The 54,079-nt window shown below is 70.9% G+C and carries 51 protein-coding genes; 21 read left to right on the top strand and 30 right to left on the bottom strand.

Going from position 1 to position 54,079, the window contains the following annotated elements; translation table 11 throughout:
- The coding region (locus E4P42_RS27230; protein ID WP_209305839.1) for a hypothetical protein at positions 1-209 on the top strand (209 nt) is incomplete at its 5' end.
- Positions 210-363: 154 nt separating this feature from the next.
- Here the strand turns inward: E4P42_RS27230 and tyrS are convergent.
- Both tyrS and E4P42_RS21150 read right to left on the bottom strand, forming a co-directional pair.
- On the bottom strand, positions 364-1,635 hold the full coding sequence (tyrS, locus tag E4P42_RS21155) for a tyrosine--tRNA ligase (RefSeq protein ID WP_135128037.1): 1,272 nt from the start codon (positions 1,633-1,635) through the stop codon (positions 364-366).
- Between the two features lie 25 nt (positions 1,636-1,660).
- Positions 1,661-2,272: a DNA-3-methyladenine glycosylase gene (locus E4P42_RS21150; RefSeq protein ID WP_135128036.1), complete on the bottom strand. Its 612-nt coding sequence runs from the start codon at positions 2,270-2,272 to the stop codon at positions 1,661-1,663.
- 58 nt (positions 2,273-2,330) lie between these two features.
- On the opposite strand from E4P42_RS21150, the gene E4P42_RS21145 reads away from it, so the two are divergent.
- The 3 genes from E4P42_RS21145 to E4P42_RS21135 are packed head-to-tail and all read left to right on the top strand — an operon-like array spanning position 2,331 to position 4,465.
- On the top strand, positions 2,331-3,074 hold the full coding sequence (locus E4P42_RS21145) for an ABC transporter ATP-binding protein (protein WP_135128035.1): 744 nt from the start codon (positions 2,331-2,333) through the stop codon (positions 3,072-3,074).
- Positions 3,017-3,844 carry an ABC transporter permease gene (locus E4P42_RS21140; RefSeq protein ID WP_135128034.1) on the top strand — a complete coding sequence of 276 codons (828 nt, stop codon included), beginning with the start codon at positions 3,017-3,019 and terminating at the stop codon, positions 3,842-3,844. Before E4P42_RS21145 ends, E4P42_RS21140 begins: the two co-directional genes overlap by 58 nt.
- Before the next feature lie 6 nt (positions 3,845-3,850).
- Entirely contained in the window at positions 3,851-4,465 is a 615-nt protein-coding gene (locus tag E4P42_RS21135; RefSeq protein ID WP_135128033.1) for a TetR family transcriptional regulator, read from the top strand.
- Here the strand turns inward: E4P42_RS21135 and E4P42_RS21130 are convergent.
- The 3 genes from E4P42_RS21130 to E4P42_RS21120 all read right to left on the bottom strand — a co-directional run bounded on the left by E4P42_RS21130 (position 4,462) and on the right by E4P42_RS21120 (position 8,214).
- Positions 4,462-4,668, bottom strand: coding sequence for a Trm112 family protein (locus E4P42_RS21130; protein WP_135128032.1), 207 nt, complete (start codon positions 4,666-4,668; stop codon positions 4,462-4,464). The genes E4P42_RS21135 and E4P42_RS21130 overlap by 4 nt on opposite strands.
- 5 nt (positions 4,669-4,673) lie before the next feature.
- Positions 4,674-5,120: a hypothetical protein gene (locus E4P42_RS21125; RefSeq protein WP_135128031.1), complete on the bottom strand. Its 447-nt coding sequence runs from the start codon at positions 5,118-5,120 to the stop codon at positions 4,674-4,676.
- Between the two features lie 64 nt (positions 5,121-5,184).
- Positions 5,185-8,214: an acyl-CoA synthetase gene (locus tag E4P42_RS21120; RefSeq protein WP_135128030.1), complete on the bottom strand. Its 3,030-nt coding sequence runs from the start codon at positions 8,212-8,214 to the stop codon at positions 5,185-5,187.
- Positions 8,215-8,320: 106 nt separating this feature from the next.
- Here E4P42_RS21120 and E4P42_RS21115 point away from each other — a divergent pair, with 106 nt between their 5' ends.
- Complete coding sequence (locus E4P42_RS21115) at positions 8,321-10,111, top strand: ABC-F family ATP-binding cassette domain-containing protein (RefSeq protein ID WP_135128029.1); 1,791 nt, start codon at positions 8,321-8,323, stop codon at positions 10,109-10,111.
- A 69-nt stretch (positions 10,112-10,180) separates the two neighbouring features.
- Positions 10,181-10,633, top strand: a complete 453-nt coding sequence (locus E4P42_RS21110; RefSeq protein WP_135128028.1) for a TIGR03618 family F420-dependent PPOX class oxidoreductase — start codon at positions 10,181-10,183, stop codon at positions 10,631-10,633.
- Here E4P42_RS21110 and argH read toward each other — a convergent pair.
- From argH to argC, 8 genes are read right to left on the bottom strand one after another with little or no spacing between them, the layout of a single operon-like run.
- Entirely contained in the window at positions 10,630-12,060 is a 1,431-nt protein-coding gene (argH, locus tag E4P42_RS21105) for an argininosuccinate lyase (protein ID WP_135128027.1), read from the bottom strand. The genes E4P42_RS21110 and argH overlap by 4 nt on opposite strands.
- Positions 12,057-13,274 (bottom strand): argininosuccinate synthase, encoded by a 1,218-nt coding sequence (locus E4P42_RS21100; RefSeq protein ID WP_135128026.1) that lies wholly within the window; start codon positions 13,272-13,274, stop codon positions 12,057-12,059. Before E4P42_RS21100 ends, argH begins: the two co-directional genes overlap by 4 nt.
- A 14-nt stretch (positions 13,275-13,288) precedes the next feature.
- Positions 13,289-13,768 carry an arginine repressor gene (locus E4P42_RS21095; RefSeq protein WP_135128025.1) on the bottom strand — a complete coding sequence of 160 codons (480 nt, stop codon included), beginning with the start codon at positions 13,766-13,768 and terminating at the stop codon, positions 13,289-13,291.
- The gene (gene argF / locus E4P42_RS21090) at positions 13,765-14,700 is read right to left on the bottom strand and encodes an ornithine carbamoyltransferase (RefSeq protein WP_135128024.1); all 936 of its coding nucleotides are present in this window, start codon (positions 14,698-14,700) and stop codon (positions 13,765-13,767) included. The genes E4P42_RS21095 and argF overlap by 4 nt, the downstream gene beginning before the upstream one ends.
- Positions 14,697-15,881: an acetylornithine transaminase gene (locus E4P42_RS21085; protein ID WP_135128023.1), complete on the bottom strand. Its 1,185-nt coding sequence runs from the start codon at positions 15,879-15,881 to the stop codon at positions 14,697-14,699. Before E4P42_RS21085 ends, argF begins: the two co-directional genes overlap by 4 nt.
- Positions 15,878-16,750, bottom strand: coding sequence for an acetylglutamate kinase (argB, locus tag E4P42_RS21080; RefSeq protein ID WP_135128022.1), 873 nt, complete (start codon positions 16,748-16,750; stop codon positions 15,878-15,880). Before argB ends, E4P42_RS21085 begins: the two co-directional genes overlap by 4 nt.
- Positions 16,747-17,988, bottom strand: a complete 1,242-nt coding sequence (argJ, locus tag E4P42_RS21075; protein WP_371287060.1) for a bifunctional glutamate N-acetyltransferase/amino-acid acetyltransferase ArgJ — start codon at positions 17,986-17,988, stop codon at positions 16,747-16,749. Before argJ ends, argB begins: the two co-directional genes overlap by 4 nt.
- Positions 17,943-18,992 (bottom strand): N-acetyl-gamma-glutamyl-phosphate reductase, encoded by a 1,050-nt coding sequence (gene argC, locus E4P42_RS21070; protein WP_135128020.1) that lies wholly within the window; start codon positions 18,990-18,992, stop codon positions 17,943-17,945. Before argC ends, argJ begins: the two co-directional genes overlap by 46 nt.
- Positions 18,993-19,084: 92 nt before the next feature.
- Here argC and E4P42_RS21065 point away from each other — a divergent pair, with 92 nt between their 5' ends.
- Genes E4P42_RS21065 through E4P42_RS21055 form a run of 3 tightly spaced genes read left to right on the top strand, consistent with a single transcriptional unit; the run spans position 19,085 to position 21,640 of the window.
- Positions 19,085-19,984 carry a dihydrodipicolinate synthase family protein gene (locus E4P42_RS21065; protein ID WP_245234153.1) on the top strand — a complete coding sequence of 300 codons (900 nt, stop codon included), beginning with the start codon at positions 19,085-19,087 and terminating at the stop codon, positions 19,982-19,984.
- Positions 19,963-20,781, top strand: coding sequence for an SDR family oxidoreductase (locus tag E4P42_RS21060; RefSeq protein WP_245234151.1), 819 nt, complete (start codon positions 19,963-19,965; stop codon positions 20,779-20,781). The genes E4P42_RS21065 and E4P42_RS21060 overlap by 22 nt, the downstream gene beginning before the upstream one ends.
- Positions 20,782-20,794: 13 nt before the next feature.
- Positions 20,795-21,640, top strand: a complete 846-nt coding sequence (locus E4P42_RS21055) for a fumarylacetoacetate hydrolase family protein (protein ID WP_135128019.1) — start codon at positions 20,795-20,797, stop codon at positions 21,638-21,640.
- A 1-nt stretch (position 21,641) separates the two neighbouring features.
- Here the strand turns inward: E4P42_RS21055 and pheT are convergent, their stop codons facing one another.
- Genes pheT through E4P42_RS21040 form a run of 3 tightly spaced genes read right to left on the bottom strand, consistent with a single transcriptional unit; the run spans position 21,642 to position 26,081 of the window.
- On the bottom strand, positions 21,642-24,140 hold the full coding sequence (gene pheT, locus E4P42_RS21050; RefSeq protein ID WP_135128018.1) for a phenylalanine--tRNA ligase subunit beta: 2,499 nt from the start codon (positions 24,138-24,140) through the stop codon (positions 21,642-21,644).
- Complete coding sequence (pheS, locus tag E4P42_RS21045; RefSeq protein WP_167759568.1) at positions 24,140-25,162, bottom strand: phenylalanine--tRNA ligase subunit alpha; 1,023 nt, start codon at positions 25,160-25,162, stop codon at positions 24,140-24,142. Before pheS ends, pheT begins: the two co-directional genes overlap by 1 nt.
- Positions 25,163-25,202: 40 nt before the next feature.
- Positions 25,203-26,081: an adenylate/guanylate cyclase domain-containing protein gene (locus E4P42_RS21040; RefSeq protein ID WP_371287059.1), complete on the bottom strand. Its 879-nt coding sequence runs from the start codon at positions 26,079-26,081 to the stop codon at positions 25,203-25,205.
- Between the two features lie 132 nt (positions 26,082-26,213).
- On the opposite strand from E4P42_RS21040, the gene E4P42_RS21035 reads away from it, so the two are divergent.
- Together E4P42_RS21035 and E4P42_RS21030 are read left to right on the top strand one after the other, a co-directional pair.
- Positions 26,214-27,269, top strand: a complete 1,056-nt coding sequence (locus tag E4P42_RS21035) for an oxygenase MpaB family protein (RefSeq protein WP_135128015.1) — start codon at positions 26,214-26,216, stop codon at positions 27,267-27,269.
- 5 nt (positions 27,270-27,274) lie between these two features.
- Positions 27,275-28,522 (top strand): acyl-CoA dehydrogenase family protein, encoded by a 1,248-nt coding sequence (locus E4P42_RS21030; RefSeq protein WP_135128014.1) that lies wholly within the window; start codon positions 27,275-27,277, stop codon positions 28,520-28,522.
- Here E4P42_RS21030 and E4P42_RS21025 read toward each other — a convergent pair.
- From E4P42_RS21025 to infC, 4 genes are read right to left on the bottom strand one after another with little or no spacing between them, the layout of a single operon-like run.
- Positions 28,519-29,313, bottom strand: a complete 795-nt coding sequence (locus tag E4P42_RS21025) for an RNA methyltransferase (protein ID WP_135128013.1) — start codon at positions 29,311-29,313, stop codon at positions 28,519-28,521. The two genes, E4P42_RS21030 and E4P42_RS21025, sit on opposite strands and share 4 nt — an antisense overlap.
- A 10-nt stretch (positions 29,314-29,323) precedes the next feature.
- Entirely contained in the window at positions 29,324-29,713 is a 390-nt protein-coding gene (rplT, locus tag E4P42_RS21020) for a 50S ribosomal protein L20 (RefSeq protein WP_135128012.1), read from the bottom strand.
- Positions 29,714-29,757: 44 nt separating this feature from the next.
- Positions 29,758-29,952: a 50S ribosomal protein L35 gene (gene rpmI / locus E4P42_RS21015; RefSeq protein WP_135128011.1), complete on the bottom strand. Its 195-nt coding sequence runs from the start codon at positions 29,950-29,952 to the stop codon at positions 29,758-29,760.
- A 31-nt stretch (positions 29,953-29,983) separates the two neighbouring features.
- Positions 29,984-30,574, bottom strand: coding sequence for a translation initiation factor IF-3 (infC, locus tag E4P42_RS21010; protein ID WP_167759567.1), 591 nt, complete (start codon positions 30,572-30,574; stop codon positions 29,984-29,986).
- Positions 30,575-30,809: 235 nt separating this feature from the next.
- On the opposite strand from infC, the gene E4P42_RS21005 reads away from it, so the two are divergent.
- On the top strand, positions 30,810-31,169 hold the full coding sequence (locus E4P42_RS21005) for a DUF1844 domain-containing protein (protein WP_135128009.1): 360 nt from the start codon (positions 30,810-30,812) through the stop codon (positions 31,167-31,169).
- Between the two features lie 91 nt (positions 31,170-31,260).
- Positions 31,261-34,581 (top strand): bifunctional lysylphosphatidylglycerol synthetase/lysine--tRNA ligase LysX, encoded by a 3,321-nt coding sequence (gene lysX / locus E4P42_RS21000; RefSeq protein WP_135128008.1) that lies wholly within the window; start codon positions 31,261-31,263, stop codon positions 34,579-34,581.
- Between the two features lie 6 nt (positions 34,582-34,587).
- Here the strand turns inward: lysX and E4P42_RS20995 are convergent, their stop codons facing one another.
- A complete protein-coding gene (locus tag E4P42_RS20995; protein WP_135128007.1) occupies positions 34,588-35,685 on the bottom strand; it encodes a hypothetical protein in 1,098 nt (365 codons plus the stop codon).
- Positions 35,682-37,004 carry a hypothetical protein gene (locus E4P42_RS20990; RefSeq protein WP_135128006.1) on the bottom strand — a complete coding sequence of 441 codons (1,323 nt, stop codon included), beginning with the start codon at positions 37,002-37,004 and terminating at the stop codon, positions 35,682-35,684. Before E4P42_RS20990 ends, E4P42_RS20995 begins: the two co-directional genes overlap by 4 nt.
- A gap of 56 nt (positions 37,005-37,060) precedes the next feature.
- Here E4P42_RS20990 and E4P42_RS20985 point away from each other — a divergent pair, with 56 nt between their 5' ends.
- On the top strand, positions 37,061-37,531 hold the full coding sequence (locus E4P42_RS20985) for a hypothetical protein (RefSeq protein WP_135128005.1): 471 nt from the start codon (positions 37,061-37,063) through the stop codon (positions 37,529-37,531).
- A gap of 5 nt (positions 37,532-37,536) precedes the next feature.
- Here E4P42_RS20985 and E4P42_RS20980 read toward each other — a convergent pair whose 3' ends face one another.
- The 3 genes from E4P42_RS20980 to E4P42_RS20970 form a co-directional block, all read right to left on the bottom strand.
- Positions 37,537-38,856 carry a CHAT domain-containing protein gene (locus tag E4P42_RS20980; protein WP_135128004.1) on the bottom strand — a complete coding sequence of 440 codons (1,320 nt, stop codon included), beginning with the start codon at positions 38,854-38,856 and terminating at the stop codon, positions 37,537-37,539.
- Positions 38,847-40,544: a hypothetical protein gene (locus E4P42_RS20975; protein ID WP_135128003.1), complete on the bottom strand. Its 1,698-nt coding sequence runs from the start codon at positions 40,542-40,544 to the stop codon at positions 38,847-38,849. Before E4P42_RS20975 ends, E4P42_RS20980 begins: the two co-directional genes overlap by 10 nt.
- Before the next feature lie 62 nt (positions 40,545-40,606).
- A complete protein-coding gene (locus E4P42_RS20970; RefSeq protein WP_135128002.1) occupies positions 40,607-41,071 on the bottom strand; it encodes a lipoprotein LpqH in 465 nt (154 codons plus the stop codon).
- A gap of 108 nt (positions 41,072-41,179) precedes the next feature.
- On the opposite strand from E4P42_RS20970, the gene E4P42_RS20965 reads away from it, so the two are divergent.
- From E4P42_RS20965 to E4P42_RS20955, 3 genes are read left to right on the top strand one after another with little or no spacing between them, the layout of a single operon-like run.
- On the top strand, positions 41,180-41,476 hold the full coding sequence (locus tag E4P42_RS20965) for a hypothetical protein (RefSeq protein WP_135128001.1): 297 nt from the start codon (positions 41,180-41,182) through the stop codon (positions 41,474-41,476).
- 3 nt (positions 41,477-41,479) lie between these two features.
- On the top strand, positions 41,480-42,646 hold the full coding sequence (locus E4P42_RS20960) for a winged helix DNA-binding domain-containing protein (RefSeq protein ID WP_167759566.1): 1,167 nt from the start codon (positions 41,480-41,482) through the stop codon (positions 42,644-42,646).
- A 51-nt stretch (positions 42,647-42,697) separates the two neighbouring features.
- On the top strand, positions 42,698-44,179 hold the full coding sequence (locus E4P42_RS20955; protein ID WP_135128000.1) for an NAD(P)/FAD-dependent oxidoreductase: 1,482 nt from the start codon (positions 42,698-42,700) through the stop codon (positions 44,177-44,179).
- On the opposite strand, the gene uvrA is transcribed toward E4P42_RS20955, so the two are convergent.
- Positions 44,169-47,063: an excinuclease ABC subunit UvrA gene (gene uvrA / locus E4P42_RS20950; RefSeq protein WP_135127999.1), complete on the bottom strand. Its 2,895-nt coding sequence runs from the start codon at positions 47,061-47,063 to the stop codon at positions 44,169-44,171. The genes E4P42_RS20955 and uvrA overlap by 11 nt on opposite strands.
- Before the next feature lie 98 nt (positions 47,064-47,161).
- Here uvrA and E4P42_RS20945 point away from each other — a divergent pair, with 98 nt between their 5' ends.
- A complete protein-coding gene (locus tag E4P42_RS20945) occupies positions 47,162-47,839 on the top strand; it encodes an MBL fold metallo-hydrolase (RefSeq protein ID WP_135127998.1) in 678 nt (225 codons plus the stop codon).
- Entirely contained in the window at positions 47,829-48,344 is a 516-nt protein-coding gene (locus E4P42_RS20940; RefSeq protein ID WP_135127997.1) for a DUF427 domain-containing protein, read from the top strand. The genes E4P42_RS20945 and E4P42_RS20940 overlap by 11 nt, the downstream gene beginning before the upstream one ends.
- A gap of 3 nt (positions 48,345-48,347) precedes the next feature.
- Here E4P42_RS20940 and E4P42_RS20935 read toward each other — a convergent pair whose 3' ends face one another.
- Together E4P42_RS20935 and E4P42_RS20930 are read right to left on the bottom strand one after the other, a co-directional pair.
- Entirely contained in the window at positions 48,348-49,649 is a 1,302-nt protein-coding gene (locus tag E4P42_RS20935) for a cytochrome P450 (RefSeq protein ID WP_135127996.1), read from the bottom strand.
- Positions 49,650-49,719: 70 nt separating this feature from the next.
- On the bottom strand, positions 49,720-50,163 hold the full coding sequence (locus E4P42_RS20930; protein WP_135127995.1) for a universal stress protein: 444 nt from the start codon (positions 50,161-50,163) through the stop codon (positions 49,720-49,722).
- Between the two features lie 269 nt (positions 50,164-50,432).
- On the opposite strand from E4P42_RS20930, the gene E4P42_RS20925 reads away from it, so the two are divergent.
- Entirely contained in the window at positions 50,433-51,104 is a 672-nt protein-coding gene (locus tag E4P42_RS20925) for a UdgX family uracil-DNA binding protein (RefSeq protein WP_135127994.1), read from the top strand.
- A 16-nt stretch (positions 51,105-51,120) separates the two neighbouring features.
- On the opposite strand, the gene E4P42_RS20920 is transcribed toward E4P42_RS20925, so the two are convergent.
- Positions 51,121-51,978, bottom strand: coding sequence for an acyl-CoA thioesterase II (locus E4P42_RS20920; RefSeq protein ID WP_135127993.1), 858 nt, complete (start codon positions 51,976-51,978; stop codon positions 51,121-51,123).
- 115 nt (positions 51,979-52,093) lie between these two features.
- Here E4P42_RS20920 and E4P42_RS20915 point away from each other — a divergent pair, with 115 nt between their 5' ends.
- On the top strand, positions 52,094-53,455 hold the full coding sequence (locus E4P42_RS20915; protein ID WP_135127992.1) for a HAMP domain-containing sensor histidine kinase: 1,362 nt from the start codon (positions 52,094-52,096) through the stop codon (positions 53,453-53,455).
- A 61-nt stretch (positions 53,456-53,516) separates the two neighbouring features.
- Here E4P42_RS20915 and E4P42_RS27060 read toward each other — a convergent pair whose 3' ends face one another.
- Positions 53,517-53,921: a hypothetical protein gene (locus tag E4P42_RS27060; protein ID WP_167759565.1), complete on the bottom strand. Its 405-nt coding sequence runs from the start codon at positions 53,919-53,921 to the stop codon at positions 53,517-53,519.
- Positions 53,922-54,079: the final 158 nt, after the last annotated feature.

The following is a 54,079-nucleotide window of genomic DNA, read 5'->3' as shown; positions in this document are numbered from 1 at the left end:
AACAATCTGACCAAGCACCAGAAAAATCTGGCAAAAAACAACAACCCACCCCTAAACGGGAAAAAGAGGCAGGCCAAAAAAACAACAAACAAAAACCACCAAACACACTATTGAGTTCTCAAACAACACACCCGCCCGAACCGCGCGTCGATCCCGCGGCCAAAAGCCGCGTTCACGTAGAGCGGACGGTCAGGAACCCACCTAGGTGAGTTTCCCTCTGGGAGTCTGCCGCGCTCCCCGGCCCGGAGGCCGTGTCGCGGCGACGTGGAGATAAGTTACGTGGTTGGAAACTCGGAGTCAAATCGCCTGCTAGGAGGCGGTTTTGGCGCCAGATGGGCGGCACGGTCGTACGACCGTGCCAGTTCATCCAACGCGCTGCACCCCGGCGATATTCCGCTTCCCCCGCCGCAGCACCAACCACCGCCCGTGCAGGAAGTCGGCCGGCTGCGGGATCCAGTCGTCGCTGTCGATGCGCACGTTGTTGACCGACACCCCACCCTCGGCGACCGTTCGGCGGGCCGCGCCCTTACTGGCCGACAGCCCGGTGGCGACCAGCAGGTCGGTGATCGAGTCCGGTTCTCCCGGAGTGAGTTCCGCCACCGAGGCCTCGTGAAGTGCCGCAGCCAACGTCGACTCGTCGAGCGCGTCGAGCTCACCGCGACCGAACAGCGCCTGGCTGGCGTGCTCGACCGCCGCGGTCGCCGCCTCGCCGTGCACCAACGTGGTCAGCTCTCGCGCCAGCCGGCGCTGCGCGGCCCGCTGGTGGGGCCGTTGCGCGGTGGCCTCTTCGAGTTCGGCGATCTCGCCCCGGTCCAGGAAGGTGAACCAGCGCAGGTAGGCGATCACGTCGGCGTCCGCGGTGTTGATGAAGTACTGGTACCAGGCGTACGGGCTGGTCATTTCGGGGTCGAGCCACAGATTGCCGCCGCCCGTGGACTTCCCGAACTTCTTCCCCTCGGAGTCGGTGACCAACGGGGTGGTCAGTGCGTGGACGGTGTCGCCGAGCTTCTGGCGCACCAGCCGGACGCCGGCCACGATGTTGCCCCACTGGTCGGAGCCGCCGACCTGCAGTGCGCACCCGTGTCTCTCCCGCAGCTGCACGTAGTCGTTGGCCTGCAGGAGCATGTAGCTGAACTCGGTGTAGGAGATGCCCTCTCCTTCGAGCCGACGCCGGACGGTGTCGCGGTCGAGCATGACGTTGACCGAGAAGTGCTTGCCGACATCGCGCAGGAACTCGATGGCCGACAGCGCACCGGTCCAGCTCAGGTTGTTCTCGATGACGGCGCCGGTCGGCGAGGCCTCGAACTCCACGAAACGCTCGAGTTGTCCGCGGATGCGGTCGGCCCACTCCGCGACCGTGTCGGCGGTCTGCATCGTCCGCTCACCGGTGTCGCGAGGATCACCGATCATCCCGGTGGCGCCGCCGGCCAGCACGATCGGCCGGTGACCGGCCCGCTGGAACCGTCGCAACGTGAGCAACGGCACCAGGTGGCCGGCATGCAGGCTCGGCGCGGTCGGGTCGAACCCCGAGTACAGGGTCAGTGGACCGGCGGCCAGATCGGCCGCCAGGGCATCTCGGTCGGTCGATTGCGCGATCAGCCCGCGCCAGTCCAACTCGTCGAGGATGCTGCTCATAACCGGAGATCATTCCGTACCCGAGTCAGTCGCCGGCGCCCGGTGCCGGGGCCCGTGGACTCCGCCGGTACGCCGACACCTCGGGGCGCCCGGCCAGCCACATCCGCCACGGCCGGTCGGCGGCCTGACTCACCCCGACCCGCGGTCCGGATTCGTAGGCTCGCTGGTCAGCGAGTTCCAGGCGCACCGGGCTGTCGGCCGCGAAGACGTCGATGCCGTTGTCGTCCATCCCGATGCCGAGGGCGGAGCAGAGGTTCCCCGGCCCGCGGGCCAGCGCCACCTGCCGCACCGACTCACCGCGGCGGAACTGGGCGATGCCGTGTCCCGACTCGACTGCCGCGGCCCGCAGCAGCACCGCCGCGGCGACCTCGTCGTCGGCGCAGACGACGTTCGCGCAGACGTGAATGCCGTGGCTGCGGTAGGTGTAGAGCCGCCCCGGCGGTCCGAACATCACCGAGTTGCGCGGGCCGGGTCCGCGGTAGGAGTGGGCGGCCGCATCGGGCCAGGGTCCGTGCGCCGGCCCACCGTAGGCCTCCACCTCGACGATCGTGGCGCTCACCCCGCGGCCGACGAGCACCGCGCCGAGCAGGCGTTCGGCCGCCGTAAGCGGATCGACCCGTAACAGTTCCGCACTCACCCGAGGGATTCTGCCGACCACCCTTGACACCGTCTCCGGCGGGGAGGATATTCATCGCATGATGACTTCATCAGACGATGAATTCCAAGCGGCCGCCGTCGACATCGCCGGCCTGCGGGTGGTCCGCGGCGGACATGTCGCGCTCGACGACGTGTCGGTCCGCATCGTCCGCGGCACCATCACGGGTCTGCTCGGCCCATCCGGATGCGGGAAGACCACGCTGATGCGCTGCATCGTCGGCACCCAGGTCGTCGAGCGGGGATCGGTGATCGTCCTCGGCCGGCCCGCCGGATCGGCCGAGTTGCGACACCGGGTCGGTTACGTCACCCAGGACGCGACGATCTATCCCGACCTGCGAGTCATCGACAACGTCCGATACTTCGCCGCGCTGTACGGCAGCGGCGCATCCGCGGCCGACGAGGCCGTCGACGCGGTCGGACTCGCCGACCACCGCACCGCGCTGGCCGCCAACCTCTCCGGCGGTCAGCGCACCCGCGTCTCGCTGGCCTGCGCGCTGGTGTCGCATCCCGACCTGCTGGTGCTCGACGAGCCCACCGTCGGCCTGGACCCCGTGCTGCGGGTCGACCTGTGGGAGCGGTTCGGTGAACTCGCCCGCGGTGGCACCACCCTGCTGGTGTCCAGCCACGTGATGGACGAGGCCGACCACTGCGGCGACCTCGTGCTCATGCGCGACGGGCGCGTCCTGGCCCACACCACCCCCGACCGACTCAGGAAGGACACGGCATGCACGTCACTGGAGGAAGCGTTCCTGTCCGTCATCCGGCACAGCACCGCGGCCTGACCCCCCGTCATCCGCTCCACCCGCAGGCCTACCTGGCCACCACCGGACGGATCCTGCGCCAGCTCGCCGCCGACCACCGCAGCGTCGCGATGATCCTGGTGGTGCCCAGCCTGGTCATCACGCTGATGTACTTCATGTTCGTCGACGCCCCGCATCCGCCGGGGACGCCGGGACCGTTCAACAACGCCTGCCTGATCATGCTCGGCGTCTTCCCGCTGATCGTGATGTTCCTCATCACGTCGATCACCATGCAGCGCGAACGGGTGTCCGGCACGCTCGAGCGGATCCTCACCACTCCCCTGCGCCGGACGGATCTCCTGGCCGCGTATGGCACCGCATTCTCACTGGCCGCTGCCGCGCAGGCCACCCTGGCGTGCCTGGTGTCGTTCTGGTTACTGGGCTTCGAGACCGCGGGCAGCCCCCTGCTGGTGTTCGCGATCGCGATCGTCAACGCGGTCCTCGGGGTCGGCCTCGGGCTGCTGTGCAGCGCGTTCGCCCGCACGGAATTCCAGGCCGTCCAGTTCATGCCGCTGGTCATCGCACCGCAGCTGCTGCTGTGCGGCATCATCGTGCCGCGCGACGTGCTGCCCGAATGGCTGCAGTGGATCAGCAACGCGATGCCGGCCAGTTACGCACTGGAGGCGCTGCGCGAGGTCGGTGCACATCCGGAGTTGACGGCGACCGCCGTCCGTGACATCGCTATCGTGGTGGCTTTCGCGGTCGTCGCCCTCGGCCTGGCCGCGGCCACGCTACGACGAAGGACACCGTAGGACCCCGTGACCACCAACGCTGAGCGCAGACGCCCCGGGCGGCCGCCCGGGGCGTCCGACACTCGCGAGCGGATTCTGCTCAGCGCGCGGGGGTTGTTCGCCCGCAATGGCATCGACAAGACGTCGATCAGGTCCATCGCCGCGGCCGCCGGGGTCGACGCGGCGCTGGTGCACCACTACTTCGGCACCAAGCAGCAATTGTTCGCCGCCGCGATTCACGCCCCGATCGACCCGATGAGCGTGATCGGGCCGCTGCGCGAGGTGCCGGTCGACCAGATCGGCCACACGTTGCCCAGGCTGATCCTGCCGATCTGGGATTCCGAGGCGGGCAAGGGTTTCATCGCCACGCTGCGCTCCCTGCTGGCCGGCGCGGAGGTGAGCCTGCTGCGGTCGTTTCTGCAGGAGGTCGTGGTCGCCGAGGTGGGGGCACGCGTCGACGATCCGCCGGGCACCGGACGAATCCGGGTCCAGTACGTCGCCTCGCAACTGGTCGGCGTGGTGATGGCCCGCTACATCCTCGAACTCGAGCCGTTCGCGTCGCTGCCGATCGAGCAGATCGCCGAGACGATCGGCCCGAACCTGCAGCACTACCTGACCGGCGACCTGCCGGGTCTGGTCTAGGCGCCGGCGCGCTCGAGTAGCCGCTGGTGTTCGGCGTCGTCGGTGACCGCAACCGCCTCGTCGACCAGCAGCACCGGGATGCCGTCGTCGATGCGGTAGCCCCGGCGCAGCCGCGGGTTGTAGAGCATCTCGTCGCCGATGCTCAGCAACGGTCCGCGGTCCTGCGGGCACACCAGGATGGCGAGGAGTTTCTCGTCGAGCACCGAGGCTAGTCCCAGGGATTGATGTCGTACTCGGGCCCGAGGAACGGGTTGTCGTCACCCGGGGGCACCCAGGCCGGCGCCTTGACCGCGGGGCCACCGCCACCGGACAGCGACGCCTGCATCTGGACCTTGCGCTGGTAGGCGACCGTCGACTGCAGCGCGCTCAGCAGCCGTGACTGGTTGGGCAGGAAGTCCCACCCCTCCTGCAGCGCCGCGAGATTCTCCTGCGACGGCCGGAAGCCCTGCGCCCGCAGGCTCAGCGACTGCTCGACCAACTGCGAGATCTGGCCGCCGCCGGCGCCCTGCATGTACTTGGCCCCGACCGTGTCGAGGATGTCGGCCCCTGCGGTGGGAGCGCTGAAGAGCATTCCGGCGGCCAGCGCACCGCTGGCGACGGTGCTGACCAGCGCGCGGCGCCACCCCGGGCGGGAATTACGGCTCTGCGAGTTCATCTTTCCTCCAGTCGGTGTGACGCCAGCGGGGAGCCTATCAGCGTGGCCGCGGGGCGGCACGGTGTCACTGTTGGGCACGGGGCTGTGCGGCCGCCCCGTCGTCCCGCGAGCGATCAAGGTCCCGACCTCCGGTCAATTCAGCACGCACGGCCACGGTCAGCCGCTTGTAACTATTGGTATCGGTGTCGAGGTACCAGGAGTTACGCCGCGACGGTTTCGGCACGCCGGCGGCCCGCAGCGGACTGATCAGTGGCCGGTAACTCGCGCTCAACTCGATCTCGGGAACCACGTGAACGACGTCGGGCGGCTGGCCGACCGGCAGATCCGCCAGCGCCTCGGACAGGTCGGCCGTCGGGATGGTGCCGCCGGGGCGCAGGGCCAACGCGGTGACGGCCAGCCGCCGGCCGGCCGTCTCCACCCCGTAGGTGACCGCCACGTCGACCGCGCCGATGCGCCCCACCGCATCGCTGATCGGCATCGCGTACACCGGGCCGCGGTCGGTGTGGATCACCGCGCCGCGGTTGTCCACCAGCCAGTAGTCGCCGTCCTCGTCGCGGCGGAACAGATACTCGGTCGACACCCAGGTGTCGGCGGGTGCGAAGACCCCGCGTTTGACCAGCGCCGTGGGGTCGACCGGGCCGCGCGGGCGGGCGAGCAGCACGCCGACCTCGTTGGTCGCCGCGCGACGCACGAAGCCGTCGTCGTCCTCGAGGATGAGATCGTCGTCGGGGTCGTAGGCGGCCAACTCGACCTGTCCGCCGCCGGGCAGTGCGCGGCCCTTACTGCCGATCTTGGCGCCGGAGACGTTGGCCAGGACGGCCTGACCGTCGGTGGTGGCGAAGAACTCCACGACCGTGGCCGGCTCGAACACCTCGACGACACGCTTCCACAGCCCGGTCGGCATACCGGAGCCGATGAACAACCGGACCGGGTGGCCGCCGGTGAGCCGGAAGGACGGATCGTCGATGATCTCGCGCAGCATCGCCCACGTGTAGGACACCACCGAGACGCCGTACTGGCGGATCTCCTGCACGAACCGGTCGGGATGCAGCTCGCGGGACAGCGCGATCCGCGCCCCGCCGACCACCGCACCACCCAAGCTGACCAGCAGCCCGGACTGGTGGTGCAGCGGCGTGAGGCAGTAGACGGTGTCCCCCCGGCCGAGGTTGGCCGCCGAGGCGGTGCCGAACGCCGACAACGCCCACCGGTAGTTGGTGATCTGTCGGGCGACCAGTTCGCCGCCGACCGAGCTGAACGCGATGAACGCCAGGTCGCGGGCCAGACCCGGGTTGGGCCGGTACCACCCGGGCAGCGCAACCCGGTCCGGATCGATCTGCTCCATATCCAGCACAGACGCCACGTCGTCGTATCTGTCCAGGTGCAGATCCCGGGCCTCACCGCCGCCGAGCACCAGCACGCGCATCGGCAGTGTGCGCGCGGCGTCGAGGTGGCCGGGGTCGGCGATGATCTCCGACACCGCGCCCAGGCGCGCGGCCCTCGCGAGGTCCACGTCGGGCGGCATGAGCACCGCCACCGCACCGAGTCGGGACAGCGCCGCGATCGCCACCAGCGCACTGGGCCGGGTGTCCATCAGCACCCCGACATGCGCGCCTTGGCGGACGCCGACCTCGATGAGCCCGCGGACCACGTTGTTGATGCGGCGGTCGACGGCCTCGTAGGTGTGCACCCGGCCGTCGAACAGCAGGAATTCTCCGCCCGGGGCGCCGCGCGACTGCTCGGACATGATCCGCCCGAGCGAGATGCGCGTGTGGTCGTTGATCTGGCCGAGCCGCGTCAGGCGCGGCAGGGTGCGGGCGGTCTCGATCGCCAGCGTGCGTGCGGACTTGTTCGCCGAGACCAGCGCGCCTGCGGCCGAGCGGGCGACGCCGAAGGCCATCTCGGTGGCGGCGGTGGCGCCGTGCGCCACCCGCGAGCTCAGCGACACCCCGCTCTCGAGGTGCTCGGCCGGTTGCAGCGCCATCGGGTCGACGGATTCGGGCATATCGCCGCTGCCGTCGAGCCATTTGACCCAGTGCGCCACTGTCGGCCACGTCTGCTCGGAGGCCTTGGAGCCGACGACCAGACCGAAATGACCTGCGCGCAGCAGGAATTCGTACACATCGGCCTGCGGGGCGGCGCGTTTGATGCCGCGCACCGCGGCCGGCTGACCGATGTCGTCGACCTCACCGACCACCGCGAGCACCGGGCAGGTGATGTCGGACAGCGTGACCAGCTGACCGTGGATGGAGAAGCCGCCGGTCATCATCCGGTTGTGGGCGATGAACTGTTTGAGCAGTTCCGAGATCGCCGGACCCGACCAGGCGATCCAGCCCTCCGAGGCCAGGAACCGCCGCTGCTGTTCGCGCGGCAGCAACGCCTCGCGGTCGTGCAGCTGCATCAGGAACTCGAGCCGCGCCTGCGCGGTCTTGATCGGGTCGAGCATCTGGAAGCCGGTGCGCGCCAGCCAGCCCGGGATGTCGATGCGGCTGAAGACGTGATCGGCCATGAAGTCGGCGGCGCCGACGGCCAGGCCCGCGGGCAGGTTCATCGGCAGCGCGGCCAGGGTGTCGACCGGCGCGCCGAACGCGACGATGCTGGCCAGGTCACGCGACTGCCGGTAGGCGGCGGTCTGGTAGCAGAACATTCCACCCTGCGAGTAGCCGGCGAGGTGGACGTCGCGGCCGGTGACCTCTTTGACGGTGTCGATCGCGTTCGACAGCGCCACCACGTGGTCGGCGAGGTTGCGCTGCATCCCGCCCTCGACCTTGTCCGGCGACCCGAAGTCGATCACCCACGGGTCGATGCCCGCGCGGTGCAGGATGCCGACGGCGCCGTCCTCGCGGGTCACGTCCCACATGTCGGCCGACATCATCATGGGGTGCACCATCAGCACCGGCGGGCCCGGCGGGGCGGCGCCCGGGCGCGCATCGGGCGGGAAGTACCGCCGCAGCCGGTACATCGGGACGCTCTGCACGATCTGGAACGGGGACGGCACGGCACCGGTCTCCAGGCCGCCGTACCGCAGGACCTCGAGACCGTTCTGGGCGGTCGCGACCAGCCGCCCCACTGGTCTGGTGATTGCCGAAAGGTCCACCACCGAGAACTCCCCTTCGCGTCGCTGCCGCCCGTCATCATGGCACAGCGGCCCTGGTCGCCCGTGGTCAATCCGACAGCCCCCGCCCGCATAGCCTGGAGGGGACATGGCGCATCTGCTCGGGGCTGAAGCCCTTTATCTGGAATACCCGACCAAAGTCGTGTTCGACGCCGTCTCCCTCGGCGTGAACGAGGGCGACCGCATCGGCATCGTGGGCCGCAACGGCGACGGCAAGTCCAGCCTGCTGGCCATGCTGGCGGGTCGTCGCCGCCCCGACTCCGGACGGGTGACCGTCCGGGGCGGCGTGCAGATCGGGGTGCTGGAACAGGGCGATGACCTCGACGACGCCGACACCGTCGGGCATGCCGTGGTCGGTGACGTCCCCGAACACGAGTGGGCCGCGGACCCCCGCGGCCGCGACGTGATCGGCGGCCTACTCGGCGATCTGGCCTGGGACGCGGCCGTCGGCACACTGTCGGGAGGGCAGCGGCGCCGCGTGGCGCTGGCCCGGCTGCTGGCCGGCGACCACGATGTGTTGGCGCTCGACGAGCCGACCAACCATCTCGACGTGGAAGCCATCACCTGGCTTGCCGAACACCTCAAGCAGCGCTGGTCCCCGTCGGCGGGCGGCGTCCTGGTGGTGACCCACGACCGCTGGTTCCTCGACGAGGTGTGCACCGTGACGTGGGAGGTGCACGACCGCATCGTCGAACCCTTCGACGGCGGCTACGCGGCCTACATCCTGCAGCGGGTGGAACGCGACCGGCAGGCGGCCGCGATCGAGGCCCGCCGCCAGAATCTCGCCCGCAAAGAGCTGGCGTGGTTGCGCCGCGGCGCCCCGGCCCGGACGTCGAAGCCCAAGTTCCGGATCGACGCGGCCAACGCGCTCATCGCCGACGTGCCGGAGATTCGTGACAAGGTCGCCCTGCAGTCCCTGGCGGTGTCCCGGCTCGGCAAGCAGGTGGTCGACCTGCTCGACGTGTCCGTGGCCTACCGGGAGCATGAGGTGCTGCGCGGGGTGGAGTGGCGGATCGCCCCCGGTGAACGCACCGGCATCCTCGGCGTCAACGGGGCGGGCAAGTCGACCCTGCTCGGTTTGATCGACGGGTCGGTCGAGCCGACCGCGGGCCGGGTCAAGCGCGGTAAGACGGTCAAGGTCGCAACGCTGACCCAGACGCTCGACGAACTGCGGCCGCATCTGGACGATCCGGTGCGCGTCGTGCTGGACAGTCTGCGCACCACCTACACCTTCGGGTCCGGCAGCAAAGCCCAGGAGCTCTCGCCAGGCCAACTGCTGGAACGGCTCGGGTTCTCGAGCGCCCAGTTGTCGACGCCGGTCAAGGACCTCTCCGGCGGACAGCAGCGTCGTCTGCAGCTGTTGCTCATCCTGCTGTCGCAACCGAACGTGCTCATCCTCGACGAGCCGACCAACGACCTGGACACCGACATGCTCGCGGCCATGGAGGACCTGCTCGACTCCTGGCCGGGCACCCTCATCGTCGTCAGCCACGACCGGTACTTCCTCGAACGCGTCACCGACCAGCAGTACGGCATCCTCGGCGGGCGGCTGCGGCACCTGCCGGGCGGCGTCGACGAGTACCTGCGGCTGCGCGCCGCCCGCGCCGCCCAGACCGGTCCCGCCCCCGCCGCCGCGGCCGCCGAACCGACTGGGCTGTCGGGCGCCGAACTGCGCGCGGCGCAGAAGGAGGTCGCCGCTATCGAGCGCCGGCTGGAGAAACTGCAGGCTCAGATCGACGGCGCGCGCACCGCACTCGCCGACCACGACCAGTCGGACTTCCAGGGGCTCGCCACCGAGATGGCCGCCATCCGCGCCATGGAAGACGAGGTCGTCGAGGCCGAGAGCCGCTGGTTCGAGCTGTCCGAGCAGATCGGCTAGCCGCGCAGCCGCACTGCACGAGAAGATGACCGCGGCCGAGGGCTGACAGTCCGGGAGTAGCGTCGACCCATGGCTGACCTCTCCGCGTTCACCGGGCTACTCGCGCGCGACCACGGGCTGTGTGTGGTCAGCACACTGCGCCGTGACGGCAGTATCCAGTCCACGGTCGTCAACGCCGGGGTGCTCACGCATCCGATCACCGCGACGCCGGTGGTCGGGCTCGTCGCGGTCGGCGGCTCCCTCAAACTGCGCAATCTCCGCGCCGATCCGCGGGCCACGATCGTCGCGCGCGCCGGCTGGCAGTGGGCGACCGTCGAGGGACGCGCGGAGTTGATCGGACCCGACGACCTCCACCCCGAGGTCGACGGCGATGCTCTGCGGACGCTGCTGCGCGATGTGTTCCGCGCCGCCGGTGGAACCCACGACGATTGGGCCACCTACGACCGCGTGATGGCCGAGGAACGGCGGACCGTGGTGCTCATCCGGCCCGGCCGCGTCTACACCAACCCGGCGGCCGGCTAGTTCGCCAGCCGCGCCCGAAGCCGGTCGGCCGTCTCGCGGACGACGCCGAGCTGCCGCGCGACCTGCGCCGGCGCGGTGCCGCCGCGGGCGTCGCGCGAGTTCACCGAACCCTCGATGGTGAGCACCTCGCGCACCTCACCGGTGAGCTCGGGATGGATCCCGCTCAGTTCGGCGTCCTCGAGGTCTTCGAGCCCGACCCCTCGTGCCTCGGCGGCGCGCACGGCCGCGCCGGCGGCCTCGTGTGCGACGCGGAACGGAACCCCGCGGCGCACCAGCCATTCGGCGACGTCGGTGGCCAGCGTGTAGCCCAGCGGCGCGAGCGCGGCCATCCGGTCGGTGTCGAAGGTCAGCGTGGACACCAGCCCGGCCATCGCCGGCAGCAGCAGTTCGAGTTGTGCGACCGAATCGAAGACCGGTTCCTTGTCCTCCTGCAGGTCCCGGTTGTAGGCCAGCGGCTGCGCCTTGAGGGTGGCCAGCAGGCCGGTCAGGTTGCCGATCAGCCGGCCGGACTTCCCGCGGGCCAGCTCGGCGATGTCCGGATTCTTCTTCTGCGGCATGATCGAGCTGCCCGTCGACCACGCGTCGTGCAGCGTCACGTAGCCGAATTCGGTGGTACTCCACAGAATGACGTCCTCGGCCAGCCGCGACAGGTCCACCGCGATCATGGCCAGCACGAACGCCGCCTCGGCGGCGAAGTCGCGGGCGGCGGTGGCGTCGATCGAGTTGTCGGCGGCGGTGTCGAAGCCCAGTTCGGCGGCGATCGCGTCGGGGTCGAGGCCCAGCGACGACCCGGCCAGCGCACCGGACCCGTAGGGGGACACCGCGGCCCGCTTGTCGAGATCGGCGATCCGGTCGACGTCGCGCAGCAGCGGATGGGCGTGGGCCAGCAGGTGGTGGGCCAGCAGCACCGGCTGCGCCGACTGCAGATGCGTCTTGCCCGGCATGATCGCGGTCGGATGGGCGGCGGCCTGGGTGGCCAGTGCGCCGGCCACGTCGAGCACTCCCCCGGCGACCCGGCGCATCGCGTCGCGCAGCCATGCCCGGAACAGCGTGGCGACCTGATCGTTGCGGCTGCGCCCGGCACGCAGCCGGCCGCCCAGCTCGGGTCCGACCCGGTCGATCAGGCCGCGTTCCAGGGCGCCGTGCACGTCCTCGTCGGTGACCAGGGGGCCGAAGCTGCCGTCGGCGACGTCGGAGGCCAGGCTGTCCAGCCCCGCGAGCAGCCCGTCGCGCTGCTCATCGGTCAGCAGGCCGGCCGAGAACAGCACGCGCGCATGGGCTTTGGACGCGGCGACATCGTAGGGCGCGAGCACCCAGTCGAAGTGGGTGGACTTGCTCAGCGCGGCCAGCGCGTCGGCGGGCCCGTCGGCGAACCGGCCACCCCACAGCGAGCCCTCGTTGGTGGCGCCCCGCTCCTCGGCGGTCATTGGATACCGAGGTCCCGGCGGGCCGAGATGCTCGACGACAGACCGTGGATCTGGACGAAGCCGCGGGCCGCCGACTGGTCGAACGTGTCACCCTCGTCGTAGGTGGCCAGGTTGAAGTCGTAGAGCGACTCCGCGCTGCGGCGCCCGTTGACCGCGATGTGCCCGCCGTGCAGCACCATCCGGATCTCCCCGGTGACGTGCTCCTGAGTGTTGGCGACGAACGACTCCAGCGCCGCCTTCAGCGGTGAGAACCACAACCCGTCGTAGACCAGATCGCTCCACTTGCGGTCGGTGGTGCGCTTGAACCGGCCGAGCTCGCGCTCGAGCGTGACGTGTTCGAGTTCGGTGTGCGCGGTGATCAGCACCATTGCGCCCGGCGCCTCGTAGATCTCGCGGCTCTTGATGCCCACCAGCCGGTCCTCCACGACGTCGAGGCGCCCGACACCCTGGGCGCCGGCGCGACGGTTGAGCTCCTCGATGGCCTGCAGCACCGTGACGCTGCGTCCGTCGATGGACACCGGCACACCCTTCTCGAAGCCGACGACCACCTCGTCGGGGGTGCTCCAGTTCAGCGTCGGATCCTCGGTGTAGTCGTAGACGTCCTTCGTCGGCGCGTTCCACAGGTGCTCGAGGAAGCCCGTCTCCACCGCACGACCCCACACGTTCTGGTCGATCGAGAACGGTGACCGCTTGGTCACGTTGATCGGGATCGCGTTCTCCTCGGCGAACGCGATGGCCTTCTCGCGCGTCCACGCGTAGTCGCGCACCGGAGCGAGCACCTTGAGATCCGGGGCCAGCGAGGCGAAGCCCACCTCGAACCGGACCTGGTCGTTCCCCTTGCCGGTGCAGCCGTGGGCGACCGTCCCGCCGCCGTGTTCGCGGGCCGCGTCCACGAGGTGCTTGACGATCAGGGGCCGGCTCAGCGCCGACACCAGCGGGTAGCGGTCCATGTAGAGCGCGTTGGACTGGATGGCGGGCAGGCAGTACTGCTCGGCGAACTCGTCGCGGGCGTCGACGACGACGGCTTCGACGGCACCGCAGTCCAGCGCGCGCTGGCGCACCACCTCCATGTCCTCGCCGCCCTGGCCGAGGTCGATCGCCACGGCCACCACCTCGCGGCCGGTCTCCTTGCCGATCCAGCTGATCGCCACGGAGGTGTCCAGACCACCGGAGTACGCCAGGATGACGCGATCGGACGTCGATTGGGCAGACACGGTGTGCTCTCCTCTTATCGCAGGTTCTCGATGGTGGCGGCCAGCTCGGCGCCCGTCATGGGCTCCCGGGCCACCACCAGGATGGTGTCGTCGCCGGCGATGGTGCCGACGACGTAGGGCAGCGCGGCCCGGTCCATCGCGCTGGCCAGGTAGTGCGCCGCACCGGGCGGCGTGCGCAGGACGGCGAGGTTACCGCTGGCGTCGGTCGACACCAGGAGGTCGGCCAGCAGCCGGGTGACCCGCTCGGTACCGCCGGACACCCCGCGTACCGGGCTGCCGTCCTCGGGCACCACGTACACCCCCACGCCGCCGTCGGCACCGCGCAGCTTCACCGCGCCGAGCTCCTCGAGGTCCCGCGACAGCGTCGCCTGTGTGGTCTCGATGCCTTCGGCGGCCAGCAGCGCGGCCAGCTCGGTCTGGCTGCGCACCGACTGCGACGACAGGATCGACACGATGCGGGCCTGCCGGCCGGCCCTGGTCGCCGCGGAAGTCATGCCTCGACTTCTGATCGCTCGAGCAGCCACACCAGCAGCGCCTTCTGGGCATGCAGCCGATTCTCCGCCTCGTCCCAGACCGCGCTGTTGGGTCCGTCGATCACGTCGTCGGTGATCTCGTGGCCGCGATGTGCCGGAAGACAGTGCAGCACAACGGCGTCCGGGTCGGCCAGGCCGAGCAGCTCGCCGTTGACCTGGAACGGGCGGAACGGCCGCACCCGGTCGAGCCCGTCGTTCTCCTGGCCCATCGACGTCCAGGTGTCGGTGACCAGCACGTCGGCCCCGCGTGCGGCCTCCCGCGGATCGGTGGTCACCGCGACCGTCGCGCCGGTCTCGCGACCCCGCTCCTCGGCGGCGGCGACGAACATCGGGTGCGGTTCGAAGCCGCGGGGGGCGGCGATCGTGACGTGGACACCGGCGGTGACACCGCCGAGCATCAGCGAATGCGCCATGTTGTTGGCGCCGTCGCCGAAGTACGCCATCCGCAGCCCGGGGAGGCTGCCCTTGCGCTCGGTCAGGGTCTGCAGATCGGCCAGCACCTGGCAGGGGTGGAACTCGTCGGACAGCGCGTTGACCACGGGCACGGTGGCGCCGGCCGCCATCGCGGTCAGCCGCTCCTGGGCGAAGGTCCGCCACACGATCGCGTCCACGTAGCGGGACAACACCTTTCCGGTGTCCTCGAGGGTCTCCTCGCGGCCCAGCTGGGTACTGCGCCCGTCCACCACCACGGCATGCCCGCCGAGCTGGGCGACACCCACCTCGAACGAGAACCGGGTGCGCGTCGAATTCTTGTCGAAGATGACCGCGACGCCGCGGGGGCCCTCGAGCGGGCGGTGCCGGAACGGGTCCTTCTTCAGCTCCGCCGCCAGCGCCAGCACCTCGGCCTGCTCGGCCGGCGTCAGGTCGTCGTCGCGAAGAAAATGCCGGATCATTCACCCACCTCCGCGGCTGCGGTGTCGAGCACGCTGGGGAGCGCGCGCAGGAAATCGTCGATCTGCCCGTCGGTGACCACCAACGGCGGCGCGAGCCGGACGACGTCCGGCGCGGCGGCGTTGACCAGGAAGCCGGCCGAGCGGGCGGCGGTCTCGGCGGCCTTGGCGGCGGGGCGGCGCAGCGCGATACCGCACAGCAGCCCACGGCCGCGGACGTGGTCGACCAGCGGGTGGCCGAGTTCCTCGACGCCGTGGTGGAGGGTCTTACCGAGGATGCTCGCGCGCTCGATGAGGTCGTCGTCGGCGAGCACCTTCAGCACGGCCAGCGCCGCCGCGGTGCAGACCGGGTTGCCGCCGAACGTGCTCCCGTGCAGGCCGGGGGTGAGCAGGTCCGCGGTGGCGCCGACGGCCAGGCACGCCCCGATGGGCAGGCCGCCGCCGAGCCCCTTGGCCAGCGTGACGATGTCGGGGGTGATGCCGTCGTGCTGGTGGGCGTAGAAGGCGCCGGTGCGGCCGACGCCCGTCTGTACCTCGTCGACGACCAGCAGGGCGCCGTGGCGGGTGGTGATCTCGCGGGCCGCGGCCAGGTAGCCGGCCGGCGGGACGACCACGCCGCCCTCCCCCATGATCGGCTCGAGGAACACCGCGGCGGTCTCGTCGTCGACCGCGGCTGTCAGGGCGTCGACGTCGCCGAACGGCACGTGGGTGACATGCCCGGGCAACGGCTCGAATGGCGCCCGCTTGGCCGGCTGACCGGTCAGCGCCAGGGCGCCCATCGTGCGACCGTGGAAACCGTTCTCTGCCGCAACGACTTTCGTGCGTCCGGTCAGCCTCGTGATCTTGAAGGCGACCTCGTTGGCCTCGGTGCCGGAGTTGCAGAAGAACGCCCGGGCCGGGGCGCCCAGATGGCCGACCAGCGCCTCGGCGAGCGCGATACCGGGTTCGGTGGCATACAGATTCGACGTGTGGCCCAGCGTGTTGAGCTGCCGGGTGACCGCCTCGATCACCGCCGGGTGACGGTGGCCGAGCACGTTGACGGCGATCCCGCCGAGCAGGTCGACATAGGAGGTGCCGTCAGCGTCGGTGACCACCGCACCGTCGCCGCTGACCAGGGACAGTGCCGGGGTGCCGTAGTTGTTCATCATCACGGCCTGCCAGCGCTTCTGTAGCGATTGGGTCATGACCGCACCACTTTCGTGCCCGTTCCTTCGTCGGTGAACAGCTCGACCAGTACGCAGTGCTCCACCCGGCCGTCGATCACGTGGGCGCTGGGCACCCCGTCGCCCACCGCGCGCAGACACGCTTCGATCTTGGGCACCATACCGGCCTCCAGCGTCGGCAACAGCCCGGTCAGCGTCGTGGTATCGATCTGGCTCACCAGCGACTCCCGGTTCGGCCAGTCGGTGTAGAGGCCCTCGACGTCGGTGAGCATGACCAGCTTCTCAGCGCCCAGCGCACCGGCCAGCGCGGCGGCGGCGGTGTCGGCGTTGATGTTGTGCACCACCCCGTCGGCGTCGGGGCCGATGGTGGACACCACTGGGATCCGGCCGGCGCCGATGAGGTCGAGAATGGATGCGGCATTCACTTTTTCGACGTCGCCGACCAAACCGATGTCGGTGGCCACCCCGTCGACGCTGACGCTGCGCCGCACCGCGGTGAACAGCTGGGCGTCCTCGCCGGTGATGCCGACGGCGTAGGGGCCGTGCGCATTGATCAGCCCGACGAGTTCACGGCCGACCTGACCGAACAGCACCATCCGCGCGACGTCGAGCACCTCCGGAGTGGTCACCCGGAAACCGCCCTTGAAGTCGCCGGCGATGCCGAGCCGCTTGAGCATCGCGCTGATCTGCGGCCCGCCGCCGTGCACGACGACCGGGTGGATGCCGCAGTTGCGCAGGAACACCATGTCCGCGGCGAACGCCGCCTTGAGGGTGTCGTCGACCATCGCGTTGCCGCCGTACTTGACCACGACGATCTTGCCGTGCAGTTGTTTGAGCCACGGCAGTGCCGCGGCGAGTACCTGCGCGCTGGTGCGGGTGGCGCCGGTCATGAGCTGTACGCCGAGTTCTCTTCGACGTAGCCGTGCGACAGGTCGGTGGTGCGGATGGTGGCCGCCCCGTCGCCGAGGCCGAGGTCGACGGTGACGTCGATGTCGGCGCCGGACAGGTCCACCTCACGGGCGCCCGGGGTGCCCGCACCGTCACGGAAGGTGGGAGAGCCGTTGAAGGACACGGTGATCCGGTTAGGGTCGATGGTGAACGGCACCATCCCGACGGCGGCCAGCACCCGGCCCCAATTGGGATCAGACCCGAACAGCGCGGTCTTGACCAGGCTGTCGCGGGCGAGGATCCGGGCGGCGGTGAGCGCGTCACCCTCCGACGGCGCGCCGCTGACCGTGATCGCGATGCGCTTGGTGACACCCTCGGCGTCGGCCTGCAGCTGGGCGCACAGGTCGTCGCACACCCGCAGCACCGCGTCGTCGAGCTCCTCCTGGCTGGGGGCGATCTCGCTGGCGCCCGACGACAGCAGCAGCACCGTGTCGTTGGTCGAACAGCTGCCGTCGACGTCGAGCCGGTCGAAGGTCCGCGCGGCCGCCCGCTGCAGCGCCGTGCGCAGCGCGTCGGCGCTCGCGGCGGCGTCGGTGGTGAGCACGCACAGCATGGTGGCCAGCGAGGGCGCCAGCATGCCGGCGCCCTTGGCCATGCCTCCGACGGTCCAATTGTCGGGATGGTGCAGCGCAACCTGTTTCGGGACGGTGTCGGTGGTCATGATGGCGCGGGCGGCCTCTTCGCCACCGGACAGCCCGCCGGCCATCTCGTGCACCACCTCGTTGACCCCGGCGAGCACCTTGTCCATCGGCAGCCGGTCCCCGATCAGCCCGGTCGAGCAGACCGCCACCTCGATGGCGCCGGTCTCGGTGCCCCAATCGGACAGGGCGGCCGCGAGCGCCTCCGCCGTGGCGTGGGTGTCCTGGAAGCCCAGCGGACCGGTGCAGGCGTTGGCGCCGCCGGAGTTGAGGATGACCGCGCGCAACCGGCCGGTGGTGAGGACCTGCCGACTCCACAGCACCGGCGCGGCCTGCACCTGGTTGCGGGTGAACACCCCGGCCGCGGTGTGGTCGGGACCCTCGTTGAGCACCAGCGCCAGATCCAGTGCGCCGGAGGCCTTGATGCCGGCGGCCACACCGGCGGCCCGGAAGCCGGCGGGTGCGGTGACGCCCTGGGTGCGGACCAACCGCGCGCTCACGGCGCCACCCCGACGATCGAGAGGCCTTCGGTCTCCGGCCAGCCCAGCGCGAGGTTCATCGACTGGACGGCCGCTCCCCCGGTGCCCTTGACGAGATTGTCGATCGCCGCGATTGCGACGAACGTGCTCGCGTCCTCGTCCACGGCGACGGCGATCTGGGCGGCGTTGCTGCCGAGGACCGAACCGGTCTTGGGCAGCTGCCCTTCGGGCAGCAGGTGGACGAACGGCTCGGCGTCGTAGAACTTCTCGTAGGCGGCGCGTAGCTGCGACACCGGCGCGTCGGTACGGGCGGTGCAGGTGGCGAGGATGCCGCGCGAGGTGGGGATCAACACCGGGGTGAACGAGACGGTGACGTCCCGGTCGGTCACCGCACGCAGGCCCTGCGCGATCTCGGGGGTGTGCCGGTGCTTGCCGCCGACGTTGTAGGCCCGGGCCGATCCGATGACCTCCGCGCCGAGCAGGTCGGTCTTGGCGGCCCGGCCCGCGCCGGAGGTGCCGCTGACCGCGACCACGGTGACAGCGGGTTCGATCAGCCCGTCGGCCACCGCGGGCAGCAGGGCGAGCAGTGCCGCGGTGGGATAGCAGCCGGGCACCGCGATGCGTCTCGCCGAGGTGAGCCGCTCGCGGGCGCCGGGCAGTTCGGGCAGCCCGTACGGCCAGCTGCCGGCGTGCGCGGATCCGTAGAAGCGCTCCCAGGCCCCGGGGTCGGTGAGCCGGAAATCGGCGCCGCAGTCGATGATCAGGGTGTCATCGCCGAGCTGCTCGGCCAGCGCGGCCGAATGTCCGTGCGGCAGGCCGAGGAACACCACGTCATGGCCGGCCAGCGTCTCGGCGTCCGTGGCCTCGAGCACGCGTCCGGCCAGCGGCAGCAGGTGCGGGTGGTGCTCGCCGAGGGCGGTGCCCGCGCTACCGGCCGCGGTCAGTGCCCCGATGGTCAGCCGGCCGTCCGCGATTGCCGGATGGCCGAGCAGAAGTCGTAGGATCTCACCGCCGGCATATCCGCTGGCTCCCGCCACGGCGACTGATGTCATGCCCAAAGTCTGCATGTTTATGCATAGCGATGCAAATTCATTATGTGCGCAGGCGTGGATCGCCCTTTCCGGCGGCACCGGGCGCACCGCGCGGATATCGTCCGGTCATGGTTCGCCCGCTGACACCCGGCCTGTGGGGTGTGCTGGCGACGCCGTTCGACGACCACCTCGAGGTCGATCTCGACTCGCTGCGCCGCGAGGTGGCGTCATTCGCCGCCGACGGCTGTGACGGCTTCGTCGCGCTCGGGGTGTTCGGGGAGGCGGCATCGCTGCGCGCCGAAGAGGCCGACGCGGTGGCGCAGACGGTCGCCGCGGCCACCGATCGGCCCTACGTGCTCGGCCTGTCCGCCCGCGAGCCGGACGCCGTGGTGGCCCAGGCCGTGCGGCTGCTCGCCGCCGTGCCACGCCCGCCGGTGGCCGTGATGGCCCAGATCGGTGACCCCGACCCCACCCGGGCGGCGGCGAGCCTGCATCGGCTCCACGCGGCCACCGCCGTCGGTGTGCTGGTTCAGGACTATCCGGTGGTCTCGGGGATCAGCGTCAGCAGCGAGCAGGTGACGGCGTTGGTGCGGGCCTGCCCGTTCGCGGTCGGCGTCAAGTCGGAAAATCCGCCGACCTCGGTGGCCGTGGCCGAACTCGTGGCTCGCGTCGATGTCCCGGTGTTCGGCGGGCTCGGCGGAGTCGGCCTGCTCGACGAGCTCGCCGCCGGGTCGGCCGGGGCGATGACCGGCTTCAGCCATCCGGCCGCGCTGGCCGCGGCGCTGCGCGCGTACCGGGACGGCGGTTTCCGCGCGGCCCGCGCCGCCTGGGCGCCCTGGCTGCCGCTGGCCAACTTCGAGGGACAGCCGCGCATCGGCCTGGCCATCCGCAAAGAGGTCCTGCGCCGGCGCGGCGTGATCGCCGGCGCCGCGGTGCGCCACCCCGCACCTCCCCTGCCCGATCCGCTCACCGCGCTGCTCGACCAGCACCTCGCCACCGTGCCCGCATGCGGACCACCCCGACAGTAAGGAACCCCATGGACCTCGGCATCGCCGGCCGCAACGCGCTGGTGCTCGGTGCGAGCGGCGGCCTCGGCGGCGCGATCGCGGCGCGGCTCGCCCAGGAGGGAGTGAACGTCGCGGCGGCCGGGCGCTCGTCGGACGCGCTGGACAACACCGCCACCCGGATCCGGACCGCCGGGGTCGAGGCGCTGACCGTGCAGTGGGACCTGGCCGACATCGACGCCGCAGCAGGCGTCGTCGACCACGTCACCGCCGCGCTCGGGCCGATCGACATCCTGGTCAACAACACCGGCGGCCCGCCTCCGTCGCCCGCGGGCGGTAACGACACCGCGGCCTGGCGCACCTACTTCGATCAGCTCGTGCTGTCGGTCATCGCGCTCACCGATCTGCTCATGCCGGGGATGCGCGACCGCGGATGGGGGCGGGTGCTGACCTCGACGTCCTCGGGTGCGCTCACCCCGATTCCGAACCTCGGGCTGTCGAACACGCTGCGCGCCGGTCTGCACAGCTGGTCGAAGACGCTGGCCGAGGAGGTCGGCCGCGACGGCGTCACCTGCAATGTGATCGTGCCCGGCCGGATCGCCACCGACCGCACCCGGTTCCTCGACGAGCGCCGCGCCGACCGCGAGGGCCGCGGGGTGGACGACGTCGCCAGCGACAGCGCCGCCACGATCGCGCTCGGCCGCTACGGAACGCCCGACGAGTACGCCGACGTCGCGGCGTTCCTCTGCAGCGAACGCGCGTCGTACGTCACCGGATCGGTGGTGCGGGTCGACGGCGGCCTGATCCGCAGCGTCGTCTGACCGCGGAGCAGCCATGCGAGTTCGCACCGTCGTCGCGTCGGGTCAGCGGGTGGCTTGTGTCGGGTTGCCCGACGGGCGGCTGGCCCGCGTCGACCGGCTCCTCGACGGCGCCGCAGGCGACCTGCCGGCGCTGATGGCGGCGGGCCGCCTCGAGGACCTGCGCCGAGCGACCGAGCGACCGGTCGACGATGCACAGTGCGTGGACCCGGCGGCGCCGGTCGCCGCGCCGTGGACCCGGCCGCGCAAGATCCTGGGCATCGGGCTCAACTACGGCGCCCACGCGGGCGACCTCGGCGAGCGGGCGCCGCGCACCTCACCCGCGTCGTTCCTCAAGGGCGACCACACCATCGTCGGGCCAGGCGAGCCGATCGTCGTCCCGCCGGGCATCGGACGGGTCACCTCGGAGGCCGAGCTGGGACTGGTCATCGGGCGCCCTTGCCACCAGGTCGCCGTCGAGGACGCGATGTCGTATGTCGCCGGGGTGGTGCCGGTCCTCGACCAGACCGCGGAGGCGGTGCTGCTGGAGAACCCCCGCTACCTGACCCGGGTGAAGAACTACCCGACGTTCTTCGCGTTCGGGCCGGACCTGATCACGCTCGACGAGGTGCTGGCCCGCGGCCCGCTCGAGGAGTTGCGCGTTGCCACGGTGCACAACGGCACCGTGCACCGCGCGGACACCGTCGCGGGAATGACCTTCTCCCCCGCCGAACTGCTCAGCTTCCACAGCCAGGTGATGCCGTTCTATCCCGGCGACATCCTGTCCACAGGCACGCCCGGCGCGGTCCCGATCACGCCCGGGGACGTCGTCACCTGTGAACTCGGCGACGGGCTGGCCACGTTGACCAACCCGGTGCGGTAGGTCAGCGGCGCTGAACGGCGCCGACGCGGTCCGCGGCCGCCTGCACCGCGGCATCGCGCGCGGCGCTGGCCTCGTCCTCGGTCAGGGTGCGGTCGGTGGCCCGGAAGCGCAGCGCGAACGCCAGCGACTTACGGCCCTCGCCCACCTGCGGACCGGTGTAGACGTCGAACAACCGGACGTCTTCGAGCAGTTCACCCGCGCCGGACCGGACCGCGTCGACCACGTTCTGCGCGGATACGTCGTCGGCCACGATGAGCGCCACGTCCTGGAACACCGCCGGGAACGGCGACACCCGCGGCACCGGGAGCACTTCGGTGATCGGGACCGCGTCGAGGTCGAGTTCGACCGCGCAGGTGCCCTTGGGCAGCCCGGCCCGTTCGATGACCGCCGGATGCAACTGACCCGCATAGCCGACCGTGATCTCTCGACCGGTGTCGCCGATCAGGACCTCGGCGCAGCGACCGGGATGCCACGGCAGCTGCGCGGCGGTGCGCAGCGTGAACTCCACGCCGGCGGCGCGGCCGACGATGCGCACCATCTCGAAGGCATCGGTGGCCTCGACGGGCCTGCCGGGTCCCCAGGGGCCCGCGGGCTCGCGCAGGCCGCACAGCACCGCGCCGACGTGCTGCGGTTGGTGCGGCAGCGAGGCGTCGAGTGTGGCGATCTCCTCGTCGGTCGGCCTGCGGTCGGTGGGGATGCGCTCCACTGCCCTGGTCCGGTCGGTGCGCTCGGCCACCTGGGCGATCGCGAACAGCGCGGCATCGATCGCACCGCGGGACACGTTGCGGCTCAACGCCTCCAGCAGCCCGGGCAGCAGCGTGGTGGCCAGCTGTGGCCGGTCGGCCTCCAGCGGATTGAGCACCGACGTGGTGGCGCGGCGCGGATCGTCGTCGGGCAGCCCCCAGGTGTCGAAGACCCCGGCGGGCAGGAACGGGGTGGGCAGGATCTCGACGTAGCCGGACAGCGCCAGCGACTTGCCGATCGCGCGGCGGCGCTTCTGGGTGGGTGTCAGGCCGCGTCCGGCGGGCGCGGCCGGCAGCACCGACGGGATGATCTCGAGGCCCTCGAGCCGCAGCACCTCCTCGACCAGGTCGGCGGGCTGCTGCAGATCCGGACGCCAGCTCGGCGGCACGGCGGTGACCCGGTCGCCGTCCACGGAGACCCGGCAGCCGACCTGGGTGAGGCGCCGCTCGGTCACACCCGGGGCGTAGTCCACGCCCGCGGTCCGGTCGGGCCGGTCGACGGCCATGGTGACCGACGGCGGTGACCAGTCCTCGCGCGGCGGCTCGCCACGCCAGTCGGTGAGCGTGGGTTCCACGGTGCCGCCGGCGATCTCGGCGAGCAGGGTGGCGCAGCGGTCGAGGGCGGCGACCGAGATCGCCGGGTCGACGGTGCGTTCATAGCGGCGGCCCGCCTCGCTGGCCAGCCGCAGCCGGCGCTGGGTGCGCGACACCGCGGCCGGATCCCACACGGCCGCCTCGAGCAGCACGTCGGTGGTGGTCTCCCGAACCTCGGTGGTGCCGGCGCCCATCACGCCGCCGATCGCGGCCGTCGCGGCGTCGTCGACGATGAGCACGTCGGCCGGGTCGAGCCGCCGCTCGATGTCGTCGAGCGTCACCACGGTCTCGCCGGGCTCGGCGAAGCGCACGCGGAAGCCGCCGGTGATCAGGCTGCGGTCGTGGGCGTGCATCGGATGGCCGATCTCGAGCATCACGTAGTTGGTGACGTCGACCGCCGGTGAGATGGCGCGGATCCCGGACAGGAGCAGGCGACGCTGCAACCACCACGGGGAGACCGCGGCGGGGTCGATCCCGGTGACCGGGCGCAGGCCGAACCGCTGCACCCCGGTGCCGGGTTCGATGGTCACCGGCAGCGCGTCGCCCTCGGCCGGCAGCGCGGGCACCCGGGCCGGGTCCACGTAGTCCAGGTCGTAGGCGCACGCGATCTCACGGGCCATCCCGCGCACCGACAGGCAGTAGCCGCGGTCGGGGGTGATCGCCAGATCGAAGACGACGTCGTCGAGGCCGAGCACCTCGGCGGCGGACGCGCCGGGCCCGGCGGTGCCGGCCGGCAGCACGAGGATGCCCGAATGGTCGGTGCCGAGATTGAGCTCGGCCGCCGAGCAGATCATGCCGTCGGAGACGCGACCGTAGGTCTTGCGGCTGGCGATCGTGAAGTCGCCGGGCAGCACGGCCCCGGGCAGCGCCACCACGACCAGGTCACCGACCGTGAAATTGCTTGCGCCGCAGACGATGTCGCGCAGCTGCGGTTCGCCCACGTCGACCTTGACCGCGCGGATCGGCTTCTTGAACTCGGTGAGCTCCTCGATCTCGGCGACGCGCCCGACGGTCAACGGACCGCTGACCGGACCGAGCGTGATGACGTCTTCGACTTCGTGGCCGATCCGGATCAGGGTCTGCTCGAGCTCGTCGGCGGGCACGTCCCAACCCGGCGCACCGGCGTTGACGACCTCGCGCAGCCAGCTGTAGGGCAACCGCATCAGGCGCCCACCCCGAACGGCAGCGAGAACCGCACGTCACCCTCGACCATGTCGCGCATATCGGGAATCCCGTTGCGGAACTGCAATGTTCGCTCCAAACCCATGCCGAACGCGAAACCGGAATAGACGTCCGGGTCGATGCCGCAGCCACGCAGCACATTCGGGTTGACCATGCCGCAGCCACCCCACTCGACCCAGCCGGGCCCGCCCTTCTTGTTCGGGAACCACACGTCCACCTCGGCCGACGGCTCGGTGAACGGGAAGAAGTGCGGCCGGAACCGCGTGCCGCCCTGCGGACCGAACTGGGCGCGGGCGAACGCGTCCAGGGTGCCCCGCAGATGCGCCATGGTCAGTCCCTTGTCGACGGCAAGACCCTCGACCTGGTGGAACACCGGCGTGTGGGTGGCGTCGAGCTCGTCGGTGCGGAACGTGCGGCCGATCGAGATGATGTACACCGGCAGATCGCGTTCGAGCAATGCGCGGATCTGCACGGGGGACGTGTGGGTGCGCAGCACCTGACGGGATCCCTCGGGTGCGACGTAGAAGGTGTCCTGCTCGCTGCGGGCGGGGTGGTCCGGCGGGAAGTTCAACGCGTCGAAGTTGAACTGCTCGGTCTCCACCTCGGGGCCCTCGGCCAGCTCCCAGCCCATCGCCACGAACGTGTCGGCGATGTTCTCCGCGAGGATCGTGATCGGGTGCCGGGCGCCGACCGGCTGGCGCGTCGAGGGCAGCGTCACATCGATGCGTTCGGCCACCAGCACCGCGGCGTCCCGCTCGGCCCGCAGGACGGCGAGGCGGTCGTCGTAGGCGCGCTGTGCATCGGTCCGCGCCACGTTGACGCGTTTCCCGGCGTCGGCGCGGTCGGCCTTGGGCAGCGTGCCCAGCGCCTGGCGGGCCAGCGCGATCGGCGACCGGTCACCGAGGTGCTCGGTCTTCGCGCGGGCCAGCGCGTCGAGATCGGCGGCCTGGTCGAACGCGTCACCGGCGGCGCTGACCGCGTCGGTCAGCGCCTCTTGCGACAGGGTCTCGGCGGTTGCACTGGGCTGCTCAGCCACCCGGCGATCATAGGGGATCGTCCGAGCGGCCCTCGCGGGCATTTCCCGGCTGCAGCCGGTACATCGCCAGATCGGTGGGCACACCGTCGGGTTTGAGCCGCAGCACCTGGCGCCGTTGCCGCTTGACGGTGACGTCGAGCGCGGCGAGGTCGTCCCCGGAGATCTGGTCGAGCGTGGTCTGCGACACGATCAGACCGCCGCGCGTGGCGCGCTCCATCACCCGGGCGGCGATGTTGACGTCCACTCCGAGCCAGTCCGAGCCGATGCGCTGCGGCCGGCCGGTGTGCACACCCACCCGGATCCGTGGGGTGTGCCCGTCGACCTCCACCTCGGCGACCGCCGCCATCGCCGTCACCACGGCCCGCACCGCGGTGGCCGGGTCCGCGAACACCGCCATGGTGCCGTCACCCATGCGTTTCACGATGTGGCCGCCGGCCTCGAGCAGCGGCGGTTCGTATGCGCGGGCGACGCTTCGCAGCAGCCGCAGCGTCGCCTCGTCCCCGACGCTCAACGACCAAGACGAGAACCCGACCAGATCGCTGAACACCAGCGTCACCTCGGGATTGGCCGGTTGTCCGGACACCCGCTCGGTCAGCGCCTGCCACAGCTGCAGAGCGCCCAGGCTGAACTCGCGCGACGCGGCCTCCCGGTCGAGGAGCCGGTCGGCGACCCGGGCCGCGGCCCGCGGTCCGCCGACCCCGGCCGCCGACAGCGGATCCCCGAAGTCCGGGTCGCCGGGCAGGGCCTTGCGTGCCCGGCGCAGCAGCGAGATCAGGCCCGGATGATGGTTGGCGGTGTGGATCCAGCCCAGCGGCCCTGTCGACCCCGGCGGCGGCGCCACGGCGCCGGCCCCGGCGGATTGTTCGTCGAACGCCTCGGCCTCCACGCCGTCAGCGTATGTGGCGTCCGGAAAGCCGGCCACGGCGCACAGGGGTCGACACACCCGGCGGTCGTCGACAACACTTGTTGTCAACATTATGGTGGAGATCACACCAGGGCGCGAAGTCAGCGAGGCATCATGACGGCGAGACCGACGACGACCGCGAATCCGACCGGTCTGCACGCGTGCGAGGATCCGCCGGTACCTCTGGGCCCCGACTCCCTGACGTGGAAGTACTTCGGCGATCTGCGCACCGGGATCCTCGGGGTGTGGATCGGCGCCATCCAGAACATGTATCCCGAACTCGGCGCCGCGGTCGAAGACCACTCGATCCTGCTGCGCGAACCGCTGCAGCGGGTGGCGCGGTCGGTGTACCCGATCATGGGCGTCGTCTACGACGGTGAGCGCGCCGCGCAGACCGGCGAGCAGATCAAGGGCTACCACACCACGATCAAGGGCACCGACCACGCCGGCCGCCGCTACCACGCGCTGAACCCGGAAACGTTCTACTGGGCGCACGCGACGTTCTTCATGCTGATCATCAAGACGGCCGAGTACTTCTGCGGTGGCCTGACCGAGGCGGAGAAGCGGCAACTCTTCGACGAACACGTGCAGTGGTACCGGATGTACGGCATGAGCATGCGGCCGGTGCCTGCCTCGTGGGAGGAGTTCTGCGAGTATTGGGACCGCACCTGCCGCGAGGAACTCGAGATCAACAAGGCCACGCGCGACATCTTCTCGATCCGCATCCCCAAACCGTGGTACGTGCTGATGCCGGCGCCGGTGTGGGATCAGATGTTCAAGCCGATGGTCGGCGCACAGCGCTGGATCGCGGCGGGCCTGTTCGATCCGGCCGTCCGCGAAAAGGCCGGGATGCGGTGGACGCCGGGCGACGAGGTCCTGCTGCGGCTGCTGGGCAAGGTCGTCGAACTCGCGTTCGTCGCGGTGCCCGACGAGATCCGGCTGCACCCGCGCGCGGTGGCGGCCTACCGGCGCGCGGACGGCTCGCTGCCCGCCGACGCCCCGCTGGTCGAGGCGCCGGCGTTCATGGGTCCGCCGCGGGAGCGGCGCAACCTGCCCGTGCACTACGTCCCCACCCGCAAGACGCTGCTCGACCGGGCCGGCTCGCTGGTGCACACGACGTTCTCTCTGGCGGGGCTGCGTCCGGCCCGCCGACCGGGTAAGGCAGCCTGAACGGCATGCTCGAATGGTCTGATGTCGATCTCGCCGTGCGCGATGCCGTCCGCGAGTTCGTCGACAAGGAAGTCCGCCCGCACGTCGACGCGCTGGAAAGCGGCGACATGGAGCCCTACCCCGTCATCCGGAAGTTGTTCTCCGCGTTCGGGATCGACGCCATGGCCACGGAGTCGCTGGACAAGCACCTGGCGCGACTGCGGTCCGGTGAGACCGGGTCGGGCGGCGGGTCCTCGGGCGGCATGTTCGGCGGCGACGCGGGCGGAATGGGTTTCGTCGTCATCAGCGAACTGTGCCGGGTGTGCATGGGGGTGGTCACCGGCATGGGCGTCAGCCTCGGGCTGACCGTGCCGACGATCATGAGCCGAGGCACGCTGGCGCAGCAGGAGCGCTGGCTGCCCGGCCTGGTCACCTACGAGAAGGTCGGGGCGTGGGCGATCACCGAACCCGACTCGGGATCGGACGCGTTCGGCGGGATGAAGTCCTACGTGGTGCGCGATGGCTCAGGAAATGGGGACTACATCCTCAACGGCCAGAAGACGTTCATCACCAACGGTCCGGACGCCGACGTGGTCGTCGTGTACGCCAAGCTGGACGAGGGCGACCCGAACATCGACAAGCGCGACCGCAAGGTGCTGACCTTCGTCCTGGACCGCGGCATGGAGGGTTTCGTGCAGTCGAAGCCCTTCCGCAAGATGGGCATTCACAGCTCGCGGACCGGTGAGCTGTTCTTCAACAACGTGCGGCTGGGCCGCGACCGCCTGCTCGGCGAGGGCAGCGGAGGCGACGCCTCCGATGCCAGGGACAGCGCCAGGTCGAGCTTCTCCGCCGAGCGCATCGGCGTGGCGGCGATGGCCTTCGGCGTGATCGAGGAGTGCCTGCGGCTGTGCGTGGACTACGCGAACAACCGCACCCTGTGGGGCCGGGAGATCGGACAGTTCCAGCTGATCCAGCTCAAGCTCGCGCAGATGGAGGTGGCCCGGATGAACGTGCGCAACATGCTGTTCCGGGTCATCGAGGCCGCGCAGACCGGCACCCCGATCTCACTGGCCGAGGCCTCGGCCATCAAGTGGTACTGCTCGCAGGCCGCGACCGACGTGGCGATGGAGGCCGTGCAGCTGTTCGGCGGCAACGGCTACATGACCGAGTACCGCGTCGAACAGCTCGCGCGCGACGCGAAGTCGCTGATGATCTACGCCGGCAGCAACGAGGTGCAGATCACCCACGTGGCCAAGGGTCTGCTGGGCGGTTAGCGCGTCGACCGGCGGTGCGCCGCCGCGCTCTGATACAGGCAGATCGCTGCGGCGGCTGCCACATTGAGACTCTCCGCGCCGCCGGCCATCGGGATCGTCACACCGATGTCGGCGGCCGCGGCGACATCGGCGGGCAGCCCGTGTGCCTCGGATCCGAAGAGCCACGCCGTCGGCCCGGCCAGGTCGACGTCGTCGAGCGACACCTCCCCGTCCAGGGACGTCGCCATCACCACGAGTCCGGCGTTGATCAGTGCGGGGATCAACTCGACGGTCTCGGGCGCCCGGACCACCGGGATCGAGAAGATGCTGCCCGCGGAGCTGCGCAGGCATTTCGCGTTGTACGGGTCGACGCTGTCACCGGCCAGAATCATCGCGTCCGCACCCATGGCGTCGGCGATCCGGATCAGTGTGCCCGCATTGCCCGGGTCGGACGTCTGCACCGCAACGCACACCAGTCGCGGGGACCCGGCCAGCACGTCCGCCAGCGACACCTCGGGCATCTCGCACACCGCGACCAGGCCGACGGGCGTCACGGTGTCCGACAGCGCCTTGGCGGCCCGGTCGGTCACCAGCTCGACGTCGACACCGGCCAACAGCGCCGAGAATCGTTGCGCGGCCGACTCGGTGACGAACACCTCGGAAACGACACCGCGCCGCAGCGCTGCCTCGACGAGGTTGGGTCCCTCGGCGAGGAAACGTGCGGCGCGGCGACGGCCTACGGTGCGATGCAGCTTGATCGCTGCGGCGACCCGGTCAGCCCGCTCGGTGAGCGGCGTGCCTGAGCCACTCATCCAGCGAAGCTCAGGCGGCTTCGCCCGACGGCGCGTTCACGTCCTCGGGCAGCGCGGCCTTGGCGACCTCGACCAGCGCGGTGAACGCGGCGGGATCGCTGATCGCGATCTCCGACAGGTTCTTGCGGTCGACCTCGACACCGGCGGCCTTGAGCCCCTGGATCAGCCGGTTGTAGGTGATGTCGTTGGCGCGGGCCGCGGCGTTGATCCGCGAGATCCACAGCTTGCGGAATTCGCCCTTACGCGCCCGCCGGTCGCGGTAGGCGTAGTTGAGGGAGTGCAGCTGCTGCTCTTTGGCCTTGCGGTACAGACGGGACCGCTGACCGCGGTAACCCTTCGAGGCCGTCAGAACTGTGCGGCGCTTCTTCTGGGCGTTGACTGCGCGCTTCACGCGTGCCATGGGTGGTTCCTATTCTCGTGCGGACGTAAAAGGTCTGGTGTCGGTCAGCCGTTGAGCAGCTTGTTGACGCGCGCGGTGTCGGCGGACGACACCCCGGTGCGGCCGGCGAGCCGGCGGGTGCGGCTGGTCGGCTTGTGCTCGAGCAGGTGCCGACGGTTGGCCTTCTCGCGCATGATCTTTCCGGTGCCGGTGCGCCGGAAGCGCTTCGAGGCGCCGCTGTGGGTCTTGGCCTTGGGCATGGGTGTCCTCGTGATTCTGTGGTCGAGATGGTCAGTTCTTGGTGGCGTCCGGGCCGGCGGCCGACTCGTGCGGACGTTCTGCCTGCTCCGCCGCTTTGGCGCGAGTCTTCGCGCCGCGGTGCGGGGCCAGCACCATCGTCATGTTGCGTCCGTCCTGCTTCGCGGACGTCTCGACGAAGCCGTACTCGGCCACGTCGGCGCCCAGGCGCTGCAGGAGGCGAAAGCCCAGTTCCGGCCGGGACTGCTCACGGCCGCGGAACATGATCGTCACCTTGACCTTGGACCCGGCCTCCAGGAAGCGGATCACGTGACCCTTTTTGGTCTCGTAATCGTGCGGGTCGATCTTGGGACGGAGCTTCTGTTCCTTGACGACGGTCTGCTGCTGGTTCTTGCGAGACTCGCGCGCCTTCTGAGCCGTCTCGTACTTGAACTTGCCGTAGTCCATGATCTTGCAGACCGGCGGTTTGGCATCCGGTGCGACTTCGACGAGATCGAGATCGGCATCCGCGGCGACGCGGAGTGCATCTTCGATGCGCACGATGCCCACCTGCTCGCCGCCCGGTCCGATCAGGCGAACTTCAGGTACGCGGATGCGCTCGTTGACGCGGGTCTCAGTGCTGATGGGGCCTCCTATGTTGTGTTCTCCCGAGAGCCCACACCATCAGCGGAAAGGCCCTGCAGGAGCAGGGCCCGAGGCCGACCGATCACGGCATACGCCACCTGCGCGACAGGCGCAGAACCGGCATACTCGTTGCCGGTGACCGGACCGCTGTGCCGGTGTGGCCAGCGGTGGGAGCGGGACTCCACTTGCTGTCCTGGCGTCAGCCAGGACGGTCGCGCATGCCAGTCTAGCAGGCATGACCGATGATCGAGACACACCCGGTTTCGACCCCGCGGGGGTCCGCGAGCTGGCAGACATCCCGGCGGTGGAGGTGATCACCCGCTCGGCGGTGATGCTGATGAGCGCGGCGGCCGAGAAACTCGGGCTGTCGCACGAGGACCCGGACGAGTCGCCGCACCGCGACCTCGACGAGGCCCGTCGGCTGATCACCGCCCTGGCCGGCCTGGTCACCGCCTCGGTCGAGTACCTGGGCCCCCACGCCGGTCCGGTGCGCGACGGGCTGAAATCGCTGCAACTGGCGTTCCGCGAGGCCAGCGCCGCCCCCGACGAGCCCGGTAAGGGTCCCGGCGAGAAGTACACCGGCCCGGTCTGGTGACTCCGGTGACCGCGCCGGCCGCGGGCGTCTTTCCTGACACCTCGCGCGCGGTCCACCCAATCGACGCCCCGAGCGAATATCGTCGCGGCCTATGACCCTCACCAGTGCGCCCGCGGTGCGGCCGTCCACGCGCTACTCCTGGGTGCCGGCCGCCGCCGGGTGGACCGTCGGCATCATCGCGACGCTGTCCCTGATGGCCAGCGTGTCACCGCTGGTGCGCTGGATCATCAGGGTGCCGCGCGAGTTCGTCAACGACTACATCTTCAACTTCCCGGACACCAGCTTCGCGTGGGCGTTCGTGCTCGCGCTGCTGGCCGCCGCACTCGCCGCCCGCAAACGGATCGCATGGTGGGTGCTGCTGCTCTACATGGTTGCGGCGACCGGGGTGAACATCATCGACCTCATCGCCGGGGACGAGTCGCTGGTGCAGGAGACCGGCGAGCTCATCGGGCTGGTGTTCCACATCGCGGCGGTGGCGTTCCTGCTCCTTGCCCGACCGCAGTTCTGGGCGCGGGTGCGGCGCGGCGCGCTGGTCAAGGCGGCCGCCACACTGGTCGCGGGTATGGCGGTCGGCATCCTGGTCGGCTGGGGCCTGCTCGAACTGTTCCCCGGCACCCTCGAGCGGGACTACCGGCTGGCGTATGCGGCGAACCGCGTGTTCGCGTTCGCCGGGGTGGACTCCGACGCCTTCAACGGCCAGCACCCGCATGTACTGGTCAACGCCCTGCTCGGCCTGTTCGGGGCGCTCGCGCTGATGACGGCGGCCGTCGTGCTGTTCCAGTCCCAGCGGTCCACCAACGCGCTCACCGGCGAGGACGAATCCGCGATCCGCGGCCTGCTCGAGGTGTTCGGCAAGAACGACTCGCTGGGCTACTTCGCGACCCGGCGGGACAAGTCGGTGGTGTTCGCGCCCAGCGGGCGCGCGGCGATCACCTACCGCGTCGAGGTCGGGGTGTGCCTGGCCAGCGGTGACCCGGTCGGGGACCCGAAAGCGTGGCCGCAGGCCATCGCCGCCTGGCTGCAGCTGTGCCAGACCTACGGGTGGGCACCCGGCGTGATGGGCGCCAGCACCGCGGGCGCCGAGGCCTTCCGCTCGGCGGGGCTCAACGCGATTCAGCTGGGTGACGAGGCGATCCTGCACCCGGACCGGTTCCGGCTGTCGGGGCCGGACATGCGGGCCGTGCGCCAGGCCGTCACCCGGGCCCGCCGCGCCGGTGTGACGGTGCGCATCCGCAGGCACCGCGAGCTGGGCTCCGCCGAGATGGCCGAGGTGCTCGCCCGCGCCGACCGGTGGCGCGACACCGAGACCGAGCGTGGGTTCTCGATGGCACTCGGCCGACTCGGCGACCCCGCGGACGGCGACTGCCTGCTGGTTGAGGCGGTGCAGGGCGACGCCGCGGCAGGCGGCGAGGTGGTGGCGATGCTGTCGCTGGTGCCGTGGGGCAGCAACGGCGCCTCACTCGATCTGATGCGCCGGTCACCGCAGTCGCCGAACGGGACCATCGAGCTGATGGTCAGCGAGCTGTGCATGCAGTCCGAGGACATCGGGGTCACCCGCATCTCGCTGAACTTCGCGATGTTCCGGTCGGCGTTCGAACAGGGCGCACAGCTCGGTGCGGGCCCGGTCGCCCGGTTGTGGCGCTGGCTGCTGGTGTTCTTCTCGCGGTGGTGGCAGCTGGAGACCCTGTACCGGTCGAACATGAAGTACCAGCCCGAGTGGGTCCCCCGCTATGCGTGCTACGAGGACGCCCGGCTGATCCCCCGCGTCGGGGTCGCCTCGGTGATCGCCGAGGGCTTCCTGGTCCTGCCGTTCTCGCGACGCAACAAGCAGCACACCGGACAACACATCTCCGCACCCGAGACGCTGGTCGCCAGCGGGGTGCTGCACCACGACGGCAGCGCCCCCGATGTGACGGGGCTCCGCGAGGACGCCGACGCCGACGCGGCTGTCCCGCGGTTGCCCGAGCAGGTTCGGGTGCGGATGGCAAAGCTGAAATCGCTGCAGGACAGCGGGATCGATCCGTATCCGGTCGGCAGCGCGCCGACCCACACCGCCGCGGCGGCCGTCGACGCCGACGATGATGTGGAGCTCAGCGTGTCCGGCCGCGTGCTTCGCGTGCGCGACTACGGCGGCGTGCTGTTCGCCCAGCTGCGGGACTGGTCGGGCGAACTGCAGCTGCTGCTCGACAACGCGCAGCTCGAGCAGGGCCGCACCGCCGATTTCACCGCGGCCATCGACCTCGGCGACCTCATCGAGGCCACCGGCACCATGGGCTACAGCAAGAAGGGCACCCGGTCGCTGCTGGTGCGGCGCTGGCGGCTCACCGGCAAATGCCTGCGCCCGCTGCCGGACAAGTGGAAGGGCATGACCGACCAGGAGGCCCGGGTGCGGGCGCGCTACGTGGACCTCGCCGTCAACACCGAGGCGCGCGACCTGATCCGGGCCCGCAGCGGTGTGCTGCACGCCATCCGGGACACGCTGTACCACAAAGGTTTCCTCGAGGTGGAGACACCGATCCTGCAGCAGATCCACGGCGGCGCCAATGCGCGGCCGTTCCTCACCCACATCAATGCCTACGACCTGAATCTGTACCTGCGCATCGCCCCCGAGTTGTACCTGAAACGGCTGTGCGTGGGCGGTGTGGAGCGGGTCTTCGAACTGGGGCGGGCGTTCCGCAACGAGGGCGTGGACTTCTCCCACAACCCCGAATTCACCCTGCTCGAGGCGTATCAGGCGCACGCCGACTATCACGTGTGGATCGACGGCTGCCGGGAACTCATCCAGAACGCCGCGATGGCGGCCAACGGTGAGCACGTCTTCCTGCGCCCGCGTGAGGACGGTGTGATGGTGCCGGTCGACATCAGCGGCGAATGGACGGTCAAGACCGTGCACGACGCGGTGTCCGAGGCCCTCGGCGAACACATCGACGCCCAGACCGATCTGGCGACGCTGCGCCGGTACGCCGATGCGGCGGGCATCCCCTACCTGACCCACTGGGACGCCGGCGCTGTGGTGCTCGAGATGTACGAGCACCTGGTTGAGGACCGCACCGAGAAGCCGACGTTCTACAAGGACTTCCCCACCTCGGTGTCGCCGCTGACCCGCCCGCACCGCAGCATCCCCGGTGTCGCCGAACGGTGGGACCTGGTGGCGTGGGGCGTCGAACTCGGCACGGCCTACAGCGAACTCACCGATCCGGTGGAGCAGCGCCGACGGCTGCAGGAGCAGTCGCTGCTGGCGTCCGGCGGTGACCCGGAGGCGATGGAACTCGACGAGGACTTCCTGCAGGCGATGGAGTACGCGATGCCGCCCACCGGTGGCCTCGGGATGGGCGTGGACCGGGTGGTCATGCTCATCACCGGGCGCAGCATCCGCGAGACGCTGCCGTTCCCGTTGGCCAAACCGCGCTGACGCCGGTCAGTAGTCGGCTTCGGCGGCCAGCACCTCGGCGAGGAACGCGTCGGCACCCGGGGCGCTCAGCCGCGACCGGGCGAACTGCCGCACCCGGTGCCGCACCTGCGCGGACTCCCCCGCCGCAACACCCACCGTGACCGCGGTGTCCTGCCACCGCACGTCCCAGGCGGCCGATTCTGTGAGCGGCTCGCCCGCTGCGCCGTAGAGCGCGAGTGAGGCGCGGCCCTGCGCGTCGAACTCGCCCCACCCGGTGATGGGGCCGTTGGCCACGCGGACCGTGATGCCGGCCGCCGACGATCCGCCGAGGAGGTCCGCGTCGACGTGGGCCACCGCCGGCCCGTCCGCCCGGACGGTCCAACGCACCGTGTGCTCCGCGGCGTCGAAGATGCCGGGCGGCACCGAGCCCCACCCGATCGACGCCGACCCCGACGCCACCACACCGGCCGCCTCGGGCCCGCGGCTCGCTCCGGCCACCAGCGCATAGTCGTCGCGGCGGTGGCCTGCCGGGGTGGCGGCTGCGGGTGAGGCCCCGGCGAAGCCTGGGACGCCGAGGTCGGCGGCCAGCTCGGCGCAGCGCGCCACGAGATCGGCGATCCGCGGATCGCCCAGCCGCGCCACGGCGTCGAGGTGCGCGGCGTGCGGCCGCAGCAGCTGTGCGGCGTCGGCATCGAACGTGTCGTCGTCGAGGAAGTCCTCGGCGTCCGCGGTCAGCACCGCCACCTCGGCGTCGAGCAGCGCACCGTCGAGTTCGGCGATGCCGTCGATGCGGCTGGCCGGCCACCAGCGGCGCAGCCAGTGACCCAGCGCCAGGCGGCGCAGCGGCGCCACCGCGTCGGCGGCGATCTCGACGCCGTCCACCTCCACGGGCTCCCGCGGGCCGGCGGTGGTCGCGGCGACGAGCGCGGTGTGACCGGCCGGGCCGAGCAGCCGCCACAACCAATCCGCTTGAGCCACATCGGTGAACGCGATGTGCACCGGCTGGGCCGGATCGTCGGCGGGCCATGACAGCACCGCCCCGCTCACCTCGAGCACGGCGGCCAGCGGAGGCGACGGCGGCACCGGACCGGTGCTCCAGAGACCCCGGTCGGGGACGAGTCTCATGCCGCCACCGTCACTTCCAGCATGGCCTTGATGCGCTGACGGTGGTCGAGGCTGACCGACCGCGCCACCCCTTCGAGCAGGCTGCGCACGTCGTCGACGTCCTCGCAGGGCTCCTGCCACACGTCGCGGCCATGCAGCCGGGCCCACAGCCGGCTCAGGTACGGCCGGGCGAACGCGGCCAGTTCGTCGACGACGTGCTGCTGGCGCGGGTGCAGAGCGGCGTCGCCTCCCAGGCAGCGACGGGCGTGCAGCACGTAGGCCTCCTTGCGCAGCCGGGCCTGGATCACCGCGGCGAGCGCGTACGAGGGCGTGGCCGAATCATCCAGCGGAGCAAGCTGGCCGGCGACCTCGATACCGGCGATGAGCGTGGCCTGTTTGTCCTCGGCCAGCAGACCCCATGGTGCGCACACCCGGTCGACCTCCTCGGCGCACAACTGCGGGATGTCGGGCAGACCGTCGCGGTCCAGTGCCCGGCGCAACGTCGCGCGCACCCGGTCGACCACGGACCGGTCCAGCGGCCGGTCCCCCACCCCGCCGCCGTCGATGACCGGCATGGGCTGCGGCGCCACCGAACTCAGCCCCAGCGCCACGATCGACCACGGCAGTGGGGCGCCATCCGTGCGGGCGAACACGCCGAGATTGTGCGGCGTCGCATCGGCGATGAGCGCGCTCCACACCCGCTGGCGTGCCACCGCGGCCCGATGGGTGTCGGCCGGGCCCAGGATGGTGTCCAGTCCGGCCAGGAAGGGGCCGGTGATCGCGCCGTCCGGCCGCACGTCGCGCCAACTGCGGGTCAGTTGCGCCGACAGGCGGGCGACGACGGCGGCGTCGTCCACGTAGGCGATCAGCGCCTCGGTGGCGGTGCGGTCGCGCTCGCCGTGAATCTCCCGCAGTGTCGCCGCCGCAGTGTCCGTGTCGTCGGGTGCGGGCGCCCCGCGACGCACCGCCAGTTCGAAACACACCGGGAAGTACAGCTCCTGGGCGTTGCCCGTGGTGATGCGCAGCCGCCGGCGCTCGGCCTTGAGCAGCGCGAACCAGTCCGCCGCGGCCCGCAGCGCCGCGGCGTGGCCGACGATGACGTCGCGCATCTCGGCGGCCACTTCGCCGGTCACCACCGGCGCCGAGTACTGCGGATTCATCCGCAGCCGCAGCACCAGCGGATCGATGATCCGTTTCACCGTGCGGCGCAACGGGCCACCGTCCTGCCCGCTGAGTACCGCGACGCCGGGACCGATCTCCCGCCAGGCGGCGTCGATGACCACACGACGCGGCCGGTCCACCGCCACGGCGGTCTGCGCGGTCTGCGGGCTGACGGTCATCGGGACAGGATAGAAGTCGTGCTCGGTAGCCGACAGGCCGTCGCAACCTGGACGCCATGTCCATGACACTGTTCATCCCGCTGGCCGGCGCGTTGTGTGTGGCCGCCGCGACGCTGCTGCTGCCCGCCACCTCGCGCCGCCGACTCGTTTCGCCGCCGCCGACGCCCGACGAGGCCGGGGAGCAGCTGGTCACCGGCGATGAGATCCGCGCCGTGTGTGCGGCTTTCGACCGAATGCTGATGGACAAGGGGCTGGTGACCACCGAGCAGCTCGACACCATCCGGCGCGGTACCAGGACCCGGGCCGTGGTCACCGCACTGCGGCGCACCGGGACGGTGTGCGAGGACTACAGCGAGGTGGAACTGGATCTCATCGTGCGCCGGCCCGGCGGCGGGCAGTTCCCCGCGCACGAGACCGCGCTGATCCCGGTGCACTCGCTCGATCAGGTCACGCCCGGTAGCGACGTCGTCGTCTACTACCGCGACGCCGACCAGACCGCGGTCGCGGTGTGGGTGCCGCATCCCTGAGCGCCTCACCGCGTGCCGTCCACCGCGAACGTGACCAGGGCGGCCCAGTGCAGCGGGCCGGCAGCGGCGTCCCCGGCGCGCCACTGGCGCAACCGCTCTCGCTGCCAGTCGTTGACGGCCCGTCCCGCTTGCGGTTGCTCGTGCGCGGTGTCCACCGCGGCGATGATGTCCGCCATCGGATCGCCCGCGTCGTCGGCCGGGCGGAATTCGCGGTGACCGGCCGTGGTGGGCAGCGACCACAGCGTCGCGGTCACGGTCTGCGCACCACTCAGGATCATCGCCGAGACCAGGCCACTGGCTTCATCGAAGCGGTAGTCGCCGCCGGATGCGCACGCCAGCAGCGCGACTCGCGGCGGCATCGGCAGCCGCCGCGCGATGATCCCCGCGGCGGTGAGCGCCGCCGGCTCGGCCAGGTACAGCGCGGCCCGCTCGGCGCCGCCGTCGTCTCCGACAGTGGCGTGCCCGACGTAGAGCAGCCGGCTCGGGCCGCGCGCCAGCATGCCGGCCAGCCAGTCCCGGTCGACGTCGGTGCGCCGGAACAGTTGCGCGGCCGTCGCCGTCTCGGGGAGCGCGGGACGGCGCCGCAAGGTCTGTTCGACATACCGCACCGCCGGGCTGTCGTCTGACGGGCGACCCAGCACGGAGCCCAGCGCCGAGTCCGGCCGTTGCCCGGGGACTCGTGGATCGAGCACCAGCAGCGGCGGGGCGTCGCGGCGGTCCTCCCACCGAGCCGGCGTCCGCTGCGCGTGCACGATGTTCGGCGGCACGGCCATGAACACATCGGCGAGTTCCATCAACCGTCGCCCGTCGGTGTGGGCGTCGATGTCCGCGAGCTGCCAGGGGATGTGGGCGGCCGCCGGGCCGCTCCGGGTCATCGCCTCGGCCCGCGCGCGGACCAGTTCCTCGGCGGTGGGCCCGGACGTCGGCACGGCGAGCAGGCCCCACGGCACCCCGGCCAGCCGGGCGCTCGGCGACACGAACAGTGCCGGACGCGAAGTGTCCGCGTACTCGGAGAGCAACGCCCACGCCTGCGCCCCGAGCAGCAACACCCCGAGGATGTAGGACAGGGTCAGTTCGCGCACCGGTGAGCTGAACGGGCCACGGGTCATGGCGCGTTCGAGCGCGTCGCGCCGGCTCTCGCCGCCATGCGGTTCGGGTAGTGCATCGACGAGTTCCTGCCGCGCCGCCAGCACCAGCGGCACCTCGACCACCCAGGTCACGGTGCGCGACGGCTGCCCGACGACGCGCAGCACGCCGTAGGTGGCGATGCCCACGTCGGCGAACCGCAGCACCAGGGTGTCGGTCGCCTCGCCACTCACGGCCATGTCGACCAGCCCGGCTCGTCGGAGGTGACGGTGCGCCCGTAACGATCGGCGGCCAACTGCCGGTACCGGTCGAGCACCGGCCCGGCGCCCGGGTCCATCTGCAGCGGCGGCAGGGGGCCCAGCCGGGTCAGCGCCGCCGCGGCGGGTGCGGCCGGGCCCGCCGCGACGAGCGCGAGATCGTCGGGGTCGTCGAGCGGTACGGTCGCGGCGGCGGTGTCCGGGAGCCCGCCTCCGCCACCGGCGGTCGCGGCCTCGCTGAAGGCGCCTCGTGCGCGGTGGTATTCGATGAGCTCGCCGAGAAGGGCGGTGTCCTCCCCCTCCCAGGCCACCGCGAACGCACCCGCGAGAATCGGTGCGGACACCGCCGTCGCCCACCGCATCCGCGCCCGCGAGTCGGCCAGCGCATAGCGCACCGCGTCCACCGCCAGCGCGGCCGGGACCTTCAGGTCGGCGGCCTGCTTGAGCTTGTGCATCGCGCTGCGGTGCCGGTCCGCTCCGGGGTCCGCCCGGGTGACACCGAGCGAGGCGACGTGTTTCTCCTCGACCTCGGCCAGGGTGTCGTCGGGATCGCCGGCCGCGTCGAAACCCAGATCGGCCAGCGCATCGGCCCGCCACACGGTGCCGAGATGGTCGTCGAGCCGGGCGTATTGCAGCCAACTGCTGCGCGGGGAGGCGTCGAGCTGCGCGCGGGCGTGTCCCACCATGGCGGCGGCCTCGGCGTAGTGGCCCCGGAAGATCGGGATCCAGCTGCGCTGCAGCAGGATCCGGTGCAGCCGCAGGGGCTTGGCCAGCTCCCGCCAGTGCCGCTCCGCGTGCGCCCAGCATTCGTCGGCCGCCGCGAGCTCACCGACTGCCATCCGGATCAGCCCGAGGTACATCCAGCACCGGGCGACATCGTCTGCGCGGGCGTACCGGTTGAGCACCGGCTGCGCTTCGGCGAGCAGCCGCTCGGTCGTCTCGTGATCGCCGGCCGCCCACGCGGCGGCTGCCCGTTCCAGCGCCGCCCGCGCCGAGGACAGCGGCCAGCCGCGGGTGTCGGCCCGGGCGTCCGCGCGCCGCAGCCATGGCTGCGCCTCGTCCAACCGACCGGTCGCGACACAGAATCTGCCGTAGCCGAGTCCTGCGGTGACCAGGAGGTGATCGGCCCAGTCGGCGTCGTTGCCCGGGTCGTCGACGCCCGCCAGGACCTGCTCCCACAGCGGTGCCGCACGTGCGTAGAGGTCGTCCTCTTCCAGCGCGGTCGCGCAGAGAATGCGCGCGCGGGTCAGCAGCACGGCATCGCCGTCGTCGCGGGCGAGTGCGGCCAACAGGGCCGCCGCCCGTTCGTGGTCACCGGCACCGGCGGCGCGGCCGATCTCGAGGAACCGGGCCCGCTGTGTGTAGTGGCGCACCATCGGCGCGAGGACCTCGGGCGGCAACGTCACCGGCGCCGGCGGCGTCCCGCCGCCGAGGATGTCGGCGTACACCGCGACGCAGTCGTCGATGCGCCGGATGCACTCGGCGGCACCGTCATCGGCGCCTCGGGCGAGATAGATGTCGCCGAGCTGAGCGAGCACCTCGAGCATGTGATCGTCCCGGTCGGCCCGTTCGATCGACGGCACCAGCGCCAACAGCAGGTCCCGGGCCGCCGCCTCCTCGCCGGCGAAGGCGAGCTGACGGGCGCGGGCGAGCTCGCCGCCGATCGTCACGGGCGAATCATAGAGAAGCGGCGGGCGTGCCGAGCACGCCCGCCGCCGGTGCGCGGGATGGATCAGCTGCAGCTCACCGTGATGCTGAAGGGTTTGGTGATCATCCCCGCCATCGGGTTCTTCAGGTCGGCGCCCGACGCCTCGCCGGTGATGGTGTAGGTGTCGCCGTCCACGGCCACCTCCGCCGAGCCGACCTTCGCGCCCATCGTGTTGGTGACCGCGAGCGCGTTGCCGTCGACGACGACGCCCAGAGACTCCACGGTGGGACTCGACTCGTCGGTCATCACGATGCCCAGGCCCTGCTGCCCGTTGATCGCACCGCTGCCGACGTTGATCTTGCCGCCCTGCTTGACGCAGGTCACCGAATCGAGGTCGAGCCCGGCGAGGTCGGCGCCGTCGACCTTGACCGCGGTGCTGCCACCGGAACTCACCTCGGTGCCCGGTGCGGCGGCCGGCTTCTCGTCCGAGCAGCCCACCAGGACACCGGCGGCGGCCATGGCGATCGCACCCGCGACAATTCGGTTCATTCTGGTTCTCCTTCGTTCGCTCGTCGCCCCGATGGCGTCGTCGTGGCACAAGTGAAAACCGGCGCGAACGCTACCGATCCCAACATCGCGCGCGGGTACGGTGACGGCATGCCCGACGATGAGCCCCCGGCCGCCGCAGCCGATCCCGAACCCGCCGCCGCGCCACCACCCCCGCCGGCCGAAGCCCTCGACACCGGCTACACGCCCGGCGGCGTGCCGACCTTCGACTCGGTGCGCGAGAAGATCGAGACCCGCTACGGCACGGCGGTCGGGGCGGCGGAGCTCGCCGCCGAGACTCCCGAGGGCCGCTCGGCCGACGAACAGTACGAGGAGCGGCAGCGCGCCGCCGCCGAGCGGCTCGCCCAGATCCGCGACGCGATGCGTGGCGACAGCGAAAAGGGTTGAGCACTGCGGTCTTTCACGGTCGCCGAGCGCCGGGCGCGGCTGGCCCGCCGTCACTTACTGCACACTGACACCGGCCCCGCCACGATCGCCGATGTGGTCGCCGGTGTGGTCGGCCTGCACGCCACCGACCCCGCCACCCCGTACCTGTCGCTGTGGGCGCGGGTGCCGGGCTTCCGCCGCGCCGACCTCGACGCCGCACTCTACGACCGCCGCAGCATGCTCAAACACCTCGCGATGCGCCGCACGCTGTGGCTGGTGTGCACCGAGGACCTGCCGGTCATCCAGGCCGCGGCCAGCGACCGGGTGGCGGCCACGGAGCGACGGCGGCTGATCGCCGACGCACAGAAGGGCGGCGTCGCCGACGACGGCGCGGTCTGGCTCGACGCGGCGTGCGCCGCGGTGCTGTCCCACCTCGCCGGACACGGGCCGACCGGTGCGCGGGATCTGCGGACCGCGCTGCCGGAGTTGGCCGGCAGCTACGACGGCGCCCCCGGCAAGCCGTGGGGTGGCGCCACTCCCCTGGCGCCGCGGGTGTTGACCGTGCTCGGTGTGCGCGGCGACATCGTCCGCGGGCCGAACGACGGCGGCTGGACCGTGAGCCGGCCCCGCTGGACCACGACCCGCGACTGGCTGGGGCCCACCGCGGCGCCCGTCGCGGCCGAGGATGCCGCGCGGATCGCGGTCGGCCGCTGGTTGCGGGCGTTCGGCCCGGCCACCGTCATCGACGTGAAGTGGTGGTTCGGCACCACGCTGACCTGGGCGCGGCAGGCGCTGGCGGCGCTCGGCGCGGTCGAGGTGGACCTGGCCGGAACGCCGGGCGTCGCGCTGCCCGACGATCTGGAACCCGAACCGTCACCGCCCCCGTGGGCGGCCCTGCTGCCTGGCCTCAACGTCACCACGATGGGCTGGTTCGACCGGGAGTGGTATCTCGGTGACCACCGGGCGCACGTGTTCGACCGCAACGGCAACGGCGGCCCGACGGCGTGGTGGGACGGCCGGATCGTCGGCGGCTGGTCACAGGACGCCGACGGCGAGGTACGGGTCCGCCTCGTCGAGGACGTCGGCGCCGAGGCGGTCGCCGCGCTGCAGGAGCGGGCCGACGAGCTCACCGCCTGGCTGGCCGGCGCCCGGATCAGCCCGCGCTTCCCGTCGCCGTTGATGAAAGCGTGATTCGAAGCCGCGCGTTGTGGCTAACCTACGTCGACGACGGAAGGGGTTGCGGTGGAGCATGTCGGTATCGCGATCATCGGCAGTGGGTTCTCCGGCCTGGGCGCCGCGATCCGGCTCGACGAGGCGGGGCACCGCGATTTCCTCGTGTTCGAACGAGGCTCCGACGTGGGCGGCACATGGCGGGACAACACCTATCCCGGCGCGGCCTGCGACGTGCCTTCCCACCTGTACTCGTACTCCTTTGCCCTGAACCCGGATTGGACGCGGTCGTTCTCGACGCAACCCGAGATCGAGCATTACCTCAGAGGAGTCGCCCAACGCTCCGGTGTGCTGGACCGGCACCGCTTCGGCTGCGCGGTGACGCGGACGGCGTGGAACGCGGCGCAACGGCGGTGGGAGCTGTCGACCGATCAGGGACCGGTCAGCGCCGACATCCTCATCACGGCGTTCGGCTCACTGGCCGAACCATCGCTGCCGGCCATCCCGGGCATCGAGGAATTCAGTGGAGAGATGTTCCACTCGGCGCAGTGGAACCACGACGCGGACCTGACCGGGAAACGCGTCGCGGTGATCGGCACCGGTGCGTCGGCCATCCAGATCGTGCCCGCCATCGCCGATCAGGTCGCGCATCTCGACGTCTACCAGCGCACCGCGCCATGGCTGCTGCCGCGTTTCGACCGGCCGTTCACCCGCGCGGAACGGTGGGCGTTCCGCAACGTGCCCGGATTCCTGCGACTGGCCCGCGCCGGGATCTACGCGGGCCGTGAGGTGCAGGTGGTCGGTCTGGCGAAGAACCCGAACCTGATGAAGGGGTTCGAACTGCTGTCGCGGCTCAAGATCCGTTCCGAGATCCGCGATCCCGACCTGCGGCGCAAGGTGACGCCGAACTTCCGGATCGGCTGCAAACGGATGCTGATCTCCAACGACTGGTATCCCACGCTGGACCGCGGCCACGTGGACCTGATCACCGACGGCATCGACCGCGTCGAGGGCCGGCGCATCGTGGCCTCGGACGGGACGGCGCGCGAGGTCGACGCCCTCGTCGTGGCGACCGGCTTCCACGTCACCGACTCACCGATGTTCGAGACCGTGTGCGGCGCCGACGGAGCCAGCCTCACCCAGAAGTTCGCCGACAAGGGCATGCGCGCCTACAAGGGCACGACGATCGCCGGGTATCCGAACATGTTCGTCCTCGTCGGCCCCAACACCGGCCTGGGCCACAGCTCGATGGTCTACATGATCGAGTCGCAGCTGAACTACGTCGTCGACGCCGTCACCACGATGAAGAAACGCGGGCTGAGCACCGTGGAGGTCCGCCAGGATGCGCTCGACGACTACAACCAGCAGCTGCAGCAGGCCTTGGCCGGCTCGGTGTGGATGACCGGACGCTGCGCCAGCTGGTATCTCGACGCGCACGGCAACAACACCACGCTGTGGCCCGACTTCACGTTCCGGTTCCGCAATCAGACCCGCCGGTTCGACCTCGACGCCTACGAGGTGACGCGCGCCGAGGAGCCGGCGCTCACGCGCTGACCTTGCGCCGCTTGCGGGTCGGCGCGGGCACGTCGAGCATCTCGGCGAGGAACTGCCCCGTGTAGCTGCCGGGTGTCGCCGCGACGTCCTCCGGGGTGCCCTCGGCCACCACGGTGCCGCCACCGGCCCCGCCCTCGGGACCCATGTCGATGATCCAGTCCGAGGTCTTGATGACGTCGAGGTTGTGTTCGATGACGATCACGGTGTTGCCCTTGTCGACCAGACCGTTGATCACCTTGAGCAGCTTGCGGATGTCCTCGAAGTGCAGGCCGGTGGTCGGCTCGTCGAGGATGTACACCGTCCGGCCGGTCGAGCGCTTCTGCAGCTCCGCGGCCAGCTTCACGCGCTGGGCTTCACCGCCGGACAGCGTCGGCGCCGGCTGCCCGAGCCGCACGTACCCCAGGCCCACGTCGACCAGTGTCTTGAGGTAGCGGTGGATCGAACTGATGGGCTCGAAGAACTCGGCGGCTTCCTCGATCGACAGGTCGAGCACCTCGGCGATGGTCTTGCCCTTGTAGTGCACCTCGAGGGTCTCGCGGTTGTAGCGGGCGCCGTGGCACACCTCGCAGGGCACGTACACGTCGGGCAGGAAGTTCATCTCGATCTTGATGGTGCCGTCGCCCGAGCAGGCTTCGCAGCGGCCGCCCTTGACGTTGAACGAGAACCGTCCCGGTTGGTAGCCGCGAACCTTGGCCTCGGTGGTGGCCGCGAACAGCGAGCGGATCTTGTCGAACACCCCGGTGTAGGTGGCCGGATTGGACCGCGGCGTGCGGCCGATCGGCGACTGGTCGACCCGCACCAGCTTGTCGAGCTGGTCCAGGCCGTTGATGCGGGTGTGCCGCCCCGGCACCTGCCGGGCGCCGTTGAGCTTGTTGGCCAGCACCGACGCCAAGATGTCGTTGACCAGCGTGGACTTGCCCGACCCCGACACCCCGGTGACCGACGTCAGCACCCCGAGCGGGAACGCGACGTCGACGCCCTTGAGGTTGTGCTCACGGGCGCCGACCACGGTGAGCTGGCGTTTGCGGTCGGTGGGCCGCCGCATCGCGGGCACGTCGATGCTCTCCCGCCCGGACAGGTACGCCCCGGTCAGGGAGTCCTTGTTGCGCAGCAGTTCCTGGTAGGGACCGCTGTGCACGATCCGTCCGCCGTGCTCACCGGCCGCCGGGCCGATGTCGACGACCCAGTCGGCGTGGGCGATGGTGTCCAGGTCGTGTTCCACGACGATCAGCGTGTTGCCCAGCTCGCGGAGGCGGACCAGCGTGTCGATGAGGCGGCGGTTGTCCCGCTGGTGCAGACCGATCGACGGTTCGTCGAGCACGTAGAGGACACCGACCAGGCCCGACCCGATCTGGGTGGCGAGCCGGATCCGTTGCGCCTCCCCACCGGAGAGGGTGGCCGCCGCCCGCGACAGTGACAGGTAGTCCAGGCCGACGTCGAGCAGGAACCCGAGGCGCGACTGGATCTCCTTGAGCACCTGACCGGCGATCGCCTGCTCGCGCGGGCCGAGCGTGAGCGCGTTGAGGAAGTCCGCGCAGTCGGCGATCGACAACTCGGCCACCTCGGCGATGGACTTCGCGCCGTGCTCCCCCGCCGCCATGGTGACGGCGAGGATCTCGGGCTTGAGGCGGGTGCCGTCGCACTCGGGGCACGGCACGTCGCGCATGAAGCCCTCGTAACGCTCCTTCATCTGTTCGGAGTCGGTCTGCTCCATGCGGCGCTGCAGGAACGCCATCACGCCCTCGAAGTCGGCGTAGTAGGAGCGGGTGCGGCCGTATCGGTTGCGGTACCGGACGTGCACCTGCTCGTCGCACCCCTCGAGGATCGCGCGGCGCGCCTTGGCGGGCAGCTTCTTCCACGGGGTGTCGGTGTCGAACCCCATCGCCTCGCCGAGGCCGGACAGCATGCGGGTGAAGTACTCCGCGGTCTGGCCCATCGACCACGGGGCGATCGCGCCCTCCGCGAGTGTCAGGTCCGGATCCGGCACCACCAGGTCGGGGTCGACCTCCTTGCGGATGCCCAGACCCAGGCACTCCGGGCAGGCGCCGTAGGGCGAGTTGAACGAGAACGACCGCGGTTCGAGGTCGTCGACGGCCAGCGGGTGGCCGTTGGGGCAGGCCAACTTCTCCGAGAACCGCTGTTCGCGGTGCGGGTGATCTTCCTCCCGGTCGACGAACTCCAGCACCACGATGCCCTCGGCGAGGCCGAGCGCGGTCTCGATGGAGTCGGTCAGCCGCTGCTTGGCCGTCGCCTTGACCGTCAGGCGGTCGACGACCACCTCGATGTCGTGCTTCTCCTGCTTCTTGAGCTTCGGCGGATCGGTCAGCGGATAGACCACCCCGTCGACGCGCACCCGGCTGTAGCCCTGGGTGTTGAGCTTCTCGAACAGGTCGACGAACTCACCCTTGCGGGTGCGCACCACCGGCGCGAGCACCTGGAACCGCAGCCCCTCGTCCATGGCCAGCACCTGGTCGACGATCTGCTGCGGGGTCTGCCGGGCGATGCGCTCACCGCACACCGGGCAGTGCGGGGTGCCGGCCCGGGCGTAGAGCAGGCGCAGATAGTCGTACACCTCGGTGATGGTGCCGACCGTGGATCGCGGGTTGCGGTTGGTCGACTTCTGGTCGATGGACACGGCGGGCGACAGGCCCTCGATGAAGTCCACGTCGGGTTTGTCCATCTGGCCCAGGAACTGCCGGGCGTACGCCGACAGCGACTCCACGTAGCGGCGCTGCCCCTCGGCGAAGATCGTGTCGAACGCCAGCGACGACTTGCCGGAACCGGACAGTCCGGTGAACACGATCAGGGCGTCGCGCGGCAGATCAAGGTCGACGCTGCGCAGGTTGTGCTCACGTGCACCCTTGACGATCAGGCGGTCAGCCAACTCGATCCTCTCGATTTCACAGCCGGGTTCCGACCCACGTCAGGACGGTCCCGACTCATGCTAGGTGCCATGTCCGACAAGCCCGATACGGTGGCCCTATGACAGTCGTCGACGACAACTACACCGGCCACGTCGAACCCCGGAACGCGGCCCGGCGCACGCTGCCCGGGGCGACGATCGTCAAGGTGTCGGTGGGCCCCATGGACAACAACGCCTACCTCGTCACGTGTTCCCGGACCGGCCAGACCCTACTCATCGACGCCGCCAACGACGCCGACGTCCTGGTCGACCTGGCCCGCGAACACGCACCGACCGTGACGTTGATCCTGACCACCCACCAGCACTTCGACCACTGGCAGGCCCTGGCCGCCCTGGCCGAGGCCACCGGCGCCCCGACCGCCGCCCACCGACTCGACGCCGACCCGCTGCCCGTCACCCCGGACCGCCTCCTCGCCGGCGGCGACACACTGCAGGTGGGGGATCTCACGTTCGACGTCATCCATCTGCGGGGGCACACCCCCGGGTCGGTGGCGCTCGCGCTGCGCGGCCCCGCCGCCGGCGACACGGTCCACCTGTTCACCGGTGACTGCCTGTTCCCGGGCGGGGTCGGCAAGACGTGGGAGCCCGGCCACTTCGAGCAACTGCTCCACGACGTCACCTCCCGGGTGTTCGACGTCTATCCCGATTCGACCGTGGTGTACCCGGGCCACGGCGACGACACCACGCTCGGCGCCGAACGCCCCCACCTGCAGGAGTGGCGCGACCGTGGCTGGTAGACCGCGGCCCGAACCCGCCCGGCCCGGCCAGGAGTCGGTGTGGGACTACCCGCGCCCGCCGCGGCTCGAGGAGTTTCGCGGGTCCATCACCGTCGAGTTCGGCGGCCGCACCGTCGCCTCGACCACCCGGGGGTGGCGGGTGCTGGAGACCAGCCACCCGCCCACCTACTACCTGCCGGCGGACACCTTCGCGCCGGGAACGCTGCGGCCCGCCGAGGGCGGGTCGTGGTGCGAGTGGAAGGGCCGGGCCGCCTACTTCGACGTCGTTGTTCATGACGGCGTGGTGGGTGACCGGGTGGCCCCGAAGGCGGCGTGGACGTACCCGCAGCCGACCCGCGGATTCGAAGCGATCGCCGGCGCGGTCGCGGTGATGGCCGCGCAGATGGACCGCTGCACCGTCAACGGCGAACAGGTGTTGCCGCAGCCCGGCGGCTTCTACGGCGGCTGGATCACCAGCCGGGTGGTGGGACCGTTCAAGGGCGTGCCCGGCTCGATGGGCTGGTAGCCCTCAGCCGCCCCAGGCCACCGGCAACCGTTTGATGCCGTGCACGAACGCCGACCGCAGGATGGCGGGTTCCTCGACCGCCACCAGGTCGGGCACCCACCGGTGCAGCTCCTCGTAGAGCACCCGGATCTCGCGCCGGGCGAGGTTGGCGCCGAGGCAGAAGTGCGCCCCGCCCGCGCCGAACCCGATCTGCGGGTTGGGATCTCGCGTCACATCGAACCGCCACGGGTCGGCGAAGCGGCGTTCGTCGCGGTTGGCCGAGCAGTACCACATCGACACCTTGTCGCCGGCCTTCATCGGCACGCCGCTCAGCTCGACGTCCTCGGTGAGGTTGCGGCGCATGAACATGATCGGTGAGCCCCAGCGCACGATCTCCTCGACGGCCGTCGGCGCGACCGCGTCGAAATCGTCCCACCACCGCTGCCGCTGTTCGGGGTAGCGGGTGAGCGCGACCAGGCCGTGGCTGATGGCGTTACGGGTGGTCTCGTTGCCGGCCGCCGAGAGGAGGATGAAGAACGAGGCGATCTCCGCAGAGGTGAGGCGCTCCCCGTCCACCTCGGCGCGCACCAGGTTGGTGGTGAGGTCATCGGCCGGGTGGGCCCGGCGGTCCTCGGCGAGCGCGACGCCGTACTGTCCCAGCGACATCACCGCATCGACGATGGTGTCGTGGTCGCCGGCCACCTCCTCGTCCCCGCCACCGAGAATGATCGAGGTCCAGCGGAAGACGTCGGCCTCGTCCTGCTCCGGAATGCCCATCATGTCGCAGATGATCTGCAGCGGGAACGGGCCGGCCACCGACGACACGAACTCGGCCCGGCCGTCGGGGTGGTCGGCGATCAGCGCCGACACCAGCCGCCGCGCCCGGTCGCGGACGCTTTCCTCGATGCGCGCCAACATCTTCGGCGTGAAGGCGCGGTTGACGATCCCGCGCAGCCGCAGATGCCGCGGATCGTCGAGGGAGATCATCGATCCGACGAACTCGGCGATCTCGGCCGGCGTGTCGTTGAGCGCGGTGCTGGTCGGGATCGAGCTGAACACCTCGGGATGACGGCTGGCGTGCCGCACGTCGTCGTAGGTGGTCAGCGCCCAATGCCCGGCGCCTGCGGTGAACCCGGCGAACTCGGGCACCTCGAAGAACCTGATCGGCGCCTCGCGGCGCAGCGTGGCGAACGCGCCGTCGCGCCGGTCGTCGTCCCACTCCCAGAAGTCCAGCGTGCCGAGGTCGATGTCGGCCAGCGGCACGTCTGGGGGTGGGGCGCCGTTCTCGCGGGGCGCGATCGCGGTGGGATGGATGGTTGTCGTCATGTTGACCTCCGCCGTCAGCCCGAGTGTCGCACCGGGGTGACGGCCGGAGGTCAGGTTTCGACGACCTGCGTCAGCTGGTGTGGACGATCAGCACGTCGGTCTTGGAGCGACGCGCGACGTTGGCGGGCACCGAGCCGAGCAGCCGGCCGGCGATGGTGCTCAGGCCGACGTTGCCGACGACCAGCAGGTCGGCCTTGACCTCGTCGGCGAGATCGACGAGCGCATCGACGGGCGCTCCGACAACCGCCTTCTCCTCGACATCCTCGGCGCCGGCCGAGCGCGCCCGGTCCTTGGCTTCGCGCAGGATCGCGTAGATGGGGGCGTTGCCGGCCATCTTGTAGCCCTCGTCCTTGAGGACGTCGGCGGCGCGCTGGTCTTCGCTCTGGGGGAAGTAGGCGGTCGCCACGATGAGCCTGGCACCGGACCCCGCCGCGATCTCGCCCGCGCGTTCGACTGCCCGCAGCGACGAGTCCGATCCGTCGGTGCCGACCACCACGGTGCGATAGGCGCTCATCCAAACCCTCCCAGTGTCATTTGCACGGCCAACCGGAACAGTAACGCGTCGTTCGACGGGCACGGGCACGATTGACCACACCCGGCGAGCCGTCCCGACCCGACGATCCGCGTTCTACCGGCACCGATGCTAGCGTCCGGCAACGCCGATCAGCGGGACAGAGTGACCGATCAGTCGCGCGCGGGGCGTGATCGGGCCGGGTCGCACCGCGGGCGGGTTCGTGACCGGCGCGACGCTTGGACCCGCGGTGGACGGGTAGTCCGTCCTCCATGCCGACCGCAGCACCCGGCGCCGAACAGTATGTGCCCGACACCCACGACCTGACGGCACTGGCCGGCGCCGCCCAGTCCTGCAAGGGCTGCGACCTGTACCTCGACGCCACCCAGACCGTGTTCGGGCAGGGCAGCCCGGACGCGACGGTGGTGTTCGTCGGCGAGCAGCCCGGCGATCAGGAAGACCGGGCGGGCTCCCCGTTCGTCGGCCCGGCCGGCAAGTTGCTCGACAAGGCGCTCGTCGCTGCGGGCATCGACCGCGGGACCGTCTATGTGACCAACGCCGTCAAACACTTCAAGTTCACGATGCCCGAGCGCGGCACCCGCCGGATCCACAAGACGCCCAGCCGCACCGAGGTGGTCGCGTGCCGGCCGTGGCTGATCGCCGAACTCGACGCCCTGCACCCCGAGGTGGTGGTGTTGCTCGGCGCGACCGCGGCGAAAGCACTGATGGGCAATGACTTCCGGCTGACCGCTCACCGGGGCGAGGTGTTGCACCTGCCACCCGGTCCCGGCGTGACCGACCTCGACGTCGACCCGGACGTGGTGGCTACGGTGCATCCGTCGTCGGTCCTGCGCGGCCCGCCCCAGAACCGGCAGGAGGCGTTCGACGCGTTGACCGACGACCTGCGGGTGGTGGCGCAGTTGATGCACGGCCGCCCGCAGTGACGACGGGGTGTCGCGCTCAGCCGGCGGCGGGCCGGCCGAAGTAGATCTCCTGGGTGGCGGTGCACACCAGCCCGCCGTCGCGGTTGTACATGGTGGCGGTGGCCAACCCGCGGCCGTGCACCCCACTGGGCGACACCGCGTCGGACAGGATCCAGCCGTGGAGATCGGCGGGGCGATGGAACCACACCGCATGGTCGATCAACGCGGAGAACCCGCTGATCGGTGTCATGCGGCGCATCACCATTGCGGTCTCGAGCAGCGTCGTCCCGGACACGTAGGTCAGCAGGGCGCTGCTCAGGATCGGGTCGGCGGGCACCACCTCACAGGGCCGCCACCACATCCGGATCCGCGGCGAGGGGTCCGGCCGCTCGAGGGCCAGCCGGGGTGGGGCGTCGACGTAGCGCAGGTCGAGCGGATGGGGCGCCACCCAGTGCCCGCGGTGTTCGTCGGCGTAGGCGCCCAATTGCTCCTGGACAGGCGGCAGCGACTCGGGCGCGGGCACGTCGGGCATCGCCTGCTGGTGGTCGAGGCTCTCGATGGGCGCGGTGAACGAGGCCAGCGCCTCGAGCAGCACCTGGTCGTCCTGCCGGGCCAGGACGCGGCGCGACGACAGCACGCCACCGTCGCGCAGCCGGGTGATCTCGAAGTCGACTGGGCGCCGGGCGTCCCCGGCGCGCAGCAGGTAGACGTGCATGCTGTGCGGGGTGCGGGCGGCATCGACGGTGCGGCCGGCCGACATCAGCGCCTGACCGGCGATGTGCCCGCCGACGATGTGATGGGCCGGGTTGTCCAGCTGGGTGGCGACGAACTCGTCGTCCCCCACCTTCTCGACGTCGAGGGTCGCCAGGATGTCCGCCAGGATCGGTCGCGCCACCGGGGCATCATGCCGGACGGCGCCGTCGGCGAACGAACCGGTCAGGCAAGATGAGCCTCGTGAACAGCGTCGCGCCGAGCTCGCGCCCGCCGGGTGTCGGGCAGCTCATCCGGTGATGCGTCCCGACGAGCGGCTGCGGCGCTTCATGCCGATGCCGATGCCGATCCTGTCGTTGCGCACGATCGTCATCGTCGCCGCGCTGTCGGTGGTCGTGCTGGTCCTCACGCTGGGCACCTGGGTGTGGATCGGCGTCACAAACGACCAGTACAGCCAGCTGGACCGGCAACTCGACTCGGTCACCAGCCTCGGCGATCTGAGCAGCCTGCTCAGCGCCGCGGAGACCACCGATGCCGCCGAATCCCCGCTGCCCGACAGCACACTGGTGCGCACCGCGCGGTTCGGCGGGACGACCGTGTCGGTGCCCAGCGACGTCGTCCTGCCGGAACTCGACATCGGGTACGCCAACACCACGATCAACGGGGTGGAGTACCGCGTGCGGACGTTCGCCGCGGGGCCGGCCACCATCGCGCTGGGTGCGCCGCTGGAGGAGACGCAACGCCGGATCGATCAGCTGCACCTGCGGGTGGTGCTGATCTGCGGAGGTGTGATCGCCGGCACGGTGCTGGTCGGGTGGGTGATGTGGCTGATCATGATCAACCCGTTCCGCCTGCTCGCGCAACAGGCCCGCGCGATCAACGCCCAGTCCAAACCGGACGAGGTCCACGTCGGCGGGGTGTGGGAGGCGGCTGAGATCGCCGAGGCGGTCGAGGGGATGCTCGCGCGGATCGGCGAGGAGCAGCAGCGCACGAAGGCCGCGCTGGAATCGGCCCGCGACTTCGCCGCCGTGGCGTCGCACGAGCTCCGCACGCCGCTGACCGCCATGCGCACCAATCTGGAAGTGCTCTCGACGCTCGACATGACCGACGAGCAGCGCAAAGAGGTGATCGGTGACGTGGTGCGCACACAGACCCGCATCGAGGCCACGCTGACCGCACTCGAGCGGCTGGCTCAGGGCGAACTGACCACCGCCGAGGACCACGTACCGGTGGATGTCACCGAACTGCTCGACCGCGCGGCACACGATGCGCTGCGCAGTTATCCCGGCCTCGACGTGTCGCTGGTGCCGTCGGCGCAGGTGCGCATGCTGGGCCTGCCGGCGGGGTTACGGCTGGTCATCGACAACGCGATCGCCAACGCGGTCAAACACGGTCGGGCCACCCAGATTCGACTCAGCGCGATCCGATCCGGCGACGACGTCGAGATCGCGGTCGACGACAACGGCAGCGGGGTGCCCGAAACCGAACGCGCGCTGGTGTTCGAACGGTTCTCGCGTGGCTCCACAGCGTCGCGATCGGGCTCCGGGCTCGGTCTGGCTCTGGTGGCGCAGCAGGCGGAATTGCACGGCGGCACAGCGATGTTGGAGACCAGTCCGCTGGGCGGCGCGCGGCTGCTGTTGCGGCTGCCGGCCACCCGCTGACGCGATCGGGCCCGGCGTGTTCACGCCGGGCCCGATTCTGTGTTTCAGCGCCGTCGCGTCGTCACCAGTCCTCGCGGCGGTCCGCCGGGGTGGTGGCGGGTGCCGCGGCCGGCGCACCGGACGTGGCACTGGCCGACCAGAGTCCACCGGTTCCCGCGCAGAGGCCGTCGCTGGGCATCTTGATCTCGCTGGGCAGCGGGACCGGCAGACCCGGGATCTGCGGCACCTGGATCGTCGGCACGAAGTCCCACGGCCCGTTGGCGGCGGCACCGGGGGCGCCCGGCGCCGGGGCGCCCGGCAGCAGCCGGTCGAAGACCGCGGCCGCACCCTGCAGCGGTGGCAGCACGCCGCCCGGTGCGCCCGCGGCGCCGCTGGCAGACGCTCCCGGAGCGGCCGGGTACGGCGGCGTGGGGATGTTCACCGCGGTCGACGAGCTGGCCGGCGGCGTCGGAGGTGCCGGGGGCATAGCGACATTCACACCACCCGACGTCCCCGCCGGAGGTGCCGGAGGAGCCGGCGGCGCGAGGTTCGGCACCGAGCTGGCGGCCGGAACCGCAGGCGCCGGCGGCGCAGGCGGGACGACCGCGGCACCGGGACCACCACCGCCTGCACCCGGAGCCGGCG

Source organism: Mycobacterium sp. PS03-16 (assembly GCF_004570325.1).
Taxonomy (GTDB): domain Bacteria; phylum Actinomycetota; class Actinomycetes; order Mycobacteriales; family Mycobacteriaceae; genus Mycobacterium.
This window is presented reverse-complemented; position numbering and strand designations above follow the sequence as displayed.

What these genes read in the sequence shown, in the direction of transcription:
- E4P42_RS20970 (WP_135128002.1), bottom strand. Translation starts at nt 41,071, where the DNA reads ATGAACCGAATTGTCGCGGGTGCGATCGCCATGGCCGCCGCCGGTGTC.
- E4P42_RS21030 (WP_135128014.1), top strand. Translation starts at nt 27,275, where the DNA reads ATGCTCGAATGGTCTGATGTCGATCTCGCCGTGCGCGATGCCGTCCGC.
- E4P42_RS20985 (WP_135128005.1), top strand. Translation starts at nt 37,061, where the DNA reads ATGTCCATGACACTGTTCATCCCGCTGGCCGGCGCGTTGTGTGTGGCC.
- E4P42_RS21060 (WP_245234151.1), top strand. Translation starts at nt 19,963, where the DNA reads ATGCGGACCACCCCGACAGTAAGGAACCCCATGGACCTCGGCATCGCC.
- E4P42_RS21005 (WP_135128009.1), top strand. Translation starts at nt 30,810, where the DNA reads ATGACCGATGATCGAGACACACCCGGTTTCGACCCCGCGGGGGTCCGC.
- E4P42_RS20930 (WP_135127995.1), bottom strand. Translation starts at nt 50,163, where the DNA reads ATGAGCGCCTATCGCACCGTGGTGGTCGGCACCGACGGATCGGACTCG.
- E4P42_RS21085 (WP_135128023.1), bottom strand. Translation starts at nt 15,881, where the DNA reads ATGACCCAATCGCTACAGAAGCGCTGGCAGGCCGTGATGATGAACAAC.
- E4P42_RS21055 (WP_135128019.1), top strand. Translation starts at nt 20,795, where the DNA reads ATGCGAGTTCGCACCGTCGTCGCGTCGGGTCAGCGGGTGGCTTGTGTC.
- E4P42_RS27060 (WP_167759565.1), bottom strand. Translation starts at nt 53,921, where the DNA reads ATGCCCCCGGCACCTCCGACGCCGCCGGCCAGCTCGTCGACCGCGGTG.
- E4P42_RS21145 (WP_135128035.1), top strand. Translation starts at nt 2,331, where the DNA reads ATGATGACTTCATCAGACGATGAATTCCAAGCGGCCGCCGTCGACATC.
- argC (WP_135128020.1), bottom strand. Translation starts at nt 18,992, where the DNA reads ATGCAGACTTTGGGCATGACATCAGTCGCCGTGGCGGGAGCCAGCGGA.
- argB (WP_135128022.1), bottom strand. Translation starts at nt 16,750, where the DNA reads ATGACCGGCGCCACCCGCACCAGCGCGCAGGTACTCGCCGCGGCACTG.
- E4P42_RS20980 (WP_135128004.1), bottom strand. Translation starts at nt 38,856, where the DNA reads ATGGCCGTGAGTGGCGAGGCGACCGACACCCTGGTGCTGCGGTTCGCC.
- E4P42_RS20995 (WP_135128007.1), bottom strand. Translation starts at nt 35,685, where the DNA reads ATGAGACTCGTCCCCGACCGGGGTCTCTGGAGCACCGGTCCGGTGCCG.
- E4P42_RS21025 (WP_135128013.1), bottom strand. Translation starts at nt 29,313, where the DNA reads ATGAGTGGCTCAGGCACGCCGCTCACCGAGCGGGCTGACCGGGTCGCC.
- E4P42_RS21125 (WP_135128031.1), bottom strand. Translation starts at nt 5,120, where the DNA reads ATGAACTCGCAGAGCCGTAATTCCCGCCCGGGGTGGCGCCGCGCGCTG.
- pheT (WP_135128018.1), bottom strand. Translation starts at nt 24,140, where the DNA reads ATGCGGTTGCCCTACAGCTGGCTGCGCGAGGTCGTCAACGCCGGTGCG.
- rplT (WP_135128012.1), bottom strand. Translation starts at nt 29,713, where the DNA reads ATGGCACGCGTGAAGCGCGCAGTCAACGCCCAGAAGAAGCGCCGCACA.
- E4P42_RS20990 (WP_135128006.1), bottom strand. Translation starts at nt 37,004, where the DNA reads ATGACCGTCAGCCCGCAGACCGCGCAGACCGCCGTGGCGGTGGACCGG.
- E4P42_RS20915 (WP_135127992.1), top strand. Translation starts at nt 52,094, where the DNA reads ATGCGTCCCGACGAGCGGCTGCGGCGCTTCATGCCGATGCCGATGCCG.
- rpmI (WP_135128011.1), bottom strand. Translation starts at nt 29,952, where the DNA reads ATGCCCAAGGCCAAGACCCACAGCGGCGCCTCGAAGCGCTTCCGGCGC.
- E4P42_RS20935 (WP_135127996.1), bottom strand. Translation starts at nt 49,649, where the DNA reads ATGACGACAACCATCCATCCCACCGCGATCGCGCCCCGCGAGAACGGC.
- lysX (WP_135128008.1), top strand. Translation starts at nt 31,261, where the DNA reads ATGACCCTCACCAGTGCGCCCGCGGTGCGGCCGTCCACGCGCTACTCC.
- tyrS (WP_135128037.1), bottom strand. Translation starts at nt 1,635, where the DNA reads ATGAGCAGCATCCTCGACGAGTTGGACTGGCGCGGGCTGATCGCGCAA.
- E4P42_RS21065 (WP_245234153.1), top strand. Translation starts at nt 19,085, where the DNA reads ATGGTTCGCCCGCTGACACCCGGCCTGTGGGGTGTGCTGGCGACGCCG.
- E4P42_RS21140 (WP_135128034.1), top strand. Translation starts at nt 3,017, where the DNA reads ATGCACGTCACTGGAGGAAGCGTTCCTGTCCGTCATCCGGCACAGCAC.
- E4P42_RS21115 (WP_135128029.1), top strand. Translation starts at nt 8,321, where the DNA reads ATGGCGCATCTGCTCGGGGCTGAAGCCCTTTATCTGGAATACCCGACC.
- E4P42_RS20945 (WP_135127998.1), top strand. Translation starts at nt 47,162, where the DNA reads ATGACAGTCGTCGACGACAACTACACCGGCCACGTCGAACCCCGGAAC.
- argH (WP_135128027.1), bottom strand. Translation starts at nt 12,060, where the DNA reads ATGACCGCCGAGGAGCGGGGCGCCACCAACGAGGGCTCGCTGTGGGGT.
- E4P42_RS21110 (WP_135128028.1), top strand. Translation starts at nt 10,181, where the DNA reads ATGGCTGACCTCTCCGCGTTCACCGGGCTACTCGCGCGCGACCACGGG.
- argF (WP_135128024.1), bottom strand. Translation starts at nt 14,700, where the DNA reads ATGATCCGGCATTTTCTTCGCGACGACGACCTGACGCCGGCCGAGCAG.
- E4P42_RS20965 (WP_135128001.1), top strand. Translation starts at nt 41,180, where the DNA reads ATGCCCGACGATGAGCCCCCGGCCGCCGCAGCCGATCCCGAACCCGCC.
- E4P42_RS21035 (WP_135128015.1), top strand. Translation starts at nt 26,214, where the DNA reads ATGACGGCGAGACCGACGACGACCGCGAATCCGACCGGTCTGCACGCG.
- E4P42_RS20925 (WP_135127994.1), top strand. Translation starts at nt 50,433, where the DNA reads ATGCCGACCGCAGCACCCGGCGCCGAACAGTATGTGCCCGACACCCAC.
- E4P42_RS21095 (WP_135128025.1), bottom strand. Translation starts at nt 13,768, where the DNA reads ATGACTTCCGCGGCGACCAGGGCCGGCCGGCAGGCCCGCATCGTGTCG.